Origin of the sequence: Algoriphagus aquimarinus, from assembly GCF_900112005.1 — a bacterium.
GTDB lineage: Bacteria > Bacteroidota > Bacteroidia > Cytophagales > Cyclobacteriaceae > Algoriphagus > Algoriphagus aquimarinus.
On record NZ_FOKK01000013.1, the window covers coordinates 1 to 57,671 of the forward strand.

The following is a 57,671-nucleotide window of genomic DNA, read 5'->3' on the forward strand; positions in this document are numbered from 1 at the left end:
TCAAGCCTTACTGGAAAAGTATCAAATCAGCTGTAGCATGACAGAAAGCTATGATCCATACCAAAATGCGGTGGCAGAAAGAGTCAACGGAATACTGAAACATGAATTTATTCTGGGGATCATAATCCATGATTTAGAACTGATGGACAAACTGATAAAAGAGTCTATTTATATTTACAATAATGAAAGACCACATTGGAGTTGTCGGATGGAAACACCAACCAAAATGCACCTGCAAGACAGCATAAAGATTAGAACCTACAAAAAGAAAAATAGCACCGTGTCGAAACCCGATGCTATCTAAATTATCCTTTAAAACTGTAACGCCTATTCAGGACTAGTCACGCACTTATTGTTTTTCCCAAATAGAATCATCCTTTTCATAGCGAAGAGTGCCGTCATCTTTATATTTGAAAGTCAAATCCATTCCAAATTGATCACTTTCTTCAATCTTGATTTTCTGTCCTTTAATCTTATAGGAGGTTCTAGAAATAATGTCACCACCAAGTAAAACGTCGGCTACTCCTCCGGCAGAAAGTGTGATAAATCTTCCGCAGCCATACATTGGGTCAGCAACTGAATCGCATCCATCTAGCGTATTCGCGTAAGTTCCCAAGATTTCTGGTTCGTCTAATTTGTCACAGGAAATAAAAACAAGTGCGACAAGCGCAAATAGGAATAAGTTTTTCATAAAAAAGAAGTTAGGTATAACACATATACGAATGTGAGCTAACGATTGCTACAACGAGGCTAACATTTTCAAAAAATGCTAGTTTAGCGTATGAACAGAAATTCATGACAAAGAAAGCACTCATCATAGGTTCAGGTATTGCAGGCATTACTTCGGCTATTCGATTGGCAGTAAAAGGGTACCAAGTCGAGGTTTTTGAAGCTAATTCCTATCATTTATTGCTGCTTCCAGAATATCCAGAGCATTCAGGCGTAAGTTCTACTGTCCGAGTATATTCTTGGCAAGGAATCAAATCCATTGTTTTCTGACGGTTTGAACCATTAGTAGACCAATCTGCCAAACCTGAAAGTGCCACCCCTTGAGTGAAAGTAAATACTAACAGTACTCCAGACATATTCTCTGCAGAAATGTAGGTAAAAGCGTATGGTTGATTATCTCCTTTATCAACGTACGTGAAACTTTCTCTACATCCACTGCAACTGCCGATTAAGCTATAGGAAACATCTCCTAGAGTAGCAGGAGCTCCTCCGCCAGTTTCTCTCCACTGATCTATAACTATATCATAAGCTTTCCAACCAATTGGAGGGGACGAGATACTGCAAATTCAACACCGTTCAAAGCTGAATTCTTTAAGCCAAGTTGTAGTAGTTTATCATAGTATTGAAGAGTTGAAGCTCCATTTACGTTCTTTACGAAAGTAAATCGATACTCTATCGTAGTCAATGTATTCCATATCCTTACAGATAGCGTTTTGGAATTGTTGGATTGATTTTAGCCACCCCAACTTACAGAAGGGGAAGTAGCTGTTGCTTCAAAAAGGTCTCCTGAAGTTCCATCAATACAATGTATAGTGCAATCACCACCACCAGACAATATTGCAAAGTTTTCCGTACCATTAGTTCCATGGTTGAATCCGTTTCGAGCAACAGCCCCTTGGTTAGACAAACGGTCTTCCTTTTCAAAAGTAGCCAGTTGGCTACAGGTTCCTAGAAGCATCGCTGAGATCATCAATCCGGCGAGTTTTAAATAGAGGTTTTTTCATAGTTAGTGATTCCGCATGTGGCAGGTATGCTTTTACTCAAGGGAGTATGAATCAATGGATTCATCAAAGGGGATAAGGAAGTGTAACCTGGTCCTTTTGCTTATCGAGCCGATAGGTAATTATTATTAAAAAAAATAAGGCCTGCCAGAATTAATCTGACAGGCCTATTTTTAAGATTCCAGGTTAAAAAGGTTATTTTTTCCCAGGACAATTTGTGTTAAGTATGTTGATATTATCAGAATTTAGGTATTTCTTGGATACTTCATTTACCTTGAAATCTGTCCAAAGCAATGCAAATCCTGCATTATTCTGAGCACACTCCGGATCAAAAGTGATGCTGAAAGTGATTCCATCTGCTGGAACATTTCCAGTCCAGCTCAATACAGTTGGAGATCCTTTAGCTTTTCCTTTGTTTGCTATGATACCTGGTGTTGAAGATGAGAAGCCTTTGATATGCGGACTAGTCCATTTTAACGTAACACCAGTAAGTGCCTCACAAGGGATATAGGTGAAGTCGTAGGTAAATCCAGCCACTTGATTATAGTAGAACTCTTCCACTTCGCAGTCCTCATTCGTTCCATCGTCACCATCATCACATACCGCAAGTAGGGTATATGAAGTGGTAAATGATAACGAATGTTGGCTGTTGCGGTACACAGTGATGGTTCTTTCTACTTCATCACAGGGCTCCCAATCCTCTTCCAATGGGATGGTAACCGTAATCGTACTACTCTTACTCACAGGTATAATATCCCCTCCATCAATGGAATATCCAACCAAATTAGGATCCTTGCCATTGTTGTTTTTGTAAGAGTCAAAAGAGTAAACCAGCTCTCCAGCCACATTTTGATAATACTCTAAATAAACGCCCCCTAAGCCTGGCGCATTCCAACTTTTGTCATCGGTTTTATAGTAGTAATTACTTGAAGACACACAATAGGTTTCTTCATTTGTGCAATCAGCACTACCATACAGCATTCGAGCATTGGAGCTTGGGTCAAATCCAAAGCCACTTGTAAAAGTGGATGGATCCATTATACTAGCAGCCTCTTGGTTAGTCAAAAGGTCTTCATTTTCAAAAGTAGCCAGTTGGCTACAGGCCCCTAGGAGCATCGCTGAGATCACCAATCCCGCGAGTTTAAATAGTTGTTTTTCCATAGTTATTTTTAGAAAAATTTGTACTGAAAATAATTGTTTTTTACATACAATAAAAACGTTTTTAAATAAATTTTAAATTTATTTTCTCCTCTGGTAATACAAATTTAAGAGCTCTAACTTGCAGATATATATATAGTTAAGTCAAGAATGATAAAAAGAAAGGTTTTAATTGTAGGGTCCGGGATAGCGGGAATGGCTTCGGCTATTCGATTGGTAGTAAAAGGGTACCAAGTCGAGGTTTTTGAAGCTAATTCCTATCCTGGAGGAAAGCTCTCAGAAATCCAAATTGGAGATTATCGCTTTGATGCTGGACCATCTCTTTTCACGCTTCCCGAACAAGTAGATGAGCTTTTTCGCTTAGCGGGAAAAGATCCGAAGGATTACTTCGAGTATGACAAGCTGAATGTCGCCTGCAAATATTTTTGGGAAGACGGAACCAGATTAAATGCATATGCTGATCTTGATCTTTTTGCTGAAGAAGTTCAAAGTAAGCTTGGAGAACCTGCAACAACTATCCGAAAAGCTCTGCGGCAATCCGCTTTTATATATGATAGCCTAGCACCACTCTTTATGAACCGCTCACTTCATAAGCTAGACACTTGGACAAATCCTCATGCGCTAAAATCCTATCTGAGGATGGGAAAGCTTGGGATTTTCTCTACCATGGACGAAGCAAATCAGAAGCAATTCACTCATCCAAAGTTGGTACAACTCTTCAATCGCTACGCGACTTACAATGGTTCAAATCCTTTTGAGACTCCAGCTACTCTCAATATCATTCCTCATCTGGAATTTAATATTGGCGCATTTTTCCCTAAAAAAGGCATGCATGACATCACGCAGAGCTTGTTCAAACTGTCAGAAGAACTTGGGGTGACTTATCATTTTGGGCAGAAAGTCGATAAGGTCTTAGTAGAAAATGGAAAAGCGAAAGGCTTACGAGTTAAAGGTCAAGATCACTATGCTGACCTCGTGGTGAACAATATGGATATGGTCAATGCCTATAAGACCATCCTCAAAGATCAGAAGCAGCCCAAGCTTTTACTCAACCAACCCAAATCGAGTTCTGCGCTGATTTTCTATTGGGGAATCAAGCGTGACTTTCCTGAGCTGGATCTTCACAATATTTTCTTTACTGACAATTACCCCTTGGAATTTGAGCATATTTTCAAGAAAGGAACCATTTATGATGATCCTACTATCTATGTAAATATAACCTCTACTCATAAATCTGACGATGCTCCAGCGGGATGCATGAATTGGTTTACGATGATCAATGTGCCCAATAACCAAGGGCAAGATTGGGATCAGATGATTACAGAAGCAAAAAGGAATATCATACATAAGCTGAATAGAATTCTCAAAACTGATGTAGAACCCTTGATTGAAGCAGAGGAAATTCTAGATCCTCGAACGATAGAGTCCAAGACTTCTTCAGCTCAAGGTGCCCTATATGGTAATAGTTCAAACAATAAGTTTGCAGCTTTTCTACGTCATGCAAACTATTCCTCCTCGATAAAAAGTCTCTACTTCTGTGGCGGATCTGTGCACCCTGGAGGAGGGATTCCTCTTTGCTTACTTTCAGCGAAAATTATGAGTGAAATGATTGAAGAATAAACAGTAGTGATCAGTAGTCAGTCTCAGTTTTCAGATGTTATTCGCAGTATGGCCCAAGTCGTGAAACTTGAACTAACGCATCCTCATAATAAAGGCACCAAATGTGACTAATTACTGTCACTGACCACTCACCTCCCCCTACTCATGATGATAAGGCTCGTTTCTTAAAATAGTGAAAGCTCTATACAACTGCTCTATAAAAAACGGTCGGATCATCTGATGAGAAAAAGTCATTTTTGAAATAGATATTTTGCCATTTGCTCGGGCATAAACTTCTTCCGAAAACCCATAAGGTCCCCCGATCACGAAAATCAATTGCTTCAATCCTGAATTCATCTTCTTTTGTATATAACTAGAAAAATCGACAGAACTGTAACTTTTCCCACGCTCATCCAACAAAATCAGCTCATCTGAAGCAATCACTTTCTTCAAAATCAATTCTCCTTCTTTTTGCTTTTGAATGGTTTCCGAAAGCGATTTGGTGTTTTTCAGATCGGGTATAATCTCCAATTCAAACTTGATATAAAAGTTTAATCTTTTCGCATACTCCTCTATAAGTTCCACAATTGCCTTATTGTCGGTTTTGCCGATTGCGATCAATTTGATAGTCATACCCAAATTTAAGAATTACCAATTAGAATCTTTCAGCTTTCTAATGTGACCGATTAGGCTTATTTTCCTATTTGTAAATGTAAATTTCCTCAACTCATGAAGCATATCACTCTTCTTTTTGCGCTTATTTTAAGTTGCTCTTTTGCTTTTTCTCAAGAGAATTCACCATACTTTCTTTCCGATCCGACACTTACTCCAGACGGTGAAACAATAATCTTCAGCTATGAAGGTGATCTATGGAAAGTTCCTACTGCTGGTGGGCAATCGACTAGACTTACTGCCATGGAAGGAATGGAAAGCAAACCTTCCGTATCACCAGATGGCAAATGGATAGCTTTTTCGGCCGAGCAATTTGGCAATACCGATGTGTTTTTGATGCCTATAAATGGTGGAGAAATTCGTCAGTTAACCTTCCATGAGGCAGCAGATGAGGTAGAATCGTGGAGCTGGGAAAGCGACAAAATTTATTTCACCTCAGATCGATACAATAGATTCTCAGCTTACGAAATTGATTTGGCAGGCTCCACTCCTAATCGGCTTTTTCCCCACTACTTCAATACTATTCACAATACCGTAGTCCATCCTAAAACAGGTGAGATCTACTTTAATGAAACTTGGGAAAGCAAAAACTTTGCACATCGCAAGCGCTACAAAGGCGAATACAATCCCGATATCAAATCTTACAATCCTACCACCAAAGCATATTCACAATACACAGATTATGAAGGCAAGGACTTCGGCGCTACGATAGATGCGAATGGTTCCGTTTTTTTCATGTCTGATGAAGCCAATGGAGAGTATAATCTCTATACGTTCAAGGGAAAGACAAAAACACAACTAACCGATTTCCCAACCTCTATCATGTGGCCAAAAGTGAGTGCTAACGGTAAGAAAGTAGTCTTTAGAAAAGACTATCAGGTTTTTGTCTACGATGTAGCATCTGGACAAACTACCAAGCCTGAGATCAGTGTTTTTCAAAATCAGACCTTAGACAAGCAAATATCCAGAAAGGTAGATGGAAATATGAGCTATTTTGATGTTTCGCCAGATGGAGAAAAAATGGCTTTTGTGTCTCGAGGTGTATTATTCATCTCAGATGTAAAAGGAAAATTTGTCAAGCAAATCCCCACCGACCCAAAGGAAGCTGTGGAAGAGGTGAAGTGGTTGGCAGATAACAAAACCTTGTTGTATTCACGCACAGTGAAAGGTTACCATAATTGGTTTACGATTTCGGCTCAGAATTCTGGTAAGGAAAAGCAGTTGACAGATGATAAAGACAAGAACAGAGAATTGACGCTGAACAAAGATCGTAGTCTAGGAGTCTATGTGAGCGGAAGAAATGAAATCCGTGAGATAGACCTGAAAACATTGGAAAGTAAGACGCTTGTGGAAGATGAGCTTTGGGGACTATATACACCAAAAGCTTTTTTCTCACCAGATGACCAATACATTGTATTTTCTCCAATCCGCAATTTCGAGCGTGAAATAATGATCTACGACAGATCATCTAAGAAAACGCTGAACCTTACTGAGACTTTGGTGACAGAGACAAGCCCAGTTTGGTCGGCAGATGGCAAATACATTTATTTCATCACGGACCGCATCCATGCTAGCTATCCATTCGGGACTACCGATGCGCATCTCTACCGAATGAAGTTGGACAAATTTGCTGAGCTCTTTAAATCAGATAAAGTGGAAGAGCTTTTCGTAGAAAAATCAAAAGATGAGAAGGAGAAAAAACCAGAAGTAAAAGTAAAAGTGACTGCAGGGGATTTCATGGATAGACTGGAGCAAATCGGACCATCTTTCGGTCAGCAGTCATCTCCTTACATTTTTCAAAAGGATGGGAAAACTCATGTTTTCTATATTTCCAATCACGATGAAGGAACTCCAAAATTGTGGAAAACTACCCTAGAAGATTTCGAGAAGTCTAAAACCGAAAACGTAAGCGATCAGCGAATGGGCGGATACGACATCGTAGAAGCAAAAGATAAGCTCTACCTCCTAGCCGGTGGAAAAGTAAGTACGCTGGATCCAAACTCGAACAAAACGGAAGAGATCAAGGTATCAGAATCCTTTGCTAAAAATCTGCGAAATGAATTTGAGCAGATGTACTATGAAGCTTGGGCAGGTATGGAGCAAAACTTCTACGACGGTGATTTCCACGGACAAAACTGGCCAGAACTCAGGGATCGTTATGCTAAATTTTTGCCATATGTACGTAGTCGTGAGAATCTTCGTGAGATTCTGAATGACATGCTTGGTGAGCTGAATACCTCACACTTTGGTTTTTCTTCTAATGGTACTGAGGAGGAAATCTACTTGGGAAGTAAGACAATGGTCACTGGAGTGGTCTTCAAAGAAGACGCGCCATTTGTTGTGGATAAAGTTCTCAAGGATAGCCCGGTTGACTTGGAACCTCAACCAATTTTGCCTGGCGATGAATTGATCGCAGTGAATGGTGTACCTGTGGATAAGTCCAAGAATCGGGAGACATATTTTATCGCACCGACTATCGCTGAAGAGCTCGAACTTACTTTCACTAGAAAGGGGCAAACTATCAAAGTGAAGTTACATCCTACTTCCTATGGAGAGATGAAAACCTGGCTATATGATGAATGGATGGACGAGAATGAAGCCTATGTCAATGAGCAAACTGAGAACCGTATTTCCTACGTGCACATGAAGAACATGAGTGGTGGCGAGCTTGAGCATTTCCTACAATACATGGTTTCTAATAAGGCAAATCGTGACGGCTTGATACTTGATCTTCGATACAATACCGGTGGAAATGTCCATGACGAAGTATTGAAATTCCTAAGCCAGAAAAGCTATCTACAATGGAAATACCGAGACGGAGCGCTGACTAATCAACCCAACTTCTCTCCTTCCGATAAGCCGATTGTACTTCTGATCAATGAACAATCTCTCTCAGATGCAGAGATGACTGCCGCTGGCTTTAAAGAGCTGGGGCTAGGAACTATCATCGGCACGGAAACTTATCGTTGGATTATTTTCACTTCCGGACAAGGCCTGGTAGACGGATCTTTCTACAGACTTCCAGCTTGGGGATGCTACACACTAGATGGCAAGAATCTAGAAAAAGATGGAGTAGAGCCAGATATCCGAGTGGAAGAAGGATTTGTAGACCGGCTTGAGGGAAACCAAAAGCAACTGGATAAAGCAATTGAGGTAATCATGGGGAAAGTAAAATAACACAAATAAAAATGACGCTAACTACAAAAACAATTAGTAAGGGCTTTGTGATTGCTGGATTAATGAACATGGGAGTACTAGTCTTTTCAAGATTTTTCACTAACCCTGTTATCCCTGAATATGATCCGGTTGTAATGTCCAATTTTGGACTATTAATGATTGTGGTTTGGGGCTTAGCCTATATATCAGTTGCAAAAAACTATCCTAATGTGAAATGGCTAGTGGGAGTTTTTGCCGTTGAAAAATTGATTTATGGTTTTATATGGACAAAATGGATGCTTAATAATAACCTTTCCGATGTTTTCGAAAAAGACACTATGGCTGGCATATTTTACTCCATTTATGGCGTAAATGATTGGATATTTTTCGTCTTTTTTTCATTCGTATTTATCCGTTTGATTAATTCTACAAAATAATTAGCAGTCACAAAATAGCATCGGTAAAGACAACCTTCATCTCTGAAAGATGAAGGTTGATTTTTATTACAAAATTCTGACGTAAACGAACAATCACCTAAATCACCGCAACTCATGAAAAAAAACCTAGCTGTATTTTTTGCTTTAATCGGATGGTTTGCAGTAATCACCCAATTCGTATTAATGCTTGAAAACCGAGTCACTTCGCTTCCAGAAACTGTGGTAAGGTTTTTTAGTTTTTTTACCATTTTAACAAACACGCTGGTAGCAATTTATTTTACCTTGGTTTCCATTGCGAAGAATCAAGATTCTAAACCAATTAATAACCCTGGAATTCTCACCGCTATAACAGTCTATATCATCATCGTTGGTTTAGTGTATCAACTTGTTTTAAGGCAAGTATGGCATCCTCAGGGATTACAAATGATTGTAGATGAGCTACTTCATACCATCATCCCCATTTTAGTAATAATTTTTTGGGCTATGTATGAAAGGACGAAAGTCGTTAAGTACTCTCAGATAATGAAATGGGCTATATATCCTTTAACATACTTACTATATGTCTTAACATTAGGGAGCTTTTCCAATTTCTATCCCTACCCATTTATCGATGTTACTACTATAGGAATAGCAAAAACTCTTATTAATTCAGCCGTTTTATTGTTGGTATTTTTATTGATTTCGGCCTTCCTTCTAATGGTTGGTAAATCAATAATTAAGCGATAAAGAGATTTTAACCTTGACTTAGGAGATTTGTGCTTGAAGCACACCCTAATAGAAAAGCAAAAATAGAGGGAAGACTATCTATGATAATCTCCCCTCTTTTTATGGTGTAATTTTCCTAGTACTGATGGCAACTTACCAAGTTCTTCCTCCTCTTGGAGGTCCACCTCTTTGGAAATTTTGTTCAGTTTGCTCTGGCTGCTTGAAGTTCCCTAAGATATAGGTGAATGTCAGCAATCCGTAGCGAGTCAATACATTTGTGTACACATCGGATACAGATACATCTGAGATGGTACGTGAGATGCTATTATTCTGATTCAGCAAATCAAAGATGACAACTTTCATCTCTGCCTTATTATTTTTCGCGAATCTGTAACCAGCTTCTATATTCCAAAGCCATATTGACTGATCAAATCCTTCAGAAAGACCACGATATAGGCTATTACTAACTGTATTTCCAACAAATAGCTTTCCACCATTTGGAGAGAAGTATAAGCGTAGATTTGATTCTTGGATGTAGTAGTTATTATCCAAAGTTTCTTGCAAGCTTGAATTTACAATCGTGTACGTTCCTGTAGTACTGATAGTGAAGTCAAAATCCTTGCTGATGTTAGAGGTAAAGGTGACACCCTGACCCAGATTAATATTGTCATTGATGTTTTTCGCACCGTTTATCATTCCAGGAGATCTGTTGAATCCAACTCTTGTATTTAAGTTGATATTGGTCTTGATCCCTTTTATTGGAGCTCCGTATGTCATAAACATCGTACTGTTAAAGCTTCCGTCCAAGTTAACAGGCTGGGAAATCTGTCCTCCTGGACGTAACAATATTTCTCCGTTGATCAAGGTATCCTGTGTCGCAATGTACGTGGAGCTACCAATGTAATTCTTGGTTGCAGATACGTTGGCAAAGATGAAGAAGGTGCGATTTGTCTCCACGTTGAATCTACCAATATTCGCATTTATGCTGTTTTGGAAACTCTGAGCCAGATTAGGATTACCTACACTTAGGCTAAGTGGGTTTTGGTTATTCACCACATTTTGAAGTTGACTTACTGAAGGCTCATCTGTGCTTGTTCTATATCTTAGGCGGAAGTTCATTCCAGTTTCTCTATTTCTATAGCTTACACTAGCACTAGGTAAGATATTATTGAAATCACGTACGAAAACACCTTCCGTTGGGAAGAAAGCCTCATTGTCCAGTTTAGCATACTGGTAATCCAAATTAGCACTCAAATTCCAACCAGCACTGTTATAGGCGTAGCCTGTTCTCAATCTCTGTGTGATAAACTTGTTATTAAATTCATTACTTAAGGCAGTATCCAAAACGGCGAGATTCTCATCGTTCAATACTCTTGTTTTTTGATCTGAATCCGTTTTGTTGTTACCAACCTGATAACCAATAGTAGCAATTGATTTTTCGCTCAGAGGCTCTGTAAAAGTCGCATTTACTCTATAGTTAAAACCCTTTGATAGTAATTCTGTATCCTGCAAAGTTGTGTCCAGCTGACTTTTTCGGAAATCCCTACTCGCTCCAGAAAGCTCAGAATCTTGATCATTATTACTCCAAGAAGTGTTTATATCCGTAGAAAGTGTTCTTCCCTTCTTGTCAAACTTATAGCGGTATGTCAAATTGTTTCCAATACTATAAGAGCTCGTCTCAGCATTCGTGATAGAACGTAGGGAAGAAAGTGAGTCTGTATCATTAGACAATGTCAAGGCATCTCTATCACTGAAGGTATTACTAGTTCGGAAGGAGATATTTGGTGTAATGATTAAAGAATTTTTATCATTCAAATCTGCTTCGATACGAGCATTTGCTCTGTGATTGAAATTCTCAACTGAATTGATCAGGTTTTCTTGATAATTCTGAGTAGTCGTCTCATTGATTACCGTTTGACGATTGGTAATTTGTCTAAGGGTATTTTGTGTATTATTGAAAAAGTAACTTCCTGTAAAGTTCACTTTAGTTCCCAACTTGTCACTATAGTTTAGACCCATAGCATTAGAAGTAATAGTACCAACATCATTTCCTCCGTAGAAATTACTGGTACCTCCACCACCAAAGCCTCCACGTCCTCTGCCACCGCCAGAAGCGTTTGCATTAACTCCGGCAAGATCATCACTGGAGAAATTTTGTTGGTTGATGTTGTTGAAAAGCCCTAAGATGGAAACTCTTCTATCACCATTAAATAGGTTCAAGCTTCCTCCAGCATTGTACTTATCATCTGTACCGTAGCCTCCATATACTCTACCGAATTGACCGTTTTTTCTATCTTCTCTCAAGATGATGTTAATAGTCTTCGTGTATGTTCCGTCATCAAAGCCAGTCAAACGGCTTTGATCTGATTTTTGATCCAATATTTCCACTCGATCAATGGCATCAGCAGGGAGGTTTTTCAAAGCGATATTTGGATCTGATCCAAAGAACTCTCTACCATCTACCAATATTTTCTGAACAGTTTCCCCTTGAGCTTGTACTTCGCCGTTGGTAATGGTCACGCCTGGTAGCTTTCTCACTAGATCTTCTGCCATGCCGTTTTCCATGGTCTTAAATGCACTGGCATTGAAAGAAGTAGTATCTCCTCTCATTTCACCAAGTGGATTTTGGCCTTGTATGATTACTTCACCCAATACTTGAGCATCTTCTACAAGAGTAAACACTCCAAGATCAACTGGATCTCTTCCTGAATGAGTTTTAGTGATTGTTTCGTAACCAATAAATTTGATTTCGATTTTGACTGATGGAATTGAAGGTCTAACAATTTCAAAATAGCCTTTCCCATCTGTCACAGTACCGACCAAAAGAGAATCTGTAACTGTTTTAATGAGTACGTTGGCACCGGCCATTGGAGTCTTTGTAGCTCCATCCATGACGGTCCCTGTTAATTTTCTTTCTGGACGGGCTTCACCTGTAGGTCGCTGTCCGAATGCTGATGAGCCAACTAGTAGGCTAAAAATCAGTAAAATAAAATGGTAGTTTTTCTTCATGTCGATGCAAATTTCTACCACTTTGACCTATAACGGTATCAAAGGTTTATTCTGCATCTAAGGAAAAATAAGAATGGAGCTTGAGACGGATAAATGGTATAAAAACCATTTAAAAATTTTTACAACTAAATTTTGCCCATCAGGTCAGCATAAGAGATTCCAAAATGGCTGTTATCGTAAATGACATCTCCATTTTTAATCAATAATACTTGAGGTGATTCGTGCGGAACACGAAATTCTTTTGCTACCAAATCAGAGATATTACGGCCTGCAATCAAATCTAAGTAATAAGGCTCCACTTTCTCTGCATCCGAGTCTTTCCACTTTCGCTGTAAACGGTCCAAGGACATGCTGCTAATCGAGCATCTAGTGCTATGCTTGAAAATCATTACAGGTTTTTCTTCGCTCAGTAATTTGATTTCCTGAATTTGTTCGGCATTAGTCAGTTTTTTCCAATTCATTTTATCGAATTCTTATTTTTGGGGCAATAGTTGCTGAGACTACTTAGGTTCTCAGCAAAACAAACTTCATTTATGAAAATACAGTTCCTTAGGCGATTTATAAACATACAATTATTAGTTGTAGGGCTATGCCTCGTTTTATATTCATGTAAAAGCATAAATCCTGCCATTGACCCTGGAAAACCTTCCATCCCTCCGCCAACTACCGCGGAAATGAATGTGCCCCTCAAAATTCCCAAAGCAACTTTGGATAAATTACTAAACAGTCAAATCCCTTCCATCCTACTTCAGGAGAAGGGAATGGATATGGGAAGTGGAATCAAAGGTGATTTGCTACTAAAGAGAAATGGAAAAATCAGCTGGGCTGCGCTAGATAGCCAGCGGATACAGCTTACTGTTCCGATAAACATTACGGGGGAAGTGGGCCTAAAACCTAAAGGACTGGGGAGCTTATTTCAATCAAAATTGCCTCTGAATGAGGATTTTTCACCTGTATTTGTGATAGACCCGGTGATCAATTCCAATTGGGGAATTGGAGCTGAGAGTTTCGAGCTTGTAGATTTGGGAGGAAACCTAGCCGTGGAAGTACTGGGAATGCAAGTGGATCTGAGTGGACTGTTGAGCAAAGAAATACGGAGGTGGGGAAATGAAAACTTAACGGGAGGAAAAGAAATAGCAAGCCTCAAAACGTTGGTGGATTTGGCTTGGTCACAAGTAGGAAAACCATTTGAAGTGGATTGGACTGCTGGAAAAACAGCCTTTTCCATACAGCCTGAGCAGGTAAAATTAAGTGAGTTTTTTGATAAAGATGAAAATTTCAATCTGTGGCTAGGAATGAATGGTAAGATTAATTCTCACCCAGTAGACGCTGCACCTTCCCGACCTTTTCCATTACCTAAGCTCAGTCCCAACCCAAACTCATCCAATAGTCTTGAATTGCTACTACCCTTGACGATCGGTTACGATCGATTGGATGCGATACTCAAAGAGAAAGTGGAGGGGAAGCAATTTCTTGCAGATAGAAAGACTACGCTGATTCCATCAAATTTTAAAACAAAAGCCTTCGGAGATTTGCTAGCAATCAGCATGGATTTTATTGCTGAGCAATCCAATGGAAAATCCCTGAACGGAACCTTGTTTGCCGTAGGCAAACCAACTTATGATGCCACGTCACAAAGTTTGATTTTCACGAATGTAAATTTCAAAATGGAAAGTGGAAGCTTGGGAGCTCAAACGAGCGTAGGTCTAAAAAAGGCTAAAATCATTCGTCAGATAGAAAAGAAAGCCGTTTTTCCGATTGGAGATTTGTTAGATGAAAATATTGGCAGCATTAAAGGTCGCCTAGGACTAAGCACTCCGATTTCAAATATGAATATTACTGATTTGGAAATTGCTCCTGATGGTTTTTATCCAACTGCCTATGGCTTAATGATTCAGATGAAGGCAAGTGGAAAAGTGCGTGTAGACTGGAAATAAGGAGTTATCTAACGATCACCTTTCTGACTAACACATTGGATCCAGTGGATAATTGAATCATTATCATTCCTTTTGGTAGATGTTCTAATCTGATCTCTTTTGATCCATTGATCAGGTCTAGCGACTGAATAACTTGACCAAATGAATTGATGACTTGTAGGCTTTGATAATTTGCATCCCCTAATTCCAGAGATAAAGTACCTGAAGAAGGATTTGGGAATATCCGAACAGTTAGATCTTCTTTTTCAGGCAAACCGGTAATCACATTGACATTCACATGGAGGATTCTGGCGTCCCCTTCATTGCATTCATTTTCAGGAGTAATACTAAGTTGAAAATCGCCTTCTTTTTCCCAAAGGACTGTTACCTTTTCTGATCCTTGACCTTGAAGGATTTTACCGCCCTCGTTAGAGATTTTCCATTTGAAATTGACTCCTTCTTGCGCAGGGACCTCATAGATTGTCTCCCAAAGCCCTGTTTGGGACTCACCTGAGATTTCTCCAGGTTGATCTGGAGCTAAATTTACCGAAACTGGTTTTAGGACAGTTGCAGCTTTACCACATTCATTTTCCTGAATCACAGAGATCTTGTGACTACCTGAGGAAGTCCACTTTATCTGAATCTGTGAAGTACCCTGACCACCTACGACTTCTCCACCGCTTGCATTCCAGGCATACACTACCCCAGCTAGGTTTGGAAGCTTGTAAATTTCAATTTCGTTTAAACAAACAGAACCATTTCCTTCAATTTGAACAGTAGAAGACGGTATAGCCGATACAATTACTTCCATAGAGGAAGTTTTGCCGTTCCCGCAGAAATTTTCCATGCTTACGTAGACACCATTTCTTCCAGGTTTATTCCACAATACTTCCACTTGATTGGTTCCTTGGCCTGAAATGATCTCGCCACCATCGGCCCGCCAGACCAATTGGGAGCCCGGGACAGAAGAACTTGCAATGGAATAGTAACCCACAGTCAAACAAAGCTGATTCTCTCCGGTAATCTCACTCAGAGCCGTGGGGGGAATACATTCATACCTCAGAATCGTACCATCTTCGCCTACGGCGAAAGCGACAGTAGGAGTTCCTACACTAATTCCGGTTAGATTCCGGCTTGTTCCACTTGGGATTTGCACCCAAGATTCTCCCCCATCTTTTGTCTGAAGGACAAGACCATTGTCCCCTGAAATAAATCCTAGGTACTCGTCCCAAAAGTCTACCGAAGTGAAATTTTCAGTATAGGGAACATCAATTTTTCGCCAAGTCCTTGCCGTGTCCACGGACTTCAGAATTACACCTGCATCACCAACTATTATCGCTGTATTAGAGTCTAGCTTAGAAAGCGCATTCAAATCTTCAGAAGTCAATTTGGGCAGATTCTCCCAGGTATTACCACCACTGGTCCAGCTTATCTGGCCATTATCCCCCATTGCAAAACCCACTTGGTAGTCAAAGAAGGTGATGTCTCTGAGATTTTCGGTGGTATTTGTTTTAATACCCGCACGATCCCAGGTACCTCCTGAGTCAAAAGACCTCGCGATGTAGCCATTTGTTCCAGTGATATAAAGTACTGATGGAGCAAAAAGATAGAATCCAGTGATTGTTTCTGGGGTTTGAGCATGCACAGGAACCCAAGCAGAACCGCTATTTGATGTTCGAAACATTTTCCCTGAATTGGATCCCACATACCCAAAAGCTGTATTCCAGTAATCTAACCCGATGAGATCAACAGCATCCGGAACAGGCCTGGAAGTAAGGGTGGTAGCTCCATTTGAAGTAATGTAAACTGCCCCGCGCTGACCTATGATATGACCAACTCGATCTGTTTTGAAGTCTGTGCCAGAAAAATCATTCCGAATCCCCGCCAGTCGCTGTGTGTAACTACTACCTGCATTGGTAGATGAAATGAGATAGCCTTCTTGACCAACTGCAAACACAAGATTGCTTGCTGGTATATAAGCCAATGCTTTGATATTTCTGGTATTTGTAGCCCCTAGATTAGCTTTAGCAAAGGTTGCTGCAGAGTTAGTAGATCGAAGCGCAGTCGCTAAATCACCAACTACTGTGACTATGCGTATGTCTAGCTTACTGATAGCTACTTTCTTTAAATCCGTTGTCACCGCAGAAATCTGAGGAAGCCAAGAGTTCCCTCCATCCAAGGTTTTGAGGATTTTGCCTGCATCTCCTACTGCATAGCCAATAAGAGGAGTAGAAAAAGCAATTCCATTAAGATTTGTCGATTGTCCAGAGTTCAAAGGGCTCCATTTATTCCCGCCATCGTAGCTTCTTAAAATAACTCCCTGATCTCCGGCTATATAGACCGTATCAGAATTGATAAAGCTAATATCATTCAGACTTTGATTGGTACCAGAAGTGATCTTTGTCCAAGTCTCTCCTTTATTGGTGGACAACAAGATTTGTCCTCCTACTGAGCTTGCCAGTAACCTATTCTCAGTAGCGACTGCTATGCTTTTCAAAGATTGGTTGGTAGTAGAATTTTTTTGAGACCAGGTATCCCCTCCATCTTGAGTTTTAAGAATTAATCCATTATCACCCACAGCTACTCCTGTATTTGCATCCCAAAAGGCTACGCCCAGCAACTTCCCATCAAAACTTACAGGAAGTTCTTCCCAAGTCGTTCCACCATCAGATGTACGGATTATCAGATTTTCCCCAACGCTAAAACCCACATTACTATCCACCCAGGAAATTGCTTCAAGGTCTAGGCCCCAACTTTGCATTCTGGCCCAGGTTTGGGAAAAAAGCTGAGTGCTAATCAGCATCCCGATTAAAAATAGACCTAAGGTTTTTTGCATGTGCTTATATCGTTAAACAAAAATAAGTTATTTCAGGTCTTCTCAAAGAGATGTGAACTACTTAAGCTTATTACCCAGCTTAGAATACAAGGATTTTGGGGAAATCTAAGCTGTGATTTGTAGTTTTATCTTCTCTTAACTGCATAAACTCATGAAGCACTTCCTATATTTTCTAATTCCATTGGTATTATTGGCAGCATGTGGTCAACAAGAGCGCATTTCTAAGTCGGTATTTGATGAAGTAAATAAAGCGATGGAAGCTAAGAAGCTCTCTGATTCGCAAATTACTCAGGAGGCAATGAGTTGGGGAGACTCCATCACCACCGAAGCACAACAGCAATTGATGGCCAATCTTCATAAAGCTGTAAACGAACAAGGAGCTGCGGGAGCTTTGGATTTTTGCAGTGTCAATGCTGCACCTATTATTAAGGAGTTGAGTGATAAATATGGAGTATCAATTCGACGGACTTCTTTCCGTGCTAGGAATCAAGACAATTTGCCTACGGAGGATGAATTCCCTATCCTAGACGCCTACCTGTATAATGCTGAGAACGGAATCGAAAACGAGCCAAATATTCAGAGCATAGAAGGCGGAGATATTTTACTCTATACAAAGGCAATTGTTATTTCCACGGAATTTTGTTTGGCATGCCATGGAGAACCGACAAATGATATAGAAACAGGCGTCTTAAGTAAGATAGATTCTCTTTATCCCGATGATTCAGCCCGAAATTTTAAAGTAGGAGATTTACGAGGAATGTGGTCTTTAAAAATTCCAAAAAAAGCAGTGGTTTTGCGCTTCTAGCAAACGATTGAAATCCGATTTTTAAGCATTTTTTAGGTTTTCAAACGCGAAATATTATTTCGACATTCTTTCAATTATCCATTTTTTAAGGAAATAATTCAATTATGTGCGGTTAAGTGTATAGTTACTTCACCCAATTGTCAAAATTCAGTCAATTTTCAGCAATAAACAGTTTGGTTTTGCCAAAGCATTGGTGGAAATTGAATTGTTAAAATCTATTAAATTCAATAAACCCCTATGCCAATGAGAAACTTTACTCATTTTAAGCTATTCAGCTTGACAATAATATTTTGTCTAGGACTGATTAGCACAGGATTCGCACAGACCCAGGAGGTGTCTGGTGTGATAATTTCAGGAGAGGATAATTTACCTCTACCTGGTGCCTCCGTACTTGTGAAAGGCACCACAAATGGTACCGTCACTGACATTGACGGTAAGTTTGCACTTAATGTATCTGGCCCTTCAGATGTCTTGGTGATATCATTTATCGGTTTCACTCAAATGGAAGTTGCAGTTGGTTCTAGAACTGTATTTGATCTGACTCTTTTGCCTGATACAAAATCACTAGAAGAAGTGATTGTAGTAGGTTATGGTGAGCAGAAAAAAGAGACTATTACTGGTGCCGTTGCTACTGTAAAAGGTAAGGAACTAACCAAATCTCCAGCAATGAACTTATCCAACTCCATTGCCGGCCGTATGGCAGGTGTGGTAGCGGTAAACAGAAGTGGAGAACCAGGTTACGATGGATCAAGTATCCGAATTCGTGGTTCTAATACACTTGGAAACAACAGTGCATTGGTAGTAATCGATGGTATCCCTGCAAGAGCGGGTGGTTTGGAGCGTTTGAATCCAAATGATATCGAAAGTATCTCTGTATTGAAGGATGCATCTGCTGCGATCTACGGATCAAGAGCAGCAAACGGTGTAATTCTTGTAACTACTAAAAGAGGTTCTGTCGGTGCACCAGAATTAACATTCCAAGTGAATCAAGGTCTTGCTCAGCCTGCACTACTTCCTAAGTTGGCCAATGCTGCTGAGTATGCAAATGCGCTGAATGATTTGGATATCTATGCACTTCCTACTTCGGAATGGGCAGCAGCAAATGAAGCGTATAAGCAGAATGGAGAATACACAAGACCAAATGGTCAGGTGAGATCTGCTCCTTATACTCCTGCTGAGATTGAGCTTTATAAGAATGGTTCTGATCCTTGGAACTATCCTAATACAGACTGGTATGGCGAAACGCTAAAAACATGGTCCCCTCAGAGCATGTATAACCTACAGTTAGTTGGTGGTAGCGAGAACGTGAAGTACCTGACTTCTTTGGGTTACCAAAATCAGGATGGTTACTACAAGAATTCTGCAACTGGCTACAAGCAGTATGATTTCAGAATCAACTTGGATGCAAACGTAAATAAGTACATCAAGGTAGGGTTGGGAATTTTAGCGAGAGAGGAATCTAGATTCTTTCCTACTAGAGGTGCCAATGCCATCTTCCGTATGCAAATGAGAGGTAAGCCAAATCAGCCAGCTTACTGGCCAAATGGTAAGCCAGGTCCAGATATCGAAAACGGTGAAAACCCTGTGGTAATTACCACTGATCAAACTGGATATAGCACTGATAAAAGAGACTACATTCAGACTACAGGTACTTTGGAAATCAAAATCCCTGGAGTAGAAGGCTTGAAGTTTACAGGTACGGCAGCTATTGATAAGTATATCAGAGCTACTAAAACATGGCAAATTCCATGGACTCTTTATGAGAAAGGTAATGGTTTCGAAGCTGATGGAGTAACTCCAGTTTTAGTACCTAGTAAAAGAGGTCCAGCTGAACCACGTCTTAATGAAGGTACTGAACAACAGTTAAACATTCTACTTGGTGGTGTGTTGAATTACGACAAGAAGTTCAATGACGTTCATACACTAAACGTAGTAGCCGGTGTGAACCGTGAGACAATTGAAGGAAACAACTTCAATGCGTATAGAAGATTCTTTATATCTACAGCAATCGATCAGATGTTCGCCGGTGGTGATCTTCAGAAAGATAACGGCGGTGGAGCTTTCAACAGAGCTCGTCTGAACTACTTCGGTAGGGTGGCTTATAACTACAAAGAGAAATATCTTGCAGAATTTCTATGGAGAAATGATGGTTCTTACATCTTCCCTGAAGACACCCGATTTGGTTTCTTCCCAGGTTTGATGCTTGGATGGGTTGTTTCTGAAGAAAGCTTCTGGAAAAACTCTGTAGGTAAGACATTTGACTTCTTCAAAATTAGAGGTTCTTGGGGTCAGCTTGGTAATGATCAGATTGGTGAATACCAGTACCTATCTACTTATGGCTTTAGCTCTTATATCGTTGGTGGTGCAGAGACAAAAACTCTTTTTGAAACAAGAGTTCCAAATACAGCCATTACTTGGGAAGTTGCGAATAATTCTAACTTAGGTTTTGAAGGTCAATTCCTTCAAGGAAAAATGTTCTTCGAATTTGATTTGTTCTACAACAAGCGTACAAATATCCTTTGGCAAAGAAATGCTTCTGTCCCACAATCTACTGGACTTAACCTTCCTGCAGAAAACATAGGTGAGGTAGAAAACAAAGGATTTGACTTAAACCTTGGTATTAGAGGCGGTAAAGGTGAATTCCAATATTCTGCAAGTATCAATGGTGGCTATGCAAAGAATAGCATTCTATTCTGGGATGAGTCTCCAGGAGCTCCAGAATGGCAGATGTCTACTGGCAGACCTATGAACACTGGTTTAGTTTATCAGTATGATGGGGTTTTCCCAGATCAGCAATCAATCGATGCTGAAACCATTGATTATTCTTCTATTACAAACAACCTGCGTCCAGGTGATATGAAATACAAAGATTACGATGGTGATGGTAAAATAACGCCAGATGACAGAGTTCGTCTAGACAACAACACTGTACCTACTTTCCAAGGTGGTATTAACTTAACAGCAAACTGGAAAGGTTTTGACCTATCTATATTGTTGCAAGGTGCAGCCGGCGCGAGACAGTACATCAGTGCAGGTGAATCTGGAAACATTGGTAACTACCTATCTGATATCTATGATAACAGATGGACTATCGATAATCCTAGCAGCACTGATCCAAGAATTGCTAACAGAAATGATCAGTATTACTCTTCAGGAAACGATTATTGGTTTAGAAGTTCTGATTACTTGAGATTGAAAAACTTAGAGATCGGATATAATATCCCTCCTCATCTTACTGAGAAAATTGGAGTTAAGAATGCACGTTTTTATGTGAATGGTCTTAACCTAGTTACTTGGAGCAAGTCGAAAGTATACGATCCAGAATCTGAAGCTGCTACTGGACAGTACTACCCTCAAGCGAGAGTACTCAACACTGGTCTTTCTGTTTCATTCTAAATAACACGACATAATGAAAAGAAATATAAAACACTTAGTAATATTATTTGCAGCGAGCTTAACATTCGCAAGCTGTAATAGTGATTTCCTAAATACAGAGCCACTTGGTGAAATATCCCAGTCTGCTGTATGGTCTGACCCTGCTTTGGCAGAGGCATTTGTAACTGGTACGTATCAGGGATTTGGAAATGGTGGATTTGATGAGCAAATGCTTGCTTCATTGTCCGATGAGGCAATGTTCACTCACCCAGGTCGTGGTATCACTACCGTAACTGAGGCAAGAGTTAACTCGGCTGATTTAGGCTGGGTAAACAACACCTACAGCTGGAGTAACATGTACAGCTACATTCGTAGAACGAACATAGCAATCGAGAACCTTTCTGATCCTCAATTCCCAAATGATGGTGGAATCGTAGATAGATTGCTTGGTGAAGCTAAATTCATGAGAGCTTATTATTATCACCAATTGGCGAGATATTTTGGAGGAGTTCCATTAATTGATCGTCCATATGGACTAGGAGAAGATAGTTATGAAGAAGCAAGAGCAACTTGGGAGGAAACCGTAAACTTCATCGTTGCTGATTTGGATGAAGCTGCAACTTTGTTGGACGGAAAGAACATGGCTAAAGGCAGAGCAAATCAATTAGCTGCTTTGGCTTTGAAGTCAAGAATCCTACTTTATGCGGCAAGTGATCTTCATGATGGACCTACTGCTAAAGCTAACTCTGCAACTCTTTCAGGTTATACTAACTTGGATTTAGTGGCATATAGCGGAGGCAATAGAGCCGAAAGATGGCAAAAAGCTCAAGCTGCTGCTATGGAAGTAGTTCAAAAAGGATCTGGTAACTTGTTCGGTTTATCTGCTCCAGTGACACATGAAGAAGGTATTACCAACTATATGAATAACTCTTTAGCCAGAAATGGTGGTGAAAAAGAGCTTATTATGGCTAGATACTTTATCAATGCAAAACTAGAGAATGGTGGACGTCAAGGTCTTTTCAATGGTCCTAACGGCTATAACAACTGGGCGGGAAATAGCCCTGTTCAATTGCTAGTAGATGATTATGAAATGATGGATGGTACTGAGTTTGATTGGTCAAATTCAGCTCATGCTGCTGCACCTTACAAAAACAGAGATGCTCGATTCTACGCTTCTATCCTTTATGATGGAGCTCAGTGGAAGCCAAGATCCACAGCTAACAAGCCTAAAGATCCACTTGGACAAATTCAGGCTGGTACTTATGAAGTAACTGATGGCTCTGGAGCTAAAGTAACTCACTTCGGATTGGATACTAGAAATAGTTCTATTGAAGATTGGAATGGTAGCTATACTGGTTATTATATCAGAAAGTTTACCGATCCAAATCCTGCTATTGTTGATCAAAACACTTGGCAAGAAGTTCCATGGCCTCTATTAAGATACACTGAAGCGGTATTGAATTATGTTGAAGCATCTATCGAACTAGGTCAGGAAGACATCGCTCGTACTTATCTGAATCAAATCAGATTTAGAGTAGGTCAACCAGCTATTACGGCTACTGGTAATGCTTTGAAAGAAGCTTACCGAAATGAAAGACGTATTGAGATGGCTTATGAGGAGCAGAGATATCATGACGCTCGTAGATGGATGATTGCTAAAGAGACTTTAGGAAGAAAAGCGAATATCATTAATATCACTGGTACTCTTAAACCAGGTCAAACGCTTTCTACTTATCGTTATGATCCAACGGTATACAATTATGTATATAAGGTTCTTCCAATTGATCCAGGAAAAGAAAACAGAACTTGGTTAGATAAAATGTATTTCGTCCCTATTCATAGAGATGAGATTAACAGAAACGGAAATCTGATCCAGAATCCTGGTATAGAATAAAAAAGTAAGAATTCTATTAAATTTGATCTAAGCCATCTCATTTGGGGTGGCTTAGATTATTTTATATTATGATCAACCGAAAGCTACTTTCAGCTTTGTTAATCAGTATGGTTGCTATTTCCTGCTCTGAGTCGGACAAAAAAGCAAATACTGAAGCCCTCAGCGAATCAAATACTACTCCTTTATTCAATTTGTTGGCTCCAGAACAGACGGGGATCACTTTTTCCAATAAAATCGAAGAAACCCTCAATCTAAACGTCCTCATGTATGAGTACCTCTACAATGGCGGCGGAGTTGCTGTTGGGGATCTTAACGGTGATGGACTGGAGGATATCTATTTTTCTGCCAATGTAAGTGGCAATCAACTATACCTTAATCAAGGTGACCTCAAATTCAAAGAAACAGCTCAAGCTTCCGGAGCAATGGGAAGATCAGGTCCTTGGAAGACCGGAGTTGTATTCGTCGATATAAACGGCGACAAGAAATTAGACATTTATCAGTGCTACTCAGGCAATTTACCCACTGAGAAAAGAACCAATCAACTTTTTGTAAATCAGGGAAATGATGAAAATGGTATTCCCCTTTTCAAGGAAATGGCAGAAAATTATGGCATAGCTTCAAATGCCCCAAGTACATCAGCGAGCTTTTTTGACTATGATCTAGATGGTGATCTGGATCTTTTTATTCTAAATCATAACACTAAGTCCATCCAAAATCAGGATGTGAATTTGACCAAAGTACTGCTTAAGGAAAAGCATGAAGCCGGATCACAGCTTTTCGAAAACAGAGATGGAAAGTTTGTCGAGATTACACAGAAAGCAGGCATTTCAAGCTCTAGCCTTTCCTATGGATTAGGAGTAGCCATATCTGATATCAATCAAGATGGATGGCCGGATATATACATTGGCAATGACTACTCTATGCCCGATTATCTCTACATCAACCAGAAAGACGGGACATTTAAGGATGAGATTTTAGCCCGACTAGGACATACTTCTCATTTTTCTATGGGAAATGACATTGCCGATTTCAACAATGATGGCTTGCCAGATATTTTTACGTTGGACATGCTTCCTGAAGGAAATGAAAGACAAAAACTTCTGCTTGCCCCTGATAATTTTGAGCTATTTGAGCTGAATGTAAGCAAGGGATTTCACCACCAATACATGCGAAATATGCTGCATGTGAATTCTGGAGATGGTACTTTTCATGAGATTGGACAATTGGCTGGTGTGTCAAATACCGATTGGAGTTGGTCTTCCTTGTTCGCTGATTTTGATAATGACGGTTGGAAAGACCTCTTCATCACCAACGGCTATTTGAGAGATTATAACAATCAAGACTTTCTAAAGTACATGGACAATTACGTTCGTACTTCGGGCGGTAAGCTAAAGCGGGAGGACTTGCTAAATATGGTAAAGAATATGCCTTCCTCTAATTTGACTAATTATATTTTTCAAAATAGCGGAAACTTAACCTTCCAAAATCAAACCATCGCATGGGGTATTAGTCATGTGGCAAACAGCAGTGGCGCTGCTTATAGCGATCTGGACAACGACGGAGACCTTGACCTAATCGTCAATAATATCAATTCGCCCGCTTCTATCTACGAGAATCAAACCACTCAGCAAAAAGGTGGGAATTACTTGAATCTGAAGCTATCTGGATCAGGAACCAACGCTTCAGCATTTGGAGCTAAAGTAACCGTATACGCTGAAGGTGATACACAAGTATTGGAACAGAATCCGTATCGAGGATACCAGTCTTCTGTGTCCACTACACTCCATTTTGGCCTGGGAAATGCCAAAGAAATAGATTCTCTCCAAGTCACTTGGCCTGGTGGAAAGATTACCAAGAAATATAGCATCTCTACAAATCAAACATTAGAATTGATCGAAGATGAAGCTGTTAAATCATCTGCTCCAAAGTCTAAATCTCCCGTTGTTTTTCTCACTGAAAAAACAAAATTGACAACAGATAAGGGTCGGGAGTTTAACGATTATAAAAGACAACCATTATTGATAAATCCTGTTTCTGGAAATGGAAAGGCGATGGTTTTCGCAGATTTTACAGGAGATGGACGGGAGGACTTATTCGTAGGCGCAGGCGCTAATGCATCTGCTTCCATTTACTCACAAAATTCTAATGGTTCATTTGTCAAGCAGAATAGTAGTGTATTTGCAATCGCAGCCAAATCGGAAGATTCAGATGCCATAGCTTTTGATGCCAATGGGGATGGAAGTCTAGACTTATATGTGGCAAGCGGAGGGATGTATGACTTCAATGTTGGTGAGGAAGCACTTCGAGATCGACTCTATCTGAATGACGGAAAAGGCAATTTCACGCTAGACTCAGAAGCACTTCCAAGCGAAGCTTTTCCTACTGGTACAGTTCAGGTCGCAGATTTAAATTTCGATGGAAACCCTGATTTATTTGTGGGTGCTAGAATCGACCCAGGTCAATTCCCTACTTCTCTAGGAGCTAGGATCTGGATCAATGATGGAAAAGGGAAGTTCACTGATCATACTAAGCAACTGGCTCCTACAATTGTCAATTTGGGTATGTTGACTGATTCTGGTTTTGCAGATTTGGATCAGGACGGAAAGCCAGAATTGATCGTACTTGGTGAAGCAATGCCAATCCAGATTTTCTCATTTCAAAATGGCACATGGCAAGAAACTACTCTTAATTACTTCGAAAAGCATGAATTTGGCTTTTGGAATAACTTGACTTTAGCTGATTGGGATGGCGACGGAAATGTCGAGATTTTGGCAGGAAACCTCGGAACAAACTCTCAAATCAAAGCAAGCAGTACAGAACCAGCAGAGATTTTATATAAGGATTTTGATAAAAATGGCTCTACGGACGCATTTCTTGGATACTATGTGCAAGGAGAAAGATATCCAGCTGCCAGCAGAGATGAGATACTAGGTCAAGTACTTTTCTTGAAAAAGAGATACCTTGACTTCAAGTCTTTTTCTAATGTAAAAATGAGTGAGCTTTTCACCGCTGAAGAACGGCAGGGTTCTGGCTCTATCTACATCAATCGATTAGAAACAAGCTATTTTGTCAGATCTGAGAATGGAAAATATGAGGCTAAAGAACTTCCAATTCAAACTCAATTCTCTCCAGTATTTGCTTCTGAAGCAGTAGATGTAAATGGGGACGGAAATCTGGACATGGTGCTTGGTGGAAACACCAGATATGGAAAGCTCTACTTTGGTAAATATGACGCTAGTCAAGGCGTAGTTTTACTAGGGAATGGCAAAGGTCAATTTACCAATGCCAATAAATCCCAAACTGGACTAAACCTAACTGGAACTACTCGAAAAATCATAGTAGGCAAAAGCCTCCTACTTATCTATTTGGATGAATCTACAGTGAACATTTATTCACTCCTTCCATCAAAAACGGACTAAATTTCAAACCCTATACTATTATATTTAATGCTAAAGATTTTTTCCTTGAACATGTTTAAGACAAACACAAAATACACAGTGATTGGCGCATTGATGCTGATGAGCTTTGATGTCAATGACTCCAATTTCGAATCCTATACCCAGAAAATCCCAGGAACTGAAGTAGCATTTCAGATGACTCCAATTCCTGAAGGAACCTTCATGATGGGCTCAGAAAATTCTGCGGACGAAAAGCCAGTGCATGAAGTGAAAATTGCCCCTTTTTGGATGGGAACGCATGAAGTAACTTGGGATGCTTTTGAGCTTTTCCTAGATAAAAATTACGAATTAGCCATTTCCGAAGGCCCGATCGGGGAAATCGTAGATGGTTTGACCAGACCGAGTATGCCTTATTTGGACATGACTTTCGGTATGGGCAAAGAAGGTAAGCCAGCTATTGGCATGACTCAGTACGGAGCCATCCAATTTTGCCATTGGCTTTATTTGAAAACTGGCATTTTCTACAGGCTTCCTACAGAAGCAGAATGGGAATATGCGGCAAAAGCTGGAACTGACACGAAGTACTTCTTTGGAAATGATGCATCTGCACTTGGAGACTACGCTTGGACCAGAGAGAATTCTGCAGAAACTACCCATCCTATTGGCAAAAAGAAGCCAAACCCATGGGGACTTTACGACATTTATGGAAACGTGTTAGAATGGACTTCAGATCAATACGATGATGAGTTCTATGCTAAATCTCCGTCCGTAAATCCTACTAATCCTTCAACAGAACTCTATCCAAGAGTAGTAAGAGGAGGTAGCTACGATACAGAAGCTTCTGAATTAAGCTCCACCAAGCGTTTTGTAAGCACCGCGGACTGGAAGAGAATTGATCCACAGATACCTAAAAGTCAATGGTGGTTTCCAGAAGCCCCTTTCCTAGGATTGAGACTTGTAAGGCCTCAAATCCCACCAAGTCCAGAAGAAATTATGGCTTATTATCAAGCCAAGCCAATTACTGATTACTAACCCTTAATACCTATACTTATGAAAAACGAAAACTCTCGCAGAGATTTCATCAAAACCTCCGCTCTGGTTACAGGCGGATTGGTGGCCTCTAATTTTGTGTTGCCAGGCGCCTATGCGGCTCCAGTCAATGAGTTAAAACTAGCATTAATCGGCTGTGGTGGCCGAGGAACCGGCGCTGCTTTTCAAGCCTTAGCAACGGGACATAACATCAAGATTGTCGCAATGGCAGATGCCTTCAGAGACAGGCTAGACACAGCATACAATGCATTGAATGAGAAATACGGAGACAAACTCGCTGTTTCTGAGGATATGAAATTTGTTGGATTTGATGGCTATAAAGATGCCATCGCTCAAGCGGATGTAGTTATTCTTGCTACACCTCCAGGCTTCCGTCCTATGCACTTCGAAGAAGCTGTGAAGCAAGGAAAACAGATTTTTATGGAGAAGCCAGTAGCAGTAGATGCTGCAGGAATCAGAAAAGTATTGAAAGCAGCTGAAGAGGCAAAAGCTAAGAAATTGAACGTAGTGGTAGGTCTTCAAAGACACTACCAAGCAAACTATATCGAGACAATCAAGCGTATTCACGATGGCGAAATTGGTGACATCATCAATGGTCAAGTTTATTGGAACGATGGTGGAGTATGGGTAAGAGAACGTCAGCCAGGCCAAACAGAGATGGAATACCAAATGAGAAACTGGTACTATTTCAACTGGCTTTGTGGTGATCATATCAATGAGCAACACGTGCACAATATTGACGTGGCGAACTGGGTGAAGAAAGGTCCTCCAGTGAAAGCTGAAGGTACTGGCGGTAGACTTATTCGTACAGGTAAAGAACATGGTGAAATCTTTGATCACCATGTACTGACTTATACCTATGCTGATGGATCTGTGATTCACAGTGAGTGTCGTCACTTCCCAGGAGCTCAAAACCGTGTGGATGAAAGCTTCCAAGGAACCAAAGGAACTGCTTACCTAAGTGCTGGTAATCACGGAACACTGAAAGATTGGAAAGGCAATGTGCTTTATGATCACGATCGTAAGAATCAGCCAAATCCGTATCAAGTAGAGCATGATCAACTTTGGGCAACCTTGTTCAAAGGAGATTATAAATTTGCAGATGCAGAAAACGCAGCAAATAGCACCATGACAGCTATTATGGGTAGATATGCTACTTATTCTGGCAAGCCATTGACGTTCGAAGAAGCATTGAATGGACAGGTTGATTTGATGCCAGAGAAATTAGCATGGGATGCTATGCCTAAGGTATTGCCAGGTCCAGATATGTATTATCCTCATGCCATTCCTGGTAAAACTAAAGTAGTTTAATCATGGAAAGAAGAGGCTTTATAAAGAAAGTTGGCTTAGGAAGCACCCTTTTGGGTGTTTCTGGAGCTATGAGTATGCCCTCATTTGCCGCTGGCAAAGCTGAGCCTACGTTCCATATGGATTTTGCTCCTCACTTCGGAATGTTCAAAAATTCTGCTCCAGGAGGTATCGTCGATGAATTGAAATTCATGGCGGATCAGGGCTTTAGGTCTCTGGAGGACAATAATATGCTAAAAAGGTCTGTAGAAGAGCAGGCGCTTATTGGAAAAACACTTGAATCCCTAGGGATGAGAATGGGTGTATTTGTTATTGAAGGAGGCGAAAATTGGAAAACTGCGCTGACCACAGGTAAAAAAGAGCATTCGGATCTATTTGTAGATACCTGTAAGAAATCTGTGGAAGTGGCAAAGCGCGTTGGCGCAAAATGGATGACTGTAGTGCCAGGATATTTCGAAAGAAATCTCCCAATGGGCGTGCAGACAGGGAATGTGATCGAAGCTTACAAGCGTGGAGCTGAAGTGTTAGAAAAAGAGGGTTTGGTGATGGTGATGGAGCCATTGAGTGATAACCCTGATCTTTTCCTACGTCATGCAGATCAGTCCTATATGATATGTAAGGCTGTAGATAGCCCTGCTTGTAAGATTCTTTATGATATCTACCACATGCAACGCAATGAAGGAAACCTAATTGCAACCATGCAGAAAACCTGGGATGAGATCGCTTACATTCAAATCGGAGATAATCCAGGCAGAAAGGAACCAGGAACAGGAGAAATCAATTATAGCAATGTATTCAAATTCATCCACGAAAAAGGTTTCAAGGGTGTAATGGGTATGGAACATGGAAATGCCTCTCCTGGAGTAGAAGGAGAGAAAGCCTTAATCCAAGCCTACAGAAAAGTTGACATAGTCTGATTTTAAAATTTATATGATTAAGAGAAACTTACTAGCGCTATCATTATTGGTAGCGCTTTTTTCCTGCAAAAATTCTGAGGAAAATCTAGCAGACAGCCCAACAGGCTGGGATATTCTTGAGACACCAGTAGAATCATCGCTAAGAGGGCTTGCCCCCTTGACAAGTGAAATAGCATGGGCAAGTGGAAGCAAGGGCACATGGCTTAGAACCATTGATGGCGGTAAGACATGGGATCATGGTGTGGTAGCAGGGCTCGATACCGTAGATTTCAGATCAATTCATGCCTTCGATGCATTGACTGCCATAGTGGTCTCCGCAGGTCAACCGGCAGTTATCTATAAGACACTTGATGGAGGACAAAATTGGGAGCTGAAGCATCAGGAGAATGAACTTGCCTTTCTGGATGGTATAAGCTTTTCTTCCCCTACTAGAGGCTTTGTAATCGGTGATCCTAGTGAGGGAAAATGGACTATCCTACAAACGGCCAACCAAGGCAATACTTGGTACCCGGTAGACTCCCTGCCAGGCGCTGCCGATGGAGAAGCTGCTTTCGCAGCGAGTGCTACTTCACTTCAGGCCGAAGGGAATGAGCTTTGGCTTGGAACAGGTGGCACGGAATCCAATCTACATTTTTCAAAAGATATGGGGGCTACTTGGGAAAAGCATAAAACCCCTTTTATTCAAGGTGAATCATCTCAGGGAATTTTTTCCATAGCAAGTATGGGCAAAGGAGAAATCATTGCAGTAGGTGGAGATTATTTGAATGAAGAAATGCAAGAAGGTATTGCCGGTATTTTTGTTTCTAGCAAGAAGGAATGGATAAAGCCTCAGCAGGGACCGGGTGGATATAGATCTGGAGTTGTGTATTTTTCCCAGCAAAAATGGTTGATTGCAGTAGGTCCTGCGGGCTCAGATTATTCCGTCGATGGCGGTATAAATTGGCAGCCAATTTCAGAAGATGGTTTTCATGCCGTAAAAATGGGACATGCGGATGGCTCCGTTTGGGCATCTGGAGCTAAGGGGAAAATAGCTAAATTAAAGTATTGAAATAGCAAATTTGCTTTATCCTAGACTAAAACCTATAGTCTTTGTACTAAAAGATTTGCATCTTGGTTAAGATTTATAGTGCCTGCGTGTACTATCTTTAACCTGAATCATAAGACCGATAAACCTGAATTTTATTAAAGATGTTTGAAATTGTTCCTTCTATATGGCTAATCAATGGTAAATGTGTCCGTCTCAAGAGAGGGGATTTTTCCACTGAAGAAGTAATATCCAACAACCCGCTGGAGATTGCTCAAGCTTTTGAATCTATAGGGCTGAAAAGAGTCCACTTAGTAGATTTGGACGGAGCACGTAGAGGCGAGCCAAAGAATTACCACATACTTGAAGCAATTGCAGGATATACTGACTTGAAAGTAGATTTCACAGGCGGGATTTCTACAGATGGAGATGTAATCAAATGTTTTGAATTTGGGGCTAGTACTATCACAGTGAGTTCAGCTGCGGCAAATCATCCCGAGCGCTTTGCTCAGTTCATACTTTCCTATGGAAGGGAAAAAATCAATCTAGCTGCCGACACCAACCCTGCTGATAACAAAATCAAAATAAGAGGCTGGCTAAAGAAAACGGAAATTGATCTTTTTGATCATATTGACTTTTTCTATGAAAGGGGTTTGAAATACCTGAAATGCTCCGATGTGTCAAGAGATGGAGTTATGGAAGGTCCCAACTTCGCACTTTTTCAGAGTATAAGAGACAAATTCCCCGAAATACATTTAGCCGCAAGTGGTGGAGTTAGAGGGATTGATGACTTCAGACGACTTAGAGACATGGGTGTGTCTGCTTCTGTTTTTGGAAGAGCCTACTATGAAGGAATGATAAGTCTCCAAGATTTAGAAAAATTTCTAGTGGAAGGTTGATTTAAAAGACGGTGAAACTAGGTACTGTAGTCTGAAATATTAAGATCTAACCAAGCTCAATTTCCCTAGTTAGGAAATCTCTCCTAATCCCAATATCTCCTCCAAATACTCTCTGGAATTAGACAATCTGGGCACTTTGTGCTGTCCTCCTAGTTTACCTCTTTTACGCATCCACTTTTCAAAAAGACCAGATGGGGCATGATGAATTATTGGTGCGACAAGGGCTAATCCCTTATGACGTTTGGCATCGTAATCTGAATTAATTTCACGTAAGTGTACGTCTAGAAGCCTGTCAAATTCTGTTGGATCTGAAGGTTCTTTCTGAAACTCTATAATCCACTCATGTGCTCCTTTTGATCCTGAACCGTCAAAATATACTGGTGCAGCAGTGAAGTTGGCAATTCTGGCATCAGTCTGTTCAGCGGCAAACTGAACTGCTTTCTCCGCGTTTTCTACGATCACTTCCTCACCAAATGCATTCAGAAAATGCCTTGTACGACCTGAAATTCTGAATCGATAAGGAGATGTAGAGGTGAACTTCACAGTATCTCCAATTTTATATCGCCAGAGTCCTCCATTGGTGGTAATCACTAACGCGTAATTTCTATCTACCTCCACCTGAGACAATGGAATCACTTCAGGATCTTCATTATCCCACTCTTCCATGGAAATGAATTCATAGAAAATTCCATAATCCAAAAGCAAAAGCAACTCATCAGAATCCTTCTGATCCTGAATCCCAAAAAAACCTTCAGAGGCATTATATGTCTCCATGTATCGCATTTTTTCCGAAGGAATGAGTTCTTTGAAAAGACTTTTATAAGGACCAAACGCAACTGCTCCGTGAAAAAAGATCTCAAGATTAGGCCAAACTTCCGTGATATTCTTGGCTTTCTTTAATTCAAGTACTTTTTGTAAAAGCACGATAGTCCAAGTAGGAACGCCAGCCATGCAGGTCACATCTTCGTCCATGGTCTCAAGAGCCATTTTCTCGATCTTCGCCTCCCATTCTCCCATCAGTGCAGTTTCTTTGGAAGGAGTTCTGACGAAATACGCCCAAAAAGGCAGATTCTCCATGATCACCGCAGAGATATCTCCGGCTCTTGCAGTACCCTGAGGATTAAGTGGATTGTTCTCTAATGTTCCGCCAATAGTGAGCGTCTTACCTGCAAACATTCTAGAATCTGGATAGTTGGCCATGTAAAGTGCGACCATATCCTTTCCTCCTTTATAATGGCATTCCTCTAGGCTCTCATGCGTTACGGGGATATATTTACTACGGCTTGCTGTCGTTCCTGATGACTTAGCAAACCATTCTATTTCGGTATTCCAGATTACATTTTCACTACCTGCCATCGTCTTATCGATGTAGGGCTTAAACTTATCATAATTCCTGATGGGAACTCGACTAGCAAAATCAGCATAGTTTTTAATCTCTGAGAATCCATGCTCTATACCAAAATCAGTTTTTCTTCCAGCTTCTAAGAGCTCCTCGAAAATAGTTTCTTGTACAGTAATGGGATTATGCTTGAAATTATCGATTTGACCTAGCCGACTCTTGAATATCCAGGTCATAAAAGAATTCAGAACCTCCATCAATTAAAAACTTTTCGTTTCAACTCAAAATTAGATCCCAAATACACTTTCCTGACCTGTTCATCAGCTGCAAGCTCTTCTGCGGTTCCAGCTTTCAGCAGTTTACCTTCGAACATTAAGTAGGCTCTATCTGTGATAGAAAGTGTTTCGTTTACATTGTGATCAGTGATCAGAATGCCAATATTTTTAGTTTTTAGCTTTGCTACTATGGTTTGAATTTCCTCCACGGCTATCGGATCCACACCTGCGAAAGGCTCATCTAGCAAGACGAATTTAGGGTCTACCGCTAAAGCTCTAGCTATTTCAGTTCTTCTTCTTTCTCCACCGGAAAGAACCATACCGAGGTTTTTGCGCACGTGTGTTAGGCTGAACTCTTCTAGCAGGCTTTCTACTTTTTCTTTACGCTCCTGCTTTGGCATTTTGGTCATCTCCAGTACAGCCATGATATTTTCCTCTACAGAAAGCTTTCTGAACACCGAAGCTTCCTGAGCTAAGTATCCAATTCCCAACTGTGCGCGCTTGTACATAGGCAGGCTAGTGATTTTATCCTGTTCCAAAAAAATATTGCCTTCATTTGGTTGAATCAAGCCTACAATCATGTAGAAAGACGTCGTTTTTCCGGCTCCGTTTGGTCCTAATAGCCCGACGATCTCGCCTTGACTTACCTCCACGGAGATATCATTCACCACCCGGCGACCTTTGTATATTTTCACTAAATTTTCGGCACGAAGAATCATATCAGTCAAATTTTATGTCTTTCACATAGAGCTGTAAACTGCTCTTATCGCGAAATACATTTTCTCTCATTTCTGCAACTATATCAAATCGCATCTTCCCACGAAGCATATTTACTGTGGTCAAATCCGGGTCTTTAGCACGATCCGCCATCCCAAATCCTAGACAAACAGGTGTAGTCACCTGACCATCTTGGACGATTTTGAATCGCAGATGTTTATCCTTCAGCACAGTCACATCTTCCGCATATACATTTGCTATTTGGAAGATCGGCTCTGTATTTCCTGGACCGAAAGGTGCCATTTGCTTCAAGATATTATAAAACTTGTAATTTATCTGATCTAAAAGTAATTCATCGTCAACTTCTATGACTGGCTTACGATGAACTTCTTGAATTCTGCTCTTTACCACGGCTTCAAATTTCTCCTGAAAAGCAGGTACATTCTCCACAGGAAGTGTCAATCCAGCGGCGTACATATGCCCTCCAAATTGATCAAGCAGATCCGTACATTCTTCTATGGCTTCATAAATATTGAAGTCCACGACAGATCTGGCGCTACCGGTTGCCTTCCCATTGGACTCTGTCAAAATGATAGTAGGTCTGTAATATTTCTCAATACAACGACTTGCCACAATCCCAATTACACCTTTGTGCCAGTCTTCTTTGAAAAGCACAGTAGAATTCCACTCTGCTAATTCCTCACGAGAAGCGATCATTTCAAATGCTTCTTTCGTGATATTCTCGTCAAAATTCCTCCGGGTAGCATTCACTTCGTCTACAACTTTGGCTCGCTCCATCGCGCCCTCCAAGTCTGAAGAAATCAGTAATTCCACAGAGGCTTTCGCATGCTCTAGTCTGCCAGAGGCGTTGATCCTCGGCCCAATTTTGAAAACCACATCCGAAATCCCGATGTCCTTTTCCAAATTGCTGCTCAGCATCAGAGCTTTTAACCCTGGACGTGGAGTATTATTCAATCGGTCAAGTCCGTAATAGGCTAGAATCCTATTTTCCCCTGTGATAGGGACAATATCCGCAGCAATACTCACGGCAACCAAATCCAAATAAGCATCCAAAAGAGCACTGTCCATTCCGCGTCTTATTGCAATAGCCTGAATCAGTTTAAAGCCTACTCCTGCCCCACTGAGTTCTTTGTATGGGTAATTGCAGTCACTACGCTTAGAATCCAAAACAGCCACTGCAGCGGGTAGTTCATCACCAGGTGTATGGTGATCACAAATAATAAAATCAACGCCAAGTTCTGTGGCTAAAGCTACTTTCTCAATCGCCTTAATCCCGCAATCCAATGCGATAATCAATTTGATCTCATTTTCAGCAGCAAACCTTACTCCTTTTTCAGAAATACCGTAGCCTTCTTTGTAGCGATCTGGGATATAAAAAACTACATCTGGATAAAAGGTTTTTAGAAAACCGTACATCAATGCAACCGCCGTCGTTCCATCAACATCATAATCTCCATACACCATGATCTTTTGCTCAGAGGCAATTGCAACTTGAATCCTTTCTACAGCCTCAGTCATATCCTTCATCAGAAAAGGATCGTGAAGGGAGGTAAGGGACGGACGGAAGTAACTCTTCGCCTGCTCAAAACTCTCCACCCCTCGATTAATCAGCATGTTGGCCAATGTCAGATTGACATTGATCTCTTTGCTCAGCTGATCTATGGCTGGTTGTGAGGTTTTGGGCTTTTGTTTCCAGAGGTACTCCATGAAGCTAATTTAGTAAACTAAGTTTCTTGTATTTTGAATAATTAAAAGTACTGGTTCTATAATCGGCTGTATCAGCCAAAAAGTTTACTTAAAAGCAAAAAAGCTAGCCTTTTGCATTCTTATATTTTCCCCAAAAATAGATCGGAAAAATAAGTGCTTTGAGTTTCCAGTCGTTTTTCTCTGACAACGTCAGTCTGGAATTTTCATGTACAGCACGATACATCTTTCCTGCAAAAAGGCAGTGTCCAATCAGCAACACAAAAACGACGGCGTAAATAATCAGTTCAGTCATGAAGGTTATATGTTACAGTCTTAAAGTTTGTCAGGTCCTGGTGTTACTTGGCACTTCCTACTCTTATTTACGATTTTCGAATTACGATATACGGCGACAAAGCAGAGTTGAACCCTGTGAGGAATGAGAACCATTCCACTTACAAATCCTACCACTTACTTTTTTACTTCCGTCTTCGGTCTACTGTCTTTATATTTTTTTCTGCAAAATCAGCGCTGCCCAGTTGTCTTTGCTTTGCTGAGAAATCAATTCTAATCCAAGTGGTTTAGCGCAGTTATTCAGATCTTCGATATCCTCGGTGTAGAATCCACTAAGCAATAAAAAACCCTTCTCCTTCAGCAATCCAGCATAAATAGCCATCTCGTCAAGCAAAATATTCTTATTGATATTTGCCAAAACAATATCGAACTCACCTTGTGGCCTTACTTCGCGGATTGTACCTAAATTCATTCGCGTAGTTAGCCCATTCAGATCAAAGTTCTCGTTGCCATTGTCCACACACCAATCGTCGATATCGAATGCTTCGACTTGACTTGCTCCCAGCAAATGCGCCATGATGGCGAGAATTCCTGTTCCAGAACCCACGTCAAGCACTCTTTTGCCTTGGTGATCGATTTCGCCCTGATGGCGAAGCATCTGGAAAGTAGTCGCATGATGTCCCGTGCCAAATGACATCTTGGGATTGATCACGATCTCGTGTTTGAAACCAGGAACGCTGGGGTGAAATGAAGCTCGAACATAGACTAGATCGTCTACTTCGATGGGATCGTAATTTTTTTCCCACTCTTCGTTCCAATTGACTTTTGGCATCACGCCTTCTTCCAGAGTGATTTGTGCATCAACTTTATATTGAGCAATCACTTCATCGAAAGCCACTCGATCGAAATCTGATTCCAGCGTATAAGCATCGATTCCCTCCTCATTTTCGAGGAAGGAATCAAAGCCTATCATGGATAGTTCAGCTATAAGGATTTCCCGGAATTGTTCCAGGCACTTGATTTTAAACTCCAGGTAATCCATTTTATATTAGAATGATTTGATAATGTCTACGAAATCACGAGACTTCAACGATGCTCCACCGATCAATCCACCATCTACATCGGGCTTAGCGAAAAGCTCCTGTGCATTTTTAGGATTACAGCTACCACCGTAAAGGATAGAAGTATTCTCTGCTATGTCTTTACCATATTTAGAAGCTACGTGTCTTCTCAAAGCAGCGTGCATGTCCTGAGCTTCCTCAGAGCTAGCCGTCTTGCCAGTTCCAATCGCCCAGATCGGCTCATAAGCGATCACGATCTTAGAAAAATCTTCAGGGCTTAAGTCAAAAAGACCTTCAGTCAACTGAAATTTTACATTTGGCTCATGAGTTCCTGCAGTTCTGATCTCTAGAGATTCTCCACAGCAGAAGATTGGAGTCAAGCCATTTGCAAGAGCAAGTTTCACTTTAGCAGCAAGTAGTTCATTGCTTTCTTTGAAATACTCACGACGCTCAGAGTGGCCGATGATCACATATTGCACACCAAAGGAAGCAAGAATCTTTGTAGAAACTTCTCCTGTAAATGCTCCAGCTTCTTTGTCAGAGCAGTTTTGAGCTCCAATAAATACACCTTTTGCTTCTCCGATCAGTTTTTTCACTGGGAAAATATGTGGAAAAGGAGGGTTAAGCACAGCGATAGCATCGCCAGAATGCTCATCCTTCATCATATTCAATATTTCGGAAGTTAGAGTCTGACCTTCTTCGAAAGTCATGTTCATTTTCCAGTTGCCGGCTACGATTTTCTTACGCATAATGAGTTTTGAAAATTTAATAAGGTTTGATAAAAAAGAAACTAGGGATAATTTGGTCTAAAATTACGGAAAATGTCCAGTTGGGGAAAATATAAGCCAAATGAGTCAGGAAAAAACTCCTGGTCACAGGAAGAAGCTTTTGAAAAGCTTACCACTTTCTGTGCCTATCAGGAACGTTGTCCTTGGGAAATTCGGCGCAAGCTCTACGATAAAGGCATTACCGATGAACCTGCAGAGCAATTGATAGCAGAATTGATCGAGGAGGAATTCGTCAATGAAGAGCGCTATGCGAGATCCTTCGCAAGGGGAAAGTTTAGGCTGAAAAAATGGGGAAGAAACCGTATTCGGATGGAGCTGAAAATGCGCGAAGTTTCTGAAGAACTCATCCGGAAAGGCCTTTCAGAAATAGATCCTGAGGATTATTACGATACTCTTTTAACTCAAACTGAGAAAAAATGGGAGACTACCACCGAGTCTGACGCCTACAAAAAGAAGTTCAAAGTCACCCAGTTTTTAATGAATAAGGGCTTTGAGATGGATCTTATTAAGGAAGCAATTGAGGATTTAAGTAATGATCAGTCGCAGTAGTCAGTTCCAGCTTGGCGCAAAGTCTCATGACTTGTGCCTTTTGACATGCAGTCTTCAGACTGCCAAATATCTAAGTAAAAGAAGTCTTGAGACTTCATTATACTATGTCCAAGCTTCAAGTCTGAAGATTTGCTGCACACTGAACGCTGAGACTGAGCACTGATCATTAACATTCTTCCAATGTTAAGTTTTGGATTGCTATATGTTTTAATGTTACCAAATTGTTAACTTTACGTAACACTGACCGTAACATTAGTAACATTAGCTTCATCCGAGATGAAAAAAGCATTACTCACATACATTCTATCCTTTGCATTTGGCTTCATAGCCGTGGCGCAAGAGGCTGCTGGAATGTTAGAAGAGTTAAGCTTTGATAGTAATTCCGAAAAGGCTCTTTGGGAGGCAGGTCAGCAGAACCCATACTTACTTTTTAGAGCAGTACAAGCTGAGCAAACCCCCTCAGATGAAAAATGGAATGAACTCCTAGCAGAATTGGACAAGAAATTCAGTAAGAAAGGAACACATCTGAATGTACTTCGTCAGATTTTTGAAAAATCACATCAGCAATTATTTAAAACATACGAGCAACATTCTACTTTCAACGACATGCTTGGGCAGGGCAAATTCGATTGTGTTAGCGGATCTGCTGCTTTAGCTTTGCTTTTGGATCGCTACGAATTTGACTACAAAGTAGTAGAGACTGATTATCACGTATTCATTGTGGTGAACTATGATGGAAAAGACATCATCTTGGAAAGCACGCTTCAAATAGGTGGAATGATCACAGCTCCATCAGAAGTAGCTTCATACCTTGAAGGTTACAAAGCAGATGGTTCGGTTAAGCTTAAATCTCTCAATCAACGATTAGGCGCACCAAAAATTGATTTATCGGATAATGCAATTTTCAGAAAAGTCAACCTGACCCAACTGGCAGGTTTGCAGTACTACAATGATGCTATATCACTTTTTAATGAGCAGAGCTTCCAGAGAGCTACTTTGCAATTACATAAAGCATTGAAACTTTATAACTCTGAGCGAATCGATGGACTTAAGACATTGGCGGAAAAGCAGGCAAACTTACTAGCTAGCTCAAATTAAAAAAGGCCTCCATTAAGTAGGAGGCCAAGATCCGTTGTAACAATCACCCCTATTGTCCAAACAGTCTCTCGAAAAATAACTTTATCAAAGTTTCTTAGGTAACTCAGGCCATTAATGCGGCAAAGAACCCTATAAGCAACGCTTTTCTAATCAAGTCAATTATAACATCCTTTGTCATAGCTAGAAATACTTGTTCACTCAAAAGTATCCTAACTTATCAATACACACTATACGACAAATGCCCTATTCTAAGAACAGGGCATTGTATATAATTAGTGATGATGATGTCCATCAGGACCGTGTGCATGTCCATGTTCTATTTCGACAGGCAGCGCATCTCGAACGGAAATGATTTTACCCGAAAAGGATAAGTCATATCCTGCCAATGGAGGATTGAAATCCATATGAACTCCAGTGTAATCAATCTTGGTAATCTCTCCACGAATCTGACCGCCTTTATTGTCTTGCATAGGAATCACATTCCCGACACGTAAGAGATCCTTATTCACCTTTCCTTTTTCTTTGAAATTAGCTTTTGGGATAATGGTCTTTTTCTCCTCTATGTAATCTCCATAAGCATCATCAAAACCCAGGTCAGCAGAAAATACATCCCCAGCAGATTTGCCGAGCAATGCTTCTTCGAATTTTGGAAAAACCTCTCCAGCGTTAAACAAAAAGTAAAAAGGCTTATCCTCTGGTACAGTTTCATACGGAACCATCCCTGTTTCACCATCATCTACCTTCAGGTCGTAGCATACCGCTACCACTTTATTCTTCTCTACTTTCATATCGTTATTTAATCTTTCTTCTAAGGGAAAATATAAGCTAAACCTACTTGAGCTACGAAATTCTTCCGATCATATCCTGGGATAAAATACTGATCTGGGCTATTCTCCAAATACCACTTATAATTTAGGGTATTTACATATTGTAGTCTTGCATTAACCAACATACTACCAACCTTCCAATCTCCAATCAAGGAAGGGACTAGATCCACATATTTGTTTCTCCAATCTTTAGAAGCCTCGTATCTGTAATAATAGAAGTCATTGTTGTAAACAATCCTTTCCATCTGGAATCCAATTCTATTCATCTTGTGCACCCAAGCAAATTCCATGAAAATCATATTACTTGCCGGACCATTTCCAACACCTAGTACCTGTCCATTGTGAGTATAGCCGTCTCTCACATAATCATGAATGTACCAAGTATTTAAGGCTCTGATATCATCTCTGATGGTCTGCCCAGTTTGCGTCATTTCTGAACTAATCTGGAAATAATGCCCAGGCTTTCTCAAGCTCATTAAATGTGAAAATCCAAAGGTAAAAGCTCGACCGGATTCTGGAGTAATCATAAAGTCACTCAACTTGCGATCATTGTCACGCGTGCCATATTCTCCATAGAATTCAAAATGTCCTTCTGGACTCATCCATCTAAAGAAGCCCGAACTAAACTGTTGTCTCTTTTCTTGGATTGGATCCACAATATTTTGGGCTTTCTTCCTTCCATTGAATACGGGAAGAATATCTGCTAAAGAAGATACATCTCTGCGGTACATCTGGCTAGTAGAGCCATAACCAAGAAAAAGACCTGGAACCCACTTAGGCTGGTATGTCAAGACCAATCCAGACATAAATCGCTTACTATTAGTAGGTTTTGGTATATAGACATTATTTTCTTGGATCCTATAGTCAGGCCATGGAGGCAAAAATCCAGAAGATTTCAAGAATCCACCAATCATCTGCCCCTCAAAAGATCCAATTCCTGTATGTACAGGTTTGCGAGTATTAGCTGTAAAATGAATAAAACCTGGAGCATTATTCCCAAGTAGTAGCGAACTCCTTCTTCCGGGCCCCCACCATAGATTTTCGGAAGAAATACCAAGTGAATACTCTCTAAAATTATAACGAATACTAGACTGGCCTAAATACGCACTCGTATACGAATCTTCTCCAAATCGCTCCGGCATATCTATTCGATTCATATAATCATAATAGAAAAGAATTGTAGCCTGATGCTCAATAGGGAAGCCATCATAGTCCTGGTTTTGAGCCATCAAGAGTTCCGGCTGAAACTGCAAACTGAAAGGACCATACTCCAAATATGCTCCTGGGCTAAGTATAGCCTGTATTCCTCTATTTGGAATAAAAGCACCATCATTCACCCCAAAAGCATAGGTCGAATTGTATTGAAACTTCGCCACAGCTGGCAACATTAAAAATTTGCCTTTGTTATCCTTTCCGAAAAACTTATGAACTGTAGTAGCATCCATATCTACTACTGAACTATCAAGATCAAAACCATATTTGATCCCGAATGCAGAAACTGGATAAAGAGGCCGAATCATAAATGAGGAAGCAGAATCTATGTCACCCAACAATTGAGCTCTTCTTAGGTAATCATCCAGTACTGGAGTTCCCACCGGTACAGTCTGTCCCACCGAATAATTACTTACTACAAGCATCAGTAACCAAACCCCAAAAAAGCTATTTAGAATATTCCTTTTCTTCATCATTCTCATTTCAAAGTAAGGGCTTCAACAGTAACTTCTGCAAGGGACCAAGATTCGTCGCACAAAGGATCTGGAGAGTTTGTGGATACTAAGTCTGAATTCATATAAATTCTTGCACTAGTATTACTATGTTCAATTATTTTAACAATTCTATACCTCGTAGTATAATTTGGGAATGCTCCAAAGAGGCAAAGCCCAGGCATATCTGTTTGAATTGCTCCAGACTTAGGTCTATTCTGCTTGAAATTGGTGTCTGGATAGGATTGATATAGACAATAGGTAGACTCACATGGCGAATTGGAAAAGGAGGTCCTAAAAACCTCTTCATTATCTACACCAAAGAACCATTGATCTGGACCTCCCAGTCCGTCTGAAGGATTACCATCCCAACTGTCGTGCACAAGAATTTCTAATGTGACCTTCAATAGATTGTGAGGTGGTAGTTCAGTAAGGTTAACTGCTATTTCTTCGTTGTGATAATAGCCCACTACTGTATCATTTTGAAAAACAAAAAGTCTTCCATTTTCAAAACCTGCTAGGTTTAAGTCTGAAAAGTTATTGGTATAGACCACTTTTTCTGATTCCAGTGTTTCGGTACAGGCGAAAAATGAAACTACGGTCGCGAGAAGTAAAAGGGCTTTCACTGCTTTTGGCCAGTTATTGCAATCCATCAAATTCAGTTAGTTAAGAAAATATAGCGTTGCAAAGAAACAAAAAAGGAGCCAAAATAGACTTACCAAAAGAAAGCTAATTTCATTCCTAGCGTCCAAAAGGATTTGTTATTTTTGGACTGAAACTAACAACAAACGATGGCTACTTTTACCATAGTTGCAGGTGCACGACCCAATTTCATGAAAATTGCACCTATTATTCATCAATTTATCAAAAAGCAACAGGGGGGAATTCCAGTCAAATTTAGGCTAGTCCACACTGGTCAACATTATGATAAGAAGATGTCTGGTGACTTTTTTGACCAACTAAATATCCCCGAGCCAAATGCAAATCTGGGCGGAGGTGGAGGCACTCAAGCCGAGCAGACTGCAGCCATTATGGTGGCTTTTGAAAAAGAATTGCTAGAGAACAGACCTGATTTGGTATTGGTGGTAGGAGACGTCACTAGTACACTTTCTTGCTCCATCGCTGCCAAAAAGCTTCAGATCGATGTGGCTCACGTGGAGGGTGGAATCCGCTCTGGTGATCTCAGTATGCCAGAGGAAATCAACCGTATGGTGACCGACAGCATCACGGATCATTTTTTCACTACTTCGGAAATAGCCAACTCTAACCTTCGTAAAAGTGGTTTTGCAGAGGAAAAGATCCATTACGTAGGCAATACGATGATCGATACCCTCATGGCTCAGATGCCTCGATTTCAGAAACCAGAAGGTGAGATTTTTGATAAACTGAAGTCTGGACAATACTTTGTCATGACCATGCACCGCCCTGCGAATGTGGATCAGGAGCATAAGCTCAAAGCCATGATCGATGCAATTTTGGACGGTACAAAAGGACTTCCTATCATTTTCCCTGTTCATCCAAGAACAGCCAAAAACCTGCAATCTCTTGGGATAGATGCCCCTAATCTGCACATGAGTGATCCTCTGGGATATCTAGAATTTAACTACCTAGTGAAAAATGCTAAGGGAGTAATAACAGACTCAGGCGGAATCACTGAAGAAGCTTCAGTCATGAATGTCCCTTGTATTACACTGCGCGACAATACTGAACGCGCGGAAACTATTCACCTCGGAACCAACGAACTAGTGGGCACAAATCCCGCCAAGCTAAAGCCTTTTTTGGAGAAAATCATGAAAGGTGAATGGAAGCAATATCAGGGAATTCCACTATGGGATGGGAAAACTGCTGAACGAATTGTGGACATATTGATTAGATCTTACCCAAATTCATAAGATGAAAACTCAAAGCCGTATAGATTTCCTAGTTGAAAGCCTAAACCTTCTTCCACATCCTGAAGGAGGCTTTTACAAGGAAACCTATCGATCAACTGAAACTATACCCACAGAATCCGGAAACAGGAATCTCTCCACGTCAATTTTTTTCCTTTTGACTTCTGCTAATGTCTCCAAATTTCATCGAATCAAAAGCGACGAACTTTGGTTTTTTCATGAAGGATCTGCACTAACCATTCACCTGTTAAATGACACTGGTCACCAGGAACTAAGACTAGGATTACCATATGAAAATGAAAAACAGCTCCCTTATCAGGTGGTTAAGGCCAATACAATTTTTGGAAGTACTGTTGATAGTCAGGACAGTTATGCACTAGTTTCCTGCGTGGTATCTCCGGGGTTTGATTTTAATGATTTTCAGCTTTTTGAGAAGGAAGCATTAGTGTCAAAATATCCTGAGGCATATGATATTATCTCGAGATTGACTTGACACCACTTTTTAACTATTGAATCCAATCAAACCATCGACCTAGATAATGCAAAAAGGCTCCCAATAATTTGAGAGCCTTTTTGATGTTTAGGTCAATTTCTATTAGAAACCTACATACGCAGGAGGCTCTGCTCCTTCAACTCTTAGGTATGCAATCGCTGCTCCTCTATGATGCGTAGAGTGATCCATTAACAAAGCCATCACTTGTCGTCTGCTCACGTTGTTTCCAAATACTTCGATAGTTTCGCCTGCATCAGCATCAGAAAGCGCCTTTATAGTAGAAGTACCATAGTCATAGCATTTTGCTATGTAATCTGCCAAATCAGCTTTTGATGCTGTCGCAAGATCAATCGTAAACCCTGGGTCAGATCCTTTTAGAAATCCTTGTGAAATCCCAGTAATTGCTGTTCCGATGTGATGAATCTGCTCTTTGAAGGACATTGCTGCTGGATCAGTTTTGTAATCCATACCTGAGTCTGGCATTTTATTGAGAACATCTATGGTGAACTGCTTACTATTTTGCCATTTACTCAAAAATTCGTCTTTTGTGGTTTGCGCTGTAGCTGCTATCGAAGACATCATAAAGATGGCAACCATTAGAGCGCCAGAAAGAAACTGTATTGCTTTTTTCATTTGAATAGAGATTGGTTATTTGGTTAAATTTCAATTATTCCGAAGCCAAATCAAACACTTTGTCTAATTTTAAACCATGAGGAAACATCTTTGGATTGGCATATTGTTAGTTGGATTAGTAGGTTGTGATAAGACATATCTGCCAAAGCCACCTGGTTATAATCGAATAGATTTGCCTGCACATGCTTTTCAGAAGCTATCTTCTGGATATCCTTATCAAATCGATTTTTCTACTTATTCCAGAATTGAAGCTGACTCTTTCAACCTCCATGAAGATACTTGGGTCAATTTGAATTATGCAGATTTTGGAGCCAAAGTACACTTGACGTATAAGCGAATCGGCAACAATTTCGATTTTAAAAAATTATCAAATGATGCCTTTAGACTAACCTCACAGCATCAAGTGAAAGCTTATGGAATTGAGGAAGCTGTTATGATTACTCCTGAAGGATATACTGGAGTTGTTGCGGAATTGACTGGGGAAGTGCCAACACAATTCCAATTCTTTGTTACAGACTCTACCAACAACTTCCTTAGAGGAGCATTATATTTCAATACTGCAATGAAAAATGATTCACTTGCACCAGTGATAGAATACATCAAGGCGGACATGGTCCACCTGATGAATTCCGTCAAATTTGAAGATTAACTAAGGTTTTTCCAGGATCTGATAATAATAACTCCTCCACCCAGTGCTATTGCTGCAGCAATAAAACCTCCAAGCATATTGCCATAAATGAAGAATCCTGTGGAGAATAAAGCGGCATATACCATCGCTGAACCTATCATCATCAACCCGATTTCTTTAGGCAGTTGACCGATTGTTTGTTTTTCCTCAGGATATCTGTCCAATACCTTTTTCCATCCAAAAGCTGCAGGAGTTACTTTTCTATAGAAGGAAAGTAATACTTCGTCTTTTTCTGGAGCAGTGATGAACGTCACTATTAACCAGCCAATTGTAGTGATAGTTACACTATAAACTAATTTCAAATAAGCTTGATTTTCTGGGATCATGATCCAGTTTACTTTTGGATTGATCACCTCGAAGAATATAGCAACGACGAAAGATATTGCCATCGCAGAGATCTCTGTATATGCGTTGATTCTCCACCAAAACCATCTTAGGATAAAGATCAAGCCAGTACCTGCACCAATTTGAAGTAGAATATTGAATGCATCCAAAGCACTGGAAAGTGCCAAAGCAAGGACAGCTGACATTGCCATTAAGGCTACCGTGGAGATTCTTCCTACTGCTACTAATTCTTTGTCTGAAGCTTCAGGCTTTAAAAATCTTAAGTAGAAATCATTCACTATGTATGAAGATCCCCAATTCAAGTGAGTAGACAGTGTAGACATCACCGCTGCAATCAAGGATGCCAAAACGATACCAATCAAGCCAGTTGGCAAGAATGTTAACATGGCTGAATAAGCCAAATCATCTCCTAGTTTATCTGCGGGAATATTTGGAAAGGCAGCAGAGATATCAGATACATTCGGGAAAACAATTAATGACGCCAAAGCAATCAAAATCCACGGCCAAGGGCGAATAGCATAATGTGCTATATTAAAGAATAGAGTCGCTCCAATCGCATTTTTTTCATCCTTAGCCGAAAGCATACGCTGTGCAATGTATCCGCCACCACCTGGCTCAGCACCAGGATACCAAGTTGCCCACCATTGTATAGCAATTGGCATCAAAAACAATGGAATGTATGCGTTCGGATCAGAGAAATCTGGAAGAAAATCAAGCTTTCCTACTACATTTTCATGGGTTAGAAGATTATCCAGAGAACCAATCTGTGGAAGATCAAGGATATAATATGCCGCGCCGAAAGCGCCGATCATAGCTATAAAGAATTGAAAGAAATCTGTTAAAAGAACCCCTTTTAACCCACCAAGAGAACTATAAATCACTGTAACTACCGAAGCAATAAGCAAAGTTTCGTAAGGCTCTAAACCTAGCATTATGCCACCGATTTTGATAGCGGCAAGCGATACTGTGGCCATAATCACCACGTTGAAAAATACACCTAGATAAATGGCACGGAAAGCTCTCAAGAAAGCTGCTCCTTTACCGGAATATCTCAATTCGTAGAATTCTAAGTCAGTTGTAACCTCTGATCTTCTCCACAATTTGGCATAGACGAAAACAGTAAGCATACCGGTCAGCAAGAAAGCCCACCAGGCCCAGTTACCAGCAACACCATTTTTTCTCACGATATCCGTCACCAAGTTCGGTGTATCTGCAGAGAAAGTAGTTGCTACCATGGACACTCCGAGCAACCACCAAGGCATGTTTCTACCGGAAAGGAAAAATTCTTTGGCAGATGATCCTGCTTTTTTCGATGTATAAAGTCCTATCAAGAGGGAGATAACAAAGAAAGCGGCTATGATCGCCCAGTCAATGGAGGTTACATTCATAGTATATGGGATTAATGTATTCTTTAATTTTTTTTATAAAATACCTTCGACTTAAATAATAAATTTCGCTAATGTATTTATTTTCTGCGAAATGGGAAAAGACTGACTCAGAAGTTTACTCAGTTTTTTGCCATATCTCGTCAATTTCAAAATAAAAGGTATGGAAAAGATTATTCTTTTGGTTGGACGGACTGATTTCAATGTGAATTCAACATGATTTCTAATCTGCTAGCAGATTCATTTATGAGAATATCTTTACTAAAGCCTATTCTCTAATTCAGCTTATGGTTGAAAGTCCAAGTGTCAAGCCTTTGCTCATCTAAAGTAGTAAAGCTGATGGAACCATGATAAGAGAATTAATACGACTAAATCAAAAAGTATAAAACCGATTTAAATGGTCAGTTTTTTTACGCCTAATAATTCCGATTTGGTCGGGATACTATAGCTTTGGGACATGATTAAGGAACACATCGCCGGTATTCTGGCCAATTATACGTTTGATTCATTCGAGAATTTTGAATTCCAAGCCTTCGGAGCAGGTTTGATCCACGGCACGTATTTAATAGAAGCTGGAAATTTGAAATTCATTTTGCAGGAATTCAATAATGGAGTGTTTCAATATCCTGAGCGAATTTCACACAATCAGCGCTTGGTCAAATCTCAAGGCGATGGAAATTTGCTTCCCTTTCAACTCCCCTTGCCTATCCTAAATTCGCATAAAAAGCTCATTACAGATTGGAATGGGAAATTATTCCGTTTGTTCGAATTCGTTTCTGGACAGACGATCCAAGAGATTTCGGAATTGGATCAAGCTTACTTGGCGGCAAAAGCATATGGCTTTTTTGCAGATTGGGGAAAAGCAGTTGCAACCTCAGAATTGCAGGAGTGTATTCCAGATTTTCACAGATTGGATTTGCGCTTCGCAAAGCTTGAGGAAGTTGCTGCAGGAAAAGGTGCACTTTCAAATGAAGATCAGGAAGTACTAGATTTTTACCTTGGTCAAAAAGAATTAATTGCGGCTTATCAGAAATTCCAGGCAATTCTTCCATCTCGTCTCACGCACAACGACACCAAAATCAACAATCTCATTTTTTCCCATGATCTTCAAAAAGTGGAAGCTTTGGTCGATCTAGACACCCTGATGAGTGGATACTTAATGTATGACTTTGGGGATTTAGTACGCACAGTTGCTTGCTCTGAGTCAGAAACTAGTCAAAATTGGAAGGCTATTAAACTGGAAATCCCTGTTTTCGAGCAATTGCTCAAAGGCTATTGGGAAGGAATCAAATCGCTAGCTACGGAAGAAGAAACTAATTCACTTATGCTTGCGGGAGAAGTAATGACCTGCATTATGGGCCTTCGCTTTTTTACCGATCACCTCCAAGGGAATGTCTATTATAAAGTGCAGTACCCTGAACAGAACTTTCATCGTGCAAAGAACCAGATGATTTTGCTACAAAGTATTCAAGCAAATAAGTCTGAATTAGAAGAACTCTGGAAGTCAATCACTCAATCCTAAAATTGATTTCAGACAATTCCAGTCATTTAATTGGCATTTGGCCTTACTGGGCGTAATTTGGTCAACCCAAAAATTAATTTTCCTTGTCCGGCTTTTTTGACACCAAAATAGAATTTCTCAAAGGAGTAGGCCCGCAGCGCGCCGCCCTGATCAACAAGGAGTTGAATATTTTCACCTTCGGGGAATTGCTACAGCATTATCCATTTCGGTACGAGGACAGGACGAAGTTTTTTAAAATCCGAGAGCTGCATTCCGACATGGAATCAGTCCAGGTCATTGCCAAAATCCGAAAAGTAGAGCTCGTAGGCATGGGCAATAAAAAGCGGCTCGTGGCTCAGGTGGCCGATGAAACTGGAGAGATGGAAATGACCTGGTTCAAAGGAATCGCTTGGGTTCAAAAGAATATTACTCCCAGTGCTGCTTATGTTTTCTTAGGAAAACCTGCCCAGTTTGGCAGAAAATGGAGCATCGCACATCCTGAGATGGAGCCACTGACTACTGCCAACGAAACTAGAAATAATTTCCAACCGATTTATTCCACCACAGAAAAGCTCAAAGCCAGATTTTTGGATTCCAGAGGGATTTCCAAAATCATGGAGCAATTGGTTCAGGTTTGCTTCCCGCACATTCAGGAGACGATGTCTAATGAGATTTTAGAGCAATACCAACTCATAGGGAAAAAGGAAGCTATTCGCCAAATCCACTTTCCTACCAAGCCAGACTTGCTTCAGCGAGCGAGAAAGCGCTTGAAATTCGAAGAGTTTTTCTATTTGCAACTTCGGCTGCTCATGCTGAAAGTAGCTCGGGTGGAGAAGTATCGCGGTCAAATCCTGAACAACACAGAATTACTCACCGAGTTTTATACCAATCACATTCCCTTCGAACTCACAAATGCTCAGAAGCGGGTAATCCGTGAGTCCTATGGTGACTTAAAGTCTGGGAAGCAGATGAATCGTCTGATTCAGGGAGACGTGGGAAGCGGAAAAACGATGGTGGCGTTTATATGCGCTTTGATAGCGATTAGCTCTGGAGCACAAGCTTGCCTGATGGCGCCTACGGAGATTTTGGCGACACAGCATTATTCGGGCTTGAAAGAATTCGCTGACATGATGGGGCTGAAAATCGATTTGTTGACAGGCTCTACAAAGAAAGCAGCGAGAAGAATCATTCACGAAGAACTACTTTCCGGAGAACTAAAAATCCTTATCGGAACACATGCACTTTTGGAAGATATCGTGCAGTTTCAAAATCTTGCTTTGGCGATCGTTGATGAACAGCATCGCTTTGGGGTAGCCCAGCGAGCGAAACTCTGGGCCAAGAATGAGCAATTTATCCCGCACGTATTAGTCATGACGGCCACACCTATTCCACGAACGTTGGCGATGACACTATATGGAGATCTGGATGTTTCGGTGATCGATGAGATGCCTGCAGGAAGAAAGCCGATCCAAACCGTGCATCGATATGATAAAGACCGTCTCAAAGTATTCGGTTTTATCAACGAAGAGGTCAAAAAAGGAAGACAAGTTTACATCGTTTACCCGCTGATCGAAGAATCTGAAAAGATGGATCTGAAGAATGTCATGGATGGCTATGAAAGCATTTCCCGTGCTTTTCCCAACTATCCTATCTCAATCGTGAACGGAAGTATGAAAGCTGACGCAAAGGAATACGAGATGCAGCGCTTCGTGAAGGGCGAAACAAAGATCATGGTGGCGACTACAGTGATCGAGGTAGGTGTGAACGTGCCCAATGCTTCGGTGATGATCATTGAGAACGCAGAGCGCTTTGGGCTTTCACAGCTGCATCAGCTGCGAGGAAGGGTGGGAAGAGGTGCTGAGCAGAGTTATTGCATCCTGATGAGCAAGTATGAGCTTTCGAAGGATTCCCGAGTACGATTGGAAACAATGGTGCGAACCAATGACGGTTTCGAGATTGCCGATGTGGATTTGAGGTTACGTGGGCCAGGAGATTTGATGGGCACACAGCAGAGTGGAATAACCGACTTGTTGATCGCTGATCTGAGCAAGGATGCTGCGATTTTGACTTTGGCGAGAGATGCAGCACAGCAACTTTTAGCAAATGACGCTGAACTGACTCAGCCAGAGAATTTGCCGATGCTAAGACAAATCAAGCAACAAAAGAAAACTGCAGTGAATTGGAGTAGGATTTCTTGATTGGATTGAAATATTGTAAAATTTGAAAATTGAAAAATTGGCTTTACCACAAATTTTAAACTCCAGCCTCTGGGAAAATCTCCGCGGGCTCTGCGGTTAAATATTTATTTCCGCTTAGAAAACAATCCTCCAATCCTCCTGAAAATCTGCTTCTCCTTTTCCCAGAAAAAGGTAAACTGACCGAAAATAAAGCCGTAGATCAGTAAAATGATTTGATATAGAGGAAGAACTAGGAGTAAATAGAGAACAGTATTTAGCAATCCACCTTTCTCAACTCCGAAAAAATCTAAAATCGGATTTTTTATAAAAAGAATAGTAAATCCAGTACAGGCGAAAACGATCAAAACTAATACGACCTGAAGCAGGCTATCTAATTTCCACTTTGTTTGTAGGCGCTGAAGAAAGCCTGGCTTATCATTTTCCACTGACATCCTTCAAAAGTAATAAGAATCAGTCTAAATAAAATAGCCGGCACTAGGCCGGCCATTATTTTTACCAAGTAAATAAGTCCTGATTGAGACTTTGAAGAGCCTCTTTTTTGAATTTGGAATCGACCAAAACAGAGACGTTGTGACGACTACCCCCGAATGAAACCATCCTTACAGGATACTCAATCAGAGAATCGATAACGGATTGTATCGCACCTTTGCTTTCCGATACCATATTTCCTACGATACAGATGATTGTCTGATCTCTATCTATCTCCACACTACAGAATGTACTTAACTCTTCCAAAATATGATCTAGGTGACTCAAATCATCAATTGTCACCGATACCGCTACTTCAGAAGTAGTGATCATATCGATTGGGGTTTTATATTTTTCAAAAATCTCAAACACCTTTCTCAAGAAACCATAGGCCAAGAGCATACGGCTGGATTTGATTTTAATAGCAGTGATTCCGTCTTTAGCAGCAATTGCTTTTACACCAATAGTCTCTACATCAGCTTTGATCAAGGTGCCGTGGGCCTCAGGCTGCATAGTGTTAAGCAATTTCACCGGTACGTTGAATTGCTGAGCTGGCCAGATAGATGCTGGGTGAAGGATTTTCGCTCCAAAGTAAGCAAGCTCGGCTGCTTCATCGAAAGACATCTCTGCGATTGGACGAGTTTTGTCTACGATTCTAGGATCATTATTATGCATGCCGTCGATATCAGTCCAGATCTCGCAAGCGGTAGCTTGGATTGCTGCAGCTACCAAAGACGCAGTATAATCACTGCCTCCACGCTTCAGATTATCCACTTCATTCAGATGATTTTTGCAAATAAATCCCTGTGTAATGAAAATCGTGTCGTCTGGATGCTGAGCAAGAATTACCTTAAGCTTATCAGAGATTTTCTGTAATTCCGGCTCTGAATTTTCATCAATACTCATGAAATCAAATGCCGATAAAAATACAGCTGGAATCTCCAGTTCTTCCAACAGCGTATGAAACAACTTAGTAGAAAGCAATTCTCCTTGAGCTAGAATATCACGATTGATAGCCTCATTGAAGGAGATTCTCAAGAGAATATTCAAAAATTCAAAATGCTCCTTGATGATTTCCTGTGCTTTTTCTCTCGCCAATTCAGACTTCAACAGCAGAGGATAAAACTGATTATAATGTGCATGAAGCTCATCAATTCTAGCTTTTGCCAGTGCTTTGTCAGCAGAAGCTAATGCCTCACCGATGCTCACCAATGAATTGGTTGTACCTGAAAGAGCAGAAAGAACTACGATTTTTGACTCATCACCACGCGTGATTAGATCTTTTACCTGGTGCATGCGTTCTGGGCGGCCCACAGAGGTGCCTCCAAATTTCATGATTTTCATAAGGAATAGGTTTATCGGTTAATAGGTTTTTTCTTAGAATCCGAGCATTTTCACCGCAGTGATAGCTGCTTCGTCGCCTTTGTTACCATGCTTTCCTCCAGCACGATCCATGGCTTGTTGCTGAGTATTGGGCGTCAATACTCCAAAAATCACTGGCTTATTGTATTTCAAGCTTACATTAGTAATTCCATGTGCAACTGCATCACAGATGAAATCAAAATGCTTGGTCTCACCTTGAATCACACATCCAAGACAGATTACAGCGTCAATGCTTTCTTCTTGTGCTAGCCATTGAGCAGCGAGTGTAAGTTCAAATGAGCCTGGAACATTTCTTCGGATGATGTTTTCTTTTTTCGCTCCATTTTCTAAAAGTGTCTGATATGCACCAGAATAGAGTGCTTCTGTCACATCTTCATTCCATTCGGACACGATGATTCCAAAAGTTTTATTACTGATATCCTGGATATTTTTGGATGAATGAGCACTGAGGCTTTTAAGGGAAGTTGCCATTGATAGGTTCTTTATGAAAGTGTTATAAACAAAAAAAGAGTAAGACCACAGGGCCTTACTCTTCTTAGTATGCTATTCAAAAAAGCATTACTTAGAGGCAAGACCTTCTAAGCGAGCTTTATGTTTTCGTGCTGCAGAAAATTCGAAAGACTCAAAATACTTGTCCTCGATCTCACCATAGGCTGCGATAGCTTCAGAGATTTTACCCGCTGATTCGTATGCAATAGCAAGTTTGGTCAAGTACTTAGGAGTGAAATACTTATTTTCATCGTATTCAGCTGCTTTTTTGTAGCTAGAGATAGCTTTATCAGTATTGCCAAGCTCCATATTAGCATCTCCAATAAGAGAGTAAGCTTTTGCTTGTACCAAGAAATCGTCCGCTGAGAATTGCTCCAATTCTGTCAATGCTTCTTCGTATTTTCTCTCAGAGAGATAGATAGAACCAATATAGAAATGCGCCAAGTTAGCAGCATCTGTACGTGGATAGTCATCTGCAATATCCAGGAACCCAGCATTAATGCCGTCACCTTCCAAAGCTAGTTGAACACTATCTTGCTCGAAGAAATATACAGCCTGGAACATTTCCTTCTGTGCTTTCTCATTTTGGTTCTGGGTATTGATTTGGAAAAACAAGATTCCTCCGATCAAAACCACTACTGCGATAATTACGCCAGCTAGTACCTTACTATTCTGCTTCAAAAAAGCTTCACCTCTACCAAGTCTTGTTGCTATTTCAGAAGGATCTTCCAAAATATCATTGTGATGATCAGGGTGTACTCTTTTACTTTGTTTCGTTGCCATGCTACTCAATTTTCAGCCGCAAATATACGGTTTTTATACTTTCTACAAAGCCCAATAAAAAAGCCATGAAAGCTTTCTGTCTTCATGGCTTTTAAGACGTTATGTTTTTTAAGATTTATTCCATTACAAAAGGATAGTCTTCTTGGATGTAAACATCCTTGAAAGCATCCTGTCCGTCAGGCCAAGGTGATTCTTCAGCGAATTTCACTGCGTCTGTTACCTTTTGTTTCACGCCTTTCACAATTTCCTCAATCTCTTCTTCGCTAAGGATATTATTTTCTTTGATGGTAGCAAGTACTTGCTCCATAGGATCACGTTGCTTGTATTCCTCTACTTCCTCTTTGGTTCTGTATTTCTGAGGATCAGACATGGAGTGTCCTTTGTAACGGTAAGTTCTCATTTCAAGCAAAGTTGGCCCATCTCCTCTTCTTGCTCTATCCGCCGCTTCTGCTACTGCCTCGTGTACAGCTTCTACATTCATTCCGTCCACTGCAAATGATGGCATGTCGTAAGATTCACCCAAAGTAGAAAGGTCTTCCACGTTAGATGATCTCTTTACCGCAGTACCCATTGCGTAGCCATTGTTTTCGATAACGAAAATCACTGGAGTTTTGTAAAGCATAGCCAAGTTTAATGCTTCGTGAAAAGCTCCCTGACGTACCGCACCATCACCCATGTAGCAAATTGCTAGGTTTTTGGTGCCTTTATATTTTTCTGCGAAGCCCATTCCAAGACCCATAGGAATTTGTGCTCCTACGATTCCGTGACCTCCCATGAAATTTTTCTCTTTATCGAAAATATGCATAGAACCACCCTTGCCTTTGGTAGTTCCAGTCGCTTTACCGAAAAGTTCAGCCATTATCGCTCCTGGATCAGTACCCAACCCAAGTGGGTGAGCATGACAACGATAAGCGGTAATCCACTTGTCGTCTTTGGTCAAAGCAGAAATAGCCCCAGAAGCACAAGCCTCCTGACCGATGTATAAATGACAGAATCCTCTGATTTTTTGCTGACCATAAAGTTGCCCCGCTTTCTCCTCGAACCTCCTCATTAAGAGCATGCTCTCGTACCAGAAAGTGTAAGTTTCCTTCGAATATTTTACTTTAGACTTAGTTGCTACAGTTCTCTTTGCCATATCGTAATGATGAAAATATGCTAATTTTAGGTCTCAAATATAATCAACCCACCCTAAATAACAGGCTACCGCCGAAATAATTACCCAAACTCATGCACTTGAAGTCTCTCGAACTCTTACAATTCAAAAATCATGAGAAGACTCGACTTCAATTTTCCAGCGAGATTAACTGCTTTGTGGGATTGAATGGAAGTGGAAAAACAAACGTCCTGGATGGAATTCATTATTTATCCTTGACCAAAAGTGCAGTGCAGTCCAGCGACAGTCTGAACGTGCAGCACGAGAAGGATTTCTTTGCGATTAAAGGTCAGTTTGAACTAGCCGAAGCAAAGCCGTTGGAAGTAAGATGCACTGTAGAATTTGGAAAAAAGAAGCAGATCTACCAAAATGGCAAGGCGCTCTCCAAAGTTTCTGAGCATGTAGGGCTAATTCCTTTAGTATTGATAGCTCCTGATGACACCGAACTGATCAAAGGTGGGTCAGAAGGCCGAAGGAAGTTTTTTGATGGATTGATCTCACAGCTTGATCATGCTTACTTAGATCAATTGATTCGATATCATCACTTCTTAAAGCAGCGAAATGCTTTGCTTAAAAAGTTTGCCGAGATAGGCAGACGTGATCTGACACTTTTGGATAAGTACGATTCGGAGTTGATTGACCTTAGCATTATCCTTTCAGCTAGGCGAAATGAGCTTTTGGCAGAAATGGCACCTTTATTACAAAGTCATTACTCTGAGATCTCTCAGGGGCAAGAACTAGTCAGCGTGATCTATGAAACGGAAGCATTGCGGGAGGACTTTGAAGGGTATTTCAAAAGCCTTCGGAAAAAAGATCTCATTACCAAAAACAGTAATGCAGGAATTCACAAAGACGATTTCGGTTTTATGATAGGAGAGCATCCTATACGGAAAATTGGTAGTCAAGGACAGCAGAAGTCCTATATCATAGCGCTTAAATTGGCTCAATTTCAGATTTTCGAGATAGAAAAAGGCGAAAAGCCAATTCTATTGCTGGACGATATCTTTGATAAACTTGATGATCTGCGGATTGCCCAACTAATGAAGTTAATCTCTCAGCATACGTTTGGGCAAATATTTTTGACCGATGCAAGACCGGAAAGGTCCAAGAAGATACTTTCGGAATTAGATTCTGAAGTGTCTTTCTTTTCTATAAAAGAAGGATTTACTAGTGCTGACACATAAAAAAAGGAGCCGAAGCTCCTTTATCTTATTTCCATAGATCAGCTGGATATTCTCCAGCGTCATGTAGTTTTTTTAGTGAATCGATCACCACAGGCTTGTCTTCTGTATAGGTGACACCAAACCATGTTTTACCACCTTCCAAGATATCAAATGCAGCTTCATCAGCTTTGATGAGATTGTTGGCTACCGTTGGGATGTAGAATTCTGATTTTAGATTTTCAAGATTAGCAGGAAGAAACTCATTCCACATCTTCTCAATATCAGCAAATACATCCTGATGAAAACCCCAGAAGTTCATGCTTACTGGTGTGTTTTCAGTGATTACCAACACTTCATCTTCTCCTTTACTTACAATTTTTTCACCTTCTCGTGCAATAGAAGTTCTTTCTACCATTCCAATTAGATGACCTTTCTCATTGGTTTCGCAGACTCCACGGCTAACGGTACCATTCTCAGAAAGTACATTCTGGATCGCATAGCCAACCATCGCATGAAGGTCAGACTTCACTTCTGTAGTCAAGAATTTTCCGATTGCATCAAAAGCCTCTTTACCATAAAAATCATCTGCATTGATCACAGCGAATGGTTCGTTGATAGCATCCTTTGCGCAAAGAACAGCATGAGCGGTACCGAAAGGCTTCTTACGCTCTGCCTGCTTCAATTCAGCAGGTACAAAGCTATCAAGTGACTGGATAACCCAGTCAACTTCAATCTTGCCTTCGAGCTTTGGAAGGAATAAGTCTTTTGCTTCTTCGAGAATTTCTTGGCGTACGATAAGAACAACTTTGCCAAATCCTGCTCTGATGGCGTCAAAAATAGAATACTCAAGAATAGTT

General features: G+C 40.6%; 48 protein-coding genes (1 of these 48 running past the window's edge). 24 read left to right on the forward strand and 24 right to left on the reverse strand.

Annotated features, from left to right (window positions below):
• The coding region (locus BM291_RS15620) for an integrase core domain-containing protein (protein ID WP_139229067.1) at positions 1–304 on the forward strand (304 nt) is incomplete at its 5' end.
• Between the two features lie 45 nt (positions 305–349).
• Here BM291_RS15620 and BM291_RS15625 read toward each other — a convergent pair.
• On the reverse strand, positions 350–691 hold the full coding sequence (locus BM291_RS15625) for a hypothetical protein (RefSeq protein WP_092899108.1): 342 nt from the start codon (positions 689–691) through the stop codon (positions 350–352).
• A gap of 104 nt (positions 692–795) precedes the next feature.
• Between BM291_RS15625 and BM291_RS15630 the strand changes: the two genes are divergently transcribed.
• Positions 796–999, forward strand: coding sequence for an NAD(P)-binding protein (locus BM291_RS15630; RefSeq protein WP_092899110.1), 204 nt, complete (start codon positions 796–798; stop codon positions 997–999).
• A 463-nt stretch (positions 1,000–1,462) separates the two neighbouring features.
• On the opposite strand, the gene BM291_RS15635 is transcribed toward BM291_RS15630, so the two are convergent.
• Positions 1,463–1,702: a hypothetical protein gene (locus tag BM291_RS15635; RefSeq protein ID WP_139229112.1), complete on the reverse strand. Its 240-nt coding sequence runs from the start codon at positions 1,700–1,702 to the stop codon at positions 1,463–1,465.
• A gap of 223 nt (positions 1,703–1,925) precedes the next feature.
• A complete protein-coding gene (locus tag BM291_RS15640) occupies positions 1,926–2,891 on the reverse strand; it encodes a hypothetical protein (protein ID WP_092899114.1) in 966 nt (321 codons plus the stop codon).
• A 147-nt stretch (positions 2,892–3,038) separates the two neighbouring features.
• Here BM291_RS15640 and crtD point away from each other — a divergent pair, with 147 nt between their 5' ends.
• Positions 3,039–4,508, forward strand: coding sequence for a 1-hydroxycarotenoid 3,4-desaturase CrtD (crtD, locus tag BM291_RS15645; RefSeq protein ID WP_394333452.1), 1,470 nt, complete (start codon positions 3,039–3,041; stop codon positions 4,506–4,508).
• Between the two features lie 138 nt (positions 4,509–4,646).
• Here the strand turns inward: crtD and rlmH are convergent, their stop codons facing one another.
• Positions 4,647–5,120, reverse strand: a complete 474-nt coding sequence (gene rlmH / locus BM291_RS15650; RefSeq protein WP_092899116.1) for a 23S rRNA (pseudouridine(1915)-N(3))-methyltransferase RlmH — start codon at positions 5,118–5,120, stop codon at positions 4,647–4,649.
• 96 nt (positions 5,121–5,216) lie between these two features.
• Between rlmH and BM291_RS15655 the strand changes: the two genes are divergently transcribed.
• The 3 genes from BM291_RS15655 to BM291_RS15665 all read left to right on the forward strand — a co-directional run bounded on the left by BM291_RS15655 (position 5,217) and on the right by BM291_RS15665 (position 9,478).
• Positions 5,217–8,336: a S41 family peptidase gene (locus BM291_RS15655; protein WP_092899118.1), complete on the forward strand. Its 3,120-nt coding sequence runs from the start codon at positions 5,217–5,219 to the stop codon at positions 8,334–8,336.
• Between the two features lie 11 nt (positions 8,337–8,347).
• Positions 8,348–8,752: a hypothetical protein gene (locus BM291_RS15660; RefSeq protein WP_092899120.1), complete on the forward strand. Its 405-nt coding sequence runs from the start codon at positions 8,348–8,350 to the stop codon at positions 8,750–8,752.
• Positions 8,753–8,866: 114 nt separating this feature from the next.
• Positions 8,867–9,478, forward strand: coding sequence for a Pr6Pr family membrane protein (locus tag BM291_RS15665; protein ID WP_092899122.1), 612 nt, complete (start codon positions 8,867–8,869; stop codon positions 9,476–9,478).
• A 132-nt stretch (positions 9,479–9,610) separates the two neighbouring features.
• Here BM291_RS15665 and BM291_RS15670 read toward each other — a convergent pair whose 3' ends face one another.
• Together BM291_RS15670 and ytxJ are read right to left on the reverse strand one after the other, a co-directional pair.
• Positions 9,611–12,466 (reverse strand): TonB-dependent receptor, encoded by a 2,856-nt coding sequence (locus BM291_RS15670; protein ID WP_092899124.1) that lies wholly within the window; start codon positions 12,464–12,466, stop codon positions 9,611–9,613.
• A gap of 125 nt (positions 12,467–12,591) precedes the next feature.
• Positions 12,592–12,927: a bacillithiol system redox-active protein YtxJ gene (ytxJ, locus tag BM291_RS15675; RefSeq protein ID WP_092899127.1), complete on the reverse strand. Its 336-nt coding sequence runs from the start codon at positions 12,925–12,927 to the stop codon at positions 12,592–12,594.
• 72 nt (positions 12,928–12,999) lie between these two features.
• Between ytxJ and BM291_RS15680 the strand changes: the two genes are divergently transcribed.
• Complete coding sequence (locus BM291_RS15680; RefSeq protein WP_092899129.1) at positions 13,000–14,403, forward strand: DUF4403 family protein; 1,404 nt, start codon at positions 13,000–13,002, stop codon at positions 14,401–14,403.
• Between the two features lie 4 nt (positions 14,404–14,407).
• Here BM291_RS15680 and BM291_RS15685 read toward each other — a convergent pair whose 3' ends face one another.
• Entirely contained in the window at positions 14,408–17,143 is a 2,736-nt protein-coding gene (locus BM291_RS15685) for a YCF48-related protein (RefSeq protein WP_175499726.1), read from the reverse strand.
• 226 nt (positions 17,144–17,369) lie between these two features.
• Here BM291_RS15685 and BM291_RS15690 point away from each other — a divergent pair, with 226 nt between their 5' ends.
• The 9 genes from BM291_RS15690 (at position 17,370) to BM291_RS15730 (ending at position 31,888) form a co-directional block, all read left to right on the forward strand.
• Positions 17,370–18,023, forward strand: a complete 654-nt coding sequence (locus BM291_RS15690; RefSeq protein WP_092899133.1) for a Tll0287-like domain-containing protein — start codon at positions 17,370–17,372, stop codon at positions 18,021–18,023.
• 243 nt (positions 18,024–18,266) lie between these two features.
• Positions 18,267–21,419 (forward strand): SusC/RagA family TonB-linked outer membrane protein, encoded by a 3,153-nt coding sequence (locus BM291_RS15695; protein ID WP_092899307.1) that lies wholly within the window; start codon positions 18,267–18,269, stop codon positions 21,417–21,419.
• A 13-nt stretch (positions 21,420–21,432) separates the two neighbouring features.
• Positions 21,433–23,292: a RagB/SusD family nutrient uptake outer membrane protein gene (locus BM291_RS15700; RefSeq protein WP_092899135.1), complete on the forward strand. Its 1,860-nt coding sequence runs from the start codon at positions 21,433–21,435 to the stop codon at positions 23,290–23,292.
• 68 nt (positions 23,293–23,360) lie between these two features.
• A complete protein-coding gene (locus tag BM291_RS15705) occupies positions 23,361–26,711 on the forward strand; it encodes a VCBS repeat-containing protein (RefSeq protein ID WP_245786897.1) in 3,351 nt (1,116 codons plus the stop codon).
• Positions 26,712–26,738: 27 nt separating this feature from the next.
• Positions 26,739–27,722 carry a formylglycine-generating enzyme family protein gene (locus BM291_RS15710; RefSeq protein ID WP_394333453.1) on the forward strand — a complete coding sequence of 328 codons (984 nt, stop codon included), beginning with the start codon at positions 26,739–26,741 and terminating at the stop codon, positions 27,720–27,722.
• A gap of 18 nt (positions 27,723–27,740) precedes the next feature.
• Positions 27,741–29,051 (forward strand): Gfo/Idh/MocA family protein, encoded by a 1,311-nt coding sequence (locus BM291_RS15715; protein WP_092899137.1) that lies wholly within the window; start codon positions 27,741–27,743, stop codon positions 29,049–29,051.
• 2 nt (positions 29,052–29,053) lie between these two features.
• Positions 29,054–29,965, forward strand: coding sequence for a hydroxypyruvate isomerase family protein (locus BM291_RS15720; protein ID WP_092899139.1), 912 nt, complete (start codon positions 29,054–29,056; stop codon positions 29,963–29,965).
• A gap of 13 nt (positions 29,966–29,978) precedes the next feature.
• Positions 29,979–31,013 (forward strand): WD40/YVTN/BNR-like repeat-containing protein, encoded by a 1,035-nt coding sequence (locus BM291_RS15725; RefSeq protein WP_092899141.1) that lies wholly within the window; start codon positions 29,979–29,981, stop codon positions 31,011–31,013.
• Between the two features lie 140 nt (positions 31,014–31,153).
• Positions 31,154–31,888 carry a 1-(5-phosphoribosyl)-5-[(5-phosphoribosylamino)methylideneamino]imidazole-4-carboxamide isomerase gene (locus BM291_RS15730; RefSeq protein WP_092899143.1) on the forward strand — a complete coding sequence of 245 codons (735 nt, stop codon included), beginning with the start codon at positions 31,154–31,156 and terminating at the stop codon, positions 31,886–31,888.
• A gap of 69 nt (positions 31,889–31,957) precedes the next feature.
• On the opposite strand, the gene BM291_RS15735 is transcribed toward BM291_RS15730, so the two are convergent.
• The 6 genes from BM291_RS15735 to tpiA form a co-directional block, all read right to left on the reverse strand.
• On the reverse strand, positions 31,958–33,484 hold the full coding sequence (locus BM291_RS15735; RefSeq protein ID WP_092899145.1) for a GH3 auxin-responsive promoter family protein: 1,527 nt from the start codon (positions 33,482–33,484) through the stop codon (positions 31,958–31,960).
• Complete coding sequence (gene lptB, locus BM291_RS15740) at positions 33,484–34,221, reverse strand: LPS export ABC transporter ATP-binding protein (protein ID WP_092899147.1); 738 nt, start codon at positions 34,219–34,221, stop codon at positions 33,484–33,486. The genes BM291_RS15735 and lptB overlap by 1 nt, the downstream gene beginning before the upstream one ends.
• Before the next feature lies 1 nt (position 34,222).
• A complete protein-coding gene (gene recJ / locus BM291_RS15745; RefSeq protein WP_092899149.1) occupies positions 34,223–35,947 on the reverse strand; it encodes a single-stranded-DNA-specific exonuclease RecJ in 1,725 nt (574 codons plus the stop codon).
• A 103-nt stretch (positions 35,948–36,050) separates the two neighbouring features.
• Complete coding sequence (locus BM291_RS15750) at positions 36,051–36,239, reverse strand: hypothetical protein (protein WP_092899151.1); 189 nt, start codon at positions 36,237–36,239, stop codon at positions 36,051–36,053.
• 189 nt (positions 36,240–36,428) lie between these two features.
• Positions 36,429–37,259: a 50S ribosomal protein L11 methyltransferase gene (gene prmA, locus BM291_RS15755; protein ID WP_092899153.1), complete on the reverse strand. Its 831-nt coding sequence runs from the start codon at positions 37,257–37,259 to the stop codon at positions 36,429–36,431.
• A 6-nt stretch (positions 37,260–37,265) separates the two neighbouring features.
• Positions 37,266–38,027: a triose-phosphate isomerase gene (tpiA, locus tag BM291_RS15760; RefSeq protein WP_092899155.1), complete on the reverse strand. Its 762-nt coding sequence runs from the start codon at positions 38,025–38,027 to the stop codon at positions 37,266–37,268.
• Positions 38,028–38,099: 72 nt separating this feature from the next.
• On the opposite strand from tpiA, the gene BM291_RS15765 reads away from it, so the two are divergent.
• Both BM291_RS15765 and BM291_RS15770 read left to right on the forward strand, forming a co-directional pair.
• Positions 38,100–38,615: a regulatory protein RecX gene (locus BM291_RS15765; protein WP_092899157.1), complete on the forward strand. Its 516-nt coding sequence runs from the start codon at positions 38,100–38,102 to the stop codon at positions 38,613–38,615.
• A gap of 276 nt (positions 38,616–38,891) precedes the next feature.
• Positions 38,892–39,713: a hypothetical protein gene (locus tag BM291_RS15770; protein ID WP_092899159.1), complete on the forward strand. Its 822-nt coding sequence runs from the start codon at positions 38,892–38,894 to the stop codon at positions 39,711–39,713.
• Between the two features lie 272 nt (positions 39,714–39,985).
• On the opposite strand, the gene BM291_RS15775 is transcribed toward BM291_RS15770, so the two are convergent.
• Genes BM291_RS15775 through BM291_RS15785 form a run of 3 tightly spaced genes read right to left on the reverse strand, consistent with a single transcriptional unit; the run spans position 39,986 to position 42,896 of the window.
• Positions 39,986–40,501: an FKBP-type peptidyl-prolyl cis-trans isomerase gene (locus BM291_RS15775; protein WP_092899161.1), complete on the reverse strand. Its 516-nt coding sequence runs from the start codon at positions 40,499–40,501 to the stop codon at positions 39,986–39,988.
• A 20-nt stretch (positions 40,502–40,521) separates the two neighbouring features.
• A complete protein-coding gene (locus tag BM291_RS15780) occupies positions 40,522–42,228 on the reverse strand; it encodes a capsule assembly Wzi family protein (RefSeq protein ID WP_317045668.1) in 1,707 nt (568 codons plus the stop codon).
• 2 nt (positions 42,229–42,230) lie between these two features.
• Positions 42,231–42,896: a hypothetical protein gene (locus BM291_RS15785; protein WP_175499727.1), complete on the reverse strand. Its 666-nt coding sequence runs from the start codon at positions 42,894–42,896 to the stop codon at positions 42,231–42,233.
• Positions 42,897–43,034: 138 nt separating this feature from the next.
• Here BM291_RS15785 and wecB point away from each other — a divergent pair, with 138 nt between their 5' ends.
• Together wecB and BM291_RS15795 are read left to right on the forward strand one after the other, a co-directional pair.
• Positions 43,035–44,135 carry a non-hydrolyzing UDP-N-acetylglucosamine 2-epimerase gene (gene wecB, locus BM291_RS15790; RefSeq protein WP_092899163.1) on the forward strand — a complete coding sequence of 367 codons (1,101 nt, stop codon included), beginning with the start codon at positions 43,035–43,037 and terminating at the stop codon, positions 44,133–44,135.
• A gap of 1 nt (position 44,136) precedes the next feature.
• The gene (locus tag BM291_RS15795) at positions 44,137–44,625 is read left to right on the forward strand and encodes a cupin domain-containing protein (protein ID WP_092899165.1); all 489 of its coding nucleotides are present in this window, start codon (positions 44,137–44,139) and stop codon (positions 44,623–44,625) included.
• A 102-nt stretch (positions 44,626–44,727) separates the two neighbouring features.
• On the opposite strand, the gene BM291_RS15800 is transcribed toward BM291_RS15795, so the two are convergent.
• On the reverse strand, positions 44,728–45,258 hold the full coding sequence (locus tag BM291_RS15800; protein WP_092899167.1) for a DinB family protein: 531 nt from the start codon (positions 45,256–45,258) through the stop codon (positions 44,728–44,730).
• 76 nt (positions 45,259–45,334) lie between these two features.
• On the opposite strand from BM291_RS15800, the gene gldD reads away from it, so the two are divergent.
• Entirely contained in the window at positions 45,335–45,907 is a 573-nt protein-coding gene (gene gldD, locus BM291_RS15805) for a gliding motility lipoprotein GldD (RefSeq protein WP_092899169.1), read from the forward strand.
• Here the strand turns inward: gldD and BM291_RS15810 are convergent.
• The gene (locus BM291_RS15810; protein ID WP_092899171.1) at positions 45,904–47,679 is read right to left on the reverse strand and encodes a sodium:solute symporter family protein; all 1,776 of its coding nucleotides are present in this window, start codon (positions 47,677–47,679) and stop codon (positions 45,904–45,906) included. The genes gldD and BM291_RS15810 overlap by 4 nt on opposite strands.
• Positions 47,680–48,133: 454 nt before the next feature.
• Between BM291_RS15810 and BM291_RS15815 the strand changes: the two genes are divergently transcribed.
• Together BM291_RS15815 and recG are read left to right on the forward strand one after the other, a co-directional pair.
• A complete protein-coding gene (locus BM291_RS15815; protein ID WP_092899173.1) occupies positions 48,134–49,198 on the forward strand; it encodes a phosphotransferase enzyme family protein in 1,065 nt (354 codons plus the stop codon).
• An 83-nt stretch (positions 49,199–49,281) separates the two neighbouring features.
• On the forward strand, positions 49,282–51,375 hold the full coding sequence (recG, locus tag BM291_RS15820) for an ATP-dependent DNA helicase RecG (protein ID WP_092899175.1): 2,094 nt from the start codon (positions 49,282–49,284) through the stop codon (positions 51,373–51,375).
• A 104-nt stretch (positions 51,376–51,479) separates the two neighbouring features.
• Here recG and BM291_RS15825 read toward each other — a convergent pair whose 3' ends face one another.
• The 5 genes from BM291_RS15825 to pdhA form a co-directional block, all read right to left on the reverse strand.
• Positions 51,480–51,806 (reverse strand): DUF6787 family protein, encoded by a 327-nt coding sequence (locus tag BM291_RS15825; RefSeq protein WP_092899177.1) that lies wholly within the window; start codon positions 51,804–51,806, stop codon positions 51,480–51,482.
• 61 nt (positions 51,807–51,867) lie between these two features.
• On the reverse strand, positions 51,868–53,187 hold the full coding sequence (locus BM291_RS15830) for an aspartate kinase (RefSeq protein WP_092899179.1): 1,320 nt from the start codon (positions 53,185–53,187) through the stop codon (positions 51,868–51,870).
• A 33-nt stretch (positions 53,188–53,220) separates the two neighbouring features.
• A complete protein-coding gene (gene ribH, locus BM291_RS15835; protein WP_092899180.1) occupies positions 53,221–53,697 on the reverse strand; it encodes a 6,7-dimethyl-8-ribityllumazine synthase in 477 nt (158 codons plus the stop codon).
• An 87-nt stretch (positions 53,698–53,784) separates the two neighbouring features.
• A complete protein-coding gene (locus tag BM291_RS15840; protein WP_092899182.1) occupies positions 53,785–54,498 on the reverse strand; it encodes a tetratricopeptide repeat protein in 714 nt (237 codons plus the stop codon).
• Between the two features lie 115 nt (positions 54,499–54,613).
• The gene (gene pdhA, locus BM291_RS15845; protein ID WP_092899184.1) at positions 54,614–55,633 is read right to left on the reverse strand and encodes a pyruvate dehydrogenase (acetyl-transferring) E1 component subunit alpha; all 1,020 of its coding nucleotides are present in this window, start codon (positions 55,631–55,633) and stop codon (positions 54,614–54,616) included.
• A gap of 92 nt (positions 55,634–55,725) precedes the next feature.
• Between pdhA and recF the strand changes: the two genes are divergently transcribed.
• Complete coding sequence (gene recF, locus BM291_RS15850) at positions 55,726–56,835, forward strand: DNA replication/repair protein RecF (RefSeq protein ID WP_092899186.1); 1,110 nt, start codon at positions 55,726–55,728, stop codon at positions 56,833–56,835.
• 25 nt (positions 56,836–56,860) lie between these two features.
• On the opposite strand, the gene BM291_RS15855 is transcribed toward recF, so the two are convergent.
• Positions 56,861–57,671: the 3' portion of a nucleotidyltransferase family protein gene (locus BM291_RS15855; RefSeq protein WP_092899188.1), read on the reverse strand. Its footprint extends 95 nt past the window's final position; the window shows 811 of its 906 coding nt (coding positions 96–906); the start codon falls outside the window, past its right edge; its stop codon occupies positions 56,861–56,863.

Bases quoted from the DNA above. Each gene is read 5' to 3' on its own strand.
- BM291_RS15795 (WP_092899165.1), top strand. From the start codon at position 44,137: ATGAAAACTCAAAGCCGTATAGATTTCCTAGTTGAAAGCCTAAACCTT.
- gldD (WP_092899169.1), top strand. From the start codon at position 45,335: ATGAGGAAACATCTTTGGATTGGCATATTGTTAGTTGGATTAGTAGGT.
- tpiA (WP_092899155.1), bottom strand. From the start codon at position 38,027: ATGCGTAAGAAAATCGTAGCCGGCAACTGGAAAATGAACATGACTTTC.
- BM291_RS15810 (WP_092899171.1), bottom strand. From the start codon at position 47,679: ATGAATGTAACCTCCATTGACTGGGCGATCATAGCCGCTTTCTTTGTT.
- BM291_RS15680 (WP_092899129.1), top strand. From the start codon at position 13,000: ATGAAAATACAGTTCCTTAGGCGATTTATAAACATACAATTATTAGTT.
- BM291_RS15765 (WP_092899157.1), top strand. From the start codon at position 38,100: ATGTCCAGTTGGGGAAAATATAAGCCAAATGAGTCAGGAAAAAACTCC.
- BM291_RS15700 (WP_092899135.1), top strand. From the start codon at position 21,433: ATGAAAAGAAATATAAAACACTTAGTAATATTATTTGCAGCGAGCTTA.
- BM291_RS15730 (WP_092899143.1), top strand. From the start codon at position 31,154: ATGTTTGAAATTGTTCCTTCTATATGGCTAATCAATGGTAAATGTGTC.
- BM291_RS15710 (WP_394333453.1), top strand. From the start codon at position 26,739: ATGCTAAAGATTTTTTCCTTGAACATGTTTAAGACAAACACAAAATAC.
- BM291_RS15685 (WP_175499726.1), bottom strand. From the start codon at position 17,143: ATGCAAAGTTGGGGCCTAGACCTTGAAGCAATTTCCTGGGTGGATAGT.
- recJ (WP_092899149.1), bottom strand. From the start codon at position 35,947: ATGGAGTACCTCTGGAAACAAAAGCCCAAAACCTCACAACCAGCCATA.
- BM291_RS15720 (WP_092899139.1), top strand. From the start codon at position 29,054: ATGGAAAGAAGAGGCTTTATAAAGAAAGTTGGCTTAGGAAGCACCCTT.
- BM291_RS15670 (WP_092899124.1), bottom strand. From the start codon at position 12,466: ATGAAGAAAAACTACCATTTTATTTTACTGATTTTTAGCCTACTAGTT.
- BM291_RS15815 (WP_092899173.1), top strand. From the start codon at position 48,134: ATGATTAAGGAACACATCGCCGGTATTCTGGCCAATTATACGTTTGAT.
- prmA (WP_092899153.1), bottom strand. From the start codon at position 37,259: ATGGATTACCTGGAGTTTAAAATCAAGTGCCTGGAACAATTCCGGGAA.
- BM291_RS15660 (WP_092899120.1), top strand. From the start codon at position 8,348: ATGACGCTAACTACAAAAACAATTAGTAAGGGCTTTGTGATTGCTGGA.
- BM291_RS15655 (WP_092899118.1), top strand. From the start codon at position 5,217: ATGAAGCATATCACTCTTCTTTTTGCGCTTATTTTAAGTTGCTCTTTT.
- BM291_RS15750 (WP_092899151.1), bottom strand. From the start codon at position 36,239: ATGACTGAACTGATTATTTACGCCGTCGTTTTTGTGTTGCTGATTGGA.
- BM291_RS15625 (WP_092899108.1), bottom strand. From the start codon at position 691: ATGAAAAACTTATTCCTATTTGCGCTTGTCGCACTTGTTTTTATTTCC.
- BM291_RS15695 (WP_092899307.1), top strand. From the start codon at position 18,267: ATGAGAAACTTTACTCATTTTAAGCTATTCAGCTTGACAATAATATTT.
- BM291_RS15715 (WP_092899137.1), top strand. From the start codon at position 27,741: ATGAAAAACGAAAACTCTCGCAGAGATTTCATCAAAACCTCCGCTCTG.
- BM291_RS15785 (WP_175499727.1), bottom strand. From the start codon at position 42,896: ATGGATTGCAATAACTGGCCAAAAGCAGTGAAAGCCCTTTTACTTCTC.
- BM291_RS15735 (WP_092899145.1), bottom strand. From the start codon at position 33,484: ATGGAGGTTCTGAATTCTTTTATGACCTGGATATTCAAGAGTCGGCTA.
- BM291_RS15775 (WP_092899161.1), bottom strand. From the start codon at position 40,501: ATGAAAGTAGAGAAGAATAAAGTGGTAGCGGTATGCTACGACCTGAAG.
- BM291_RS15725 (WP_092899141.1), top strand. From the start codon at position 29,979: ATGATTAAGAGAAACTTACTAGCGCTATCATTATTGGTAGCGCTTTTT.
- BM291_RS15825 (WP_092899177.1), bottom strand. From the start codon at position 51,806: ATGTCAGTGGAAAATGATAAGCCAGGCTTTCTTCAGCGCCTACAAACA.
- BM291_RS15705 (WP_245786897.1), top strand. From the start codon at position 23,361: ATGATCAACCGAAAGCTACTTTCAGCTTTGTTAATCAGTATGGTTGCT.
- BM291_RS15630 (WP_092899110.1), top strand. From the start codon at position 796: ATGACAAAGAAAGCACTCATCATAGGTTCAGGTATTGCAGGCATTACT.
- crtD (WP_394333452.1), top strand. From the start codon at position 3,039: ATGATAAAAAGAAAGGTTTTAATTGTAGGGTCCGGGATAGCGGGAATG.
- lptB (WP_092899147.1), bottom strand. From the start codon at position 34,221: ATGATTCTTCGTGCCGAAAATTTAGTGAAAATATACAAAGGTCGCCGG.
- BM291_RS15780 (WP_317045668.1), bottom strand. From the start codon at position 42,228: ATGATGAAGAAAAGGAATATTCTAAATAGCTTTTTTGGGGTTTGGTTA.
- wecB (WP_092899163.1), top strand. From the start codon at position 43,035: ATGGCTACTTTTACCATAGTTGCAGGTGCACGACCCAATTTCATGAAA.
- pdhA (WP_092899184.1), bottom strand. From the start codon at position 55,633: ATGGCAAAGAGAACTGTAGCAACTAAGTCTAAAGTAAAATATTCGAAG.
- BM291_RS15690 (WP_092899133.1), top strand. From the start codon at position 17,370: ATGAAGCACTTCCTATATTTTCTAATTCCATTGGTATTATTGGCAGCA.
- recF (WP_092899186.1), top strand. From the start codon at position 55,726: ATGCACTTGAAGTCTCTCGAACTCTTACAATTCAAAAATCATGAGAAG.
- BM291_RS15665 (WP_092899122.1), top strand. From the start codon at position 8,867: ATGAAAAAAAACCTAGCTGTATTTTTTGCTTTAATCGGATGGTTTGCA.
- BM291_RS15830 (WP_092899179.1), bottom strand. From the start codon at position 53,187: ATGAAAATCATGAAATTTGGAGGCACCTCTGTGGGCCGCCCAGAACGC.
- BM291_RS15800 (WP_092899167.1), bottom strand. From the start codon at position 45,258: ATGAAAAAAGCAATACAGTTTCTTTCTGGCGCTCTAATGGTTGCCATC.
- BM291_RS15770 (WP_092899159.1), top strand. From the start codon at position 38,892: ATGAAAAAAGCATTACTCACATACATTCTATCCTTTGCATTTGGCTTC.
- ytxJ (WP_092899127.1), bottom strand. From the start codon at position 12,927: ATGAATTGGAAAAAACTGACTAATGCCGAACAAATTCAGGAAATCAAA.
- rlmH (WP_092899116.1), bottom strand. From the start codon at position 5,120: ATGACTATCAAATTGATCGCAATCGGCAAAACCGACAATAAGGCAATT.
- BM291_RS15840 (WP_092899182.1), bottom strand. From the start codon at position 54,498: ATGGCAACGAAACAAAGTAAAAGAGTACACCCTGATCATCACAATGAT.
- BM291_RS15640 (WP_092899114.1), bottom strand. From the start codon at position 2,891: ATGGAAAAACAACTATTTAAACTCGCGGGATTGGTGATCTCAGCGATG.
- ribH (WP_092899180.1), bottom strand. From the start codon at position 53,697: ATGGCAACTTCCCTTAAAAGCCTCAGTGCTCATTCATCCAAAAATATC.